Origin of the sequence: Collinsella sp. CLA-ER-H4 (genome assembly GCF_040092395.1) — a bacterium.
Classification (GTDB): domain Bacteria; phylum Actinomycetota; class Coriobacteriia; order Coriobacteriales; family Coriobacteriaceae; genus Collinsella.
The window spans coordinates 171,024-228,694 of the sequence record NZ_JBBNLQ010000001.1 but is presented as its reverse complement, the minus strand read 5'-3'; the positions used below and the strand labels follow the sequence as shown (position 1 = coordinate 228,694).

The 57,671-nt window shown below is 60.5% G+C and carries 44 protein-coding genes and 1 other RNA gene (1 of these 45 only partly in view); 37 read left to right on the top strand and 8 right to left on the bottom strand.

The features are described from left to right. Window positions 1-167: 167 nt before the first annotated feature. Complete coding sequence (locus AAAX34_RS00965) at window positions 168-1,202, bottom strand: sugar kinase (RefSeq protein WP_195240513.1); 1,035 nt, start codon at window positions 1,200-1,202, stop codon at window positions 168-170. 235 nt (window positions 1,203-1,437) lie between these two features. Between AAAX34_RS00965 and AAAX34_RS00960 the strand changes: the two genes are divergently transcribed. The 7 genes from AAAX34_RS00960 (at window position 1,438) to ligA (ending at window position 9,692) form a co-directional block, all read left to right on the top strand. Beyond that, window positions 1,438-2,460 (top strand): LacI family DNA-binding transcriptional regulator, encoded by a 1,023-nt coding sequence (locus tag AAAX34_RS00960; RefSeq protein WP_195240511.1) that lies wholly within the window; start codon window positions 1,438-1,440, stop codon window positions 2,458-2,460. A 42-nt stretch (window positions 2,461-2,502) separates the two neighbouring features. Further along, on the top strand, window positions 2,503-2,997 hold the full coding sequence (locus tag AAAX34_RS00955; protein ID WP_022095080.1) for a type II toxin-antitoxin system RelB/DinJ family antitoxin: 495 nt from the start codon (window positions 2,503-2,505) through the stop codon (window positions 2,995-2,997). Continuing rightward, window positions 2,984-3,355, top strand: a complete 372-nt coding sequence (locus AAAX34_RS00950) for a HepT-like ribonuclease domain-containing protein (protein WP_117821032.1) — start codon at window positions 2,984-2,986, stop codon at window positions 3,353-3,355. The genes AAAX34_RS00955 and AAAX34_RS00950 overlap by 14 nt, the downstream gene beginning before the upstream one ends. 134 nt (window positions 3,356-3,489) lie before the next feature. Next, window positions 3,490-4,827 carry a glutamine synthetase family protein gene (locus AAAX34_RS00945; RefSeq protein ID WP_196022687.1) on the top strand — a complete coding sequence of 446 codons (1,338 nt, stop codon included), beginning with the start codon at window positions 3,490-3,492 and terminating at the stop codon, window positions 4,825-4,827. Window positions 4,828-4,877: 50 nt separating this feature from the next. Continuing rightward, complete coding sequence (locus tag AAAX34_RS00940; RefSeq protein ID WP_161145500.1) at window positions 4,878-5,540, top strand: response regulator transcription factor; 663 nt, start codon at window positions 4,878-4,880, stop codon at window positions 5,538-5,540. A 208-nt stretch (window positions 5,541-5,748) separates the two neighbouring features. Beyond that, window positions 5,749-7,212, top strand: coding sequence for a trypsin-like peptidase domain-containing protein (locus tag AAAX34_RS00935; RefSeq protein WP_349109713.1), 1,464 nt, complete (start codon window positions 5,749-5,751; stop codon window positions 7,210-7,212). Between the two features lie 251 nt (window positions 7,213-7,463). Beyond that, a complete protein-coding gene (ligA, locus tag AAAX34_RS00930; protein ID WP_349109712.1) occupies window positions 7,464-9,692 on the top strand; it encodes an NAD-dependent DNA ligase LigA in 2,229 nt (742 codons plus the stop codon). 156 nt (window positions 9,693-9,848) lie between these two features. On the opposite strand, the gene AAAX34_RS00925 is transcribed toward ligA, so the two are convergent. Continuing rightward, entirely contained in the window at window positions 9,849-11,195 is a 1,347-nt protein-coding gene (locus AAAX34_RS00925) for an MATE family efflux transporter (protein ID WP_349109711.1), read from the bottom strand. Between the two features lie 261 nt (window positions 11,196-11,456). Here AAAX34_RS00925 and AAAX34_RS00920 point away from each other — a divergent pair, with 261 nt between their 5' ends. The 16 genes from AAAX34_RS00920 to AAAX34_RS00845 all read left to right on the top strand — a co-directional run bounded on the left by AAAX34_RS00920 (window position 11,457) and on the right by AAAX34_RS00845 (window position 35,981). Beyond that, the gene (locus AAAX34_RS00920; protein WP_349109710.1) at window positions 11,457-13,286 is read left to right on the top strand and encodes an ABC transporter ATP-binding protein; all 1,830 of its coding nucleotides are present in this window, start codon (window positions 11,457-11,459) and stop codon (window positions 13,284-13,286) included. Further along, complete coding sequence (locus AAAX34_RS00915; protein WP_349109709.1) at window positions 13,279-15,177, top strand: ABC transporter ATP-binding protein; 1,899 nt, start codon at window positions 13,279-13,281, stop codon at window positions 15,175-15,177. Before AAAX34_RS00920 ends, AAAX34_RS00915 begins: the two co-directional genes overlap by 8 nt. Window positions 15,178-15,392: 215 nt before the next feature. Beyond that, on the top strand, window positions 15,393-16,430 hold the full coding sequence (locus AAAX34_RS00910; RefSeq protein ID WP_349109708.1) for a hypothetical protein: 1,038 nt from the start codon (window positions 15,393-15,395) through the stop codon (window positions 16,428-16,430). A 235-nt stretch (window positions 16,431-16,665) separates the two neighbouring features. Beyond that, window positions 16,666-17,721 carry a GTP 3',8-cyclase MoaA gene (moaA, locus tag AAAX34_RS00905; RefSeq protein WP_349109707.1) on the top strand — a complete coding sequence of 352 codons (1,056 nt, stop codon included), beginning with the start codon at window positions 16,666-16,668 and terminating at the stop codon, window positions 17,719-17,721. A 4-nt stretch (window positions 17,722-17,725) separates the two neighbouring features. Continuing rightward, on the top strand, window positions 17,726-19,030 hold the full coding sequence (mobB, locus tag AAAX34_RS00900; RefSeq protein WP_349109706.1) for a molybdopterin-guanine dinucleotide biosynthesis protein B: 1,305 nt from the start codon (window positions 17,726-17,728) through the stop codon (window positions 19,028-19,030). Between the two features lie 264 nt (window positions 19,031-19,294). Next, complete coding sequence (locus tag AAAX34_RS00895) at window positions 19,295-20,581, top strand: MFS transporter (protein ID WP_349109705.1); 1,287 nt, start codon at window positions 19,295-19,297, stop codon at window positions 20,579-20,581. A 217-nt stretch (window positions 20,582-20,798) separates the two neighbouring features. Next, window positions 20,799-21,620 (top strand): HAD family hydrolase, encoded by an 822-nt coding sequence (locus AAAX34_RS00890; RefSeq protein WP_349109704.1) that lies wholly within the window; start codon window positions 20,799-20,801, stop codon window positions 21,618-21,620. 510 nt (window positions 21,621-22,130) lie between these two features. Next, complete coding sequence (locus AAAX34_RS00885) at window positions 22,131-22,325, top strand: hypothetical protein (RefSeq protein WP_349109703.1); 195 nt, start codon at window positions 22,131-22,133, stop codon at window positions 22,323-22,325. 142 nt (window positions 22,326-22,467) lie between these two features. Continuing rightward, a complete protein-coding gene (locus tag AAAX34_RS00880; RefSeq protein WP_349109702.1) occupies window positions 22,468-25,473 on the top strand; it encodes a SpaA isopeptide-forming pilin-related protein in 3,006 nt (1,001 codons plus the stop codon). Further along, on the top strand, window positions 25,466-27,130 hold the full coding sequence (locus tag AAAX34_RS00875) for a SpaA isopeptide-forming pilin-related protein (RefSeq protein ID WP_349109701.1): 1,665 nt from the start codon (window positions 25,466-25,468) through the stop codon (window positions 27,128-27,130). The genes AAAX34_RS00880 and AAAX34_RS00875 overlap by 8 nt, the downstream gene beginning before the upstream one ends. A gap of 75 nt (window positions 27,131-27,205) precedes the next feature. Beyond that, a complete protein-coding gene (locus AAAX34_RS00870; RefSeq protein ID WP_349109700.1) occupies window positions 27,206-28,918 on the top strand; it encodes an isopeptide-forming domain-containing fimbrial protein in 1,713 nt (570 codons plus the stop codon). A 563-nt stretch (window positions 28,919-29,481) separates the two neighbouring features. Continuing rightward, entirely contained in the window at window positions 29,482-30,399 is a 918-nt protein-coding gene (locus tag AAAX34_RS00865) for a class C sortase (protein ID WP_349109699.1), read from the top strand. Between the two features lie 325 nt (window positions 30,400-30,724). After that, the gene (gene gatC, locus AAAX34_RS00860; RefSeq protein WP_035136890.1) at window positions 30,725-31,036 is read left to right on the top strand and encodes an Asp-tRNA(Asn)/Glu-tRNA(Gln) amidotransferase subunit GatC; all 312 of its coding nucleotides are present in this window, start codon (window positions 30,725-30,727) and stop codon (window positions 31,034-31,036) included. Next, the gene (gatA, locus tag AAAX34_RS00855) at window positions 31,036-32,550 is read left to right on the top strand and encodes an Asp-tRNA(Asn)/Glu-tRNA(Gln) amidotransferase subunit GatA (protein WP_349109698.1); all 1,515 of its coding nucleotides are present in this window, start codon (window positions 31,036-31,038) and stop codon (window positions 32,548-32,550) included. The genes gatC and gatA overlap by 1 nt, the downstream gene beginning before the upstream one ends. Beyond that, window positions 32,550-34,226: an Asp-tRNA(Asn)/Glu-tRNA(Gln) amidotransferase subunit GatB gene (gene gatB, locus AAAX34_RS00850; protein WP_349109697.1), complete on the top strand. Its 1,677-nt coding sequence runs from the start codon at window positions 32,550-32,552 to the stop codon at window positions 34,224-34,226. Before gatA ends, gatB begins: the two co-directional genes overlap by 1 nt. 390 nt (window positions 34,227-34,616) lie before the next feature. Then, window positions 34,617-35,981 carry an ATP-binding protein gene (locus AAAX34_RS00845; protein WP_349109696.1) on the top strand — a complete coding sequence of 455 codons (1,365 nt, stop codon included), beginning with the start codon at window positions 34,617-34,619 and terminating at the stop codon, window positions 35,979-35,981. A gap of 64 nt (window positions 35,982-36,045) precedes the next feature. On the opposite strand, the gene AAAX34_RS00840 is transcribed toward AAAX34_RS00845, so the two are convergent. Beyond that, window positions 36,046-37,044, bottom strand: a complete 999-nt coding sequence (locus AAAX34_RS00840; protein WP_349109695.1) for a helix-turn-helix transcriptional regulator — start codon at window positions 37,042-37,044, stop codon at window positions 36,046-36,048. A 120-nt stretch (window positions 37,045-37,164) separates the two neighbouring features. Here AAAX34_RS00840 and AAAX34_RS00835 point away from each other — a divergent pair, with 120 nt between their 5' ends. The 6 genes from AAAX34_RS00835 (at window position 37,165) to AAAX34_RS00810 (ending at window position 44,238) form a co-directional block, all read left to right on the top strand. Next, complete coding sequence (locus tag AAAX34_RS00835) at window positions 37,165-38,991, top strand: ABC transporter ATP-binding protein (protein WP_349109694.1); 1,827 nt, start codon at window positions 37,165-37,167, stop codon at window positions 38,989-38,991. Next, window positions 38,992-40,749, top strand: a complete 1,758-nt coding sequence (locus AAAX34_RS00830) for an ABC transporter ATP-binding protein (protein ID WP_349109693.1) — start codon at window positions 38,992-38,994, stop codon at window positions 40,747-40,749. 145 nt (window positions 40,750-40,894) lie between these two features. Next, the gene (locus AAAX34_RS00825) at window positions 40,895-41,140 is read left to right on the top strand and encodes a DUF6110 family protein (RefSeq protein ID WP_055250999.1); all 246 of its coding nucleotides are present in this window, start codon (window positions 40,895-40,897) and stop codon (window positions 41,138-41,140) included. Window positions 41,141-41,218: 78 nt separating this feature from the next. Beyond that, window positions 41,219-43,234, top strand: a complete 2,016-nt coding sequence (locus AAAX34_RS00820) for a heavy metal translocating P-type ATPase (protein WP_349109692.1) — start codon at window positions 41,219-41,221, stop codon at window positions 43,232-43,234. Between the two features lie 138 nt (window positions 43,235-43,372). Next, window positions 43,373-43,726, top strand: a complete 354-nt coding sequence (locus AAAX34_RS00815) for a hypothetical protein (protein WP_349109691.1) — start codon at window positions 43,373-43,375, stop codon at window positions 43,724-43,726. Beyond that, window positions 43,723-44,238, top strand: a complete 516-nt coding sequence (locus AAAX34_RS00810; RefSeq protein WP_349109690.1) for a PIN domain-containing protein — start codon at window positions 43,723-43,725, stop codon at window positions 44,236-44,238. The genes AAAX34_RS00815 and AAAX34_RS00810 overlap by 4 nt, the downstream gene beginning before the upstream one ends. Window positions 44,239-44,296: 58 nt before the next feature. Here AAAX34_RS00810 and AAAX34_RS00805 read toward each other — a convergent pair whose 3' ends face one another. Continuing rightward, window positions 44,297-44,731 carry a hypothetical protein gene (locus AAAX34_RS00805; protein WP_349109689.1) on the bottom strand — a complete coding sequence of 145 codons (435 nt, stop codon included), beginning with the start codon at window positions 44,729-44,731 and terminating at the stop codon, window positions 44,297-44,299. Window positions 44,732-44,970: 239 nt separating this feature from the next. On the opposite strand from AAAX34_RS00805, the gene ssrA reads away from it, so the two are divergent. From ssrA to AAAX34_RS00765, 8 genes are all read left to right on the top strand, one after another. After that, window positions 44,971-45,334, top strand: a transfer-messenger RNA (tmRNA) gene (ssrA, locus tag AAAX34_RS00800). Window positions 45,335-45,888: 554 nt separating this feature from the next. After that, window positions 45,889-46,767 carry a patatin family protein gene (locus AAAX34_RS00795; RefSeq protein WP_349109688.1) on the top strand — a complete coding sequence of 293 codons (879 nt, stop codon included), beginning with the start codon at window positions 45,889-45,891 and terminating at the stop codon, window positions 46,765-46,767. 194 nt (window positions 46,768-46,961) lie between these two features. Beyond that, entirely contained in the window at window positions 46,962-47,405 is a 444-nt protein-coding gene (rplM, locus tag AAAX34_RS00790; RefSeq protein WP_022094635.1) for a 50S ribosomal protein L13, read from the top strand. Window positions 47,406-47,407: 2 nt separating this feature from the next. Continuing rightward, a complete protein-coding gene (rpsI, locus tag AAAX34_RS00785) occupies window positions 47,408-47,803 on the top strand; it encodes a 30S ribosomal protein S9 (RefSeq protein ID WP_022094634.1) in 396 nt (131 codons plus the stop codon). Between the two features lie 123 nt (window positions 47,804-47,926). Continuing rightward, the gene (glmM, locus tag AAAX34_RS00780; protein ID WP_006234694.1) at window positions 47,927-49,264 is read left to right on the top strand and encodes a phosphoglucosamine mutase; all 1,338 of its coding nucleotides are present in this window, start codon (window positions 47,927-47,929) and stop codon (window positions 49,262-49,264) included. A gap of 101 nt (window positions 49,265-49,365) precedes the next feature. Beyond that, window positions 49,366-49,833, top strand: a complete 468-nt coding sequence (locus tag AAAX34_RS00775) for a PTS glucose transporter subunit IIA (protein ID WP_306421699.1) — start codon at window positions 49,366-49,368, stop codon at window positions 49,831-49,833. A 271-nt stretch (window positions 49,834-50,104) separates the two neighbouring features. Continuing rightward, a complete protein-coding gene (gene nagB / locus AAAX34_RS00770) occupies window positions 50,105-50,833 on the top strand; it encodes a glucosamine-6-phosphate deaminase (protein ID WP_349109687.1) in 729 nt (242 codons plus the stop codon). 448 nt (window positions 50,834-51,281) lie between these two features. Next, window positions 51,282-54,281 (top strand): BTAD domain-containing putative transcriptional regulator, encoded by a 3,000-nt coding sequence (locus tag AAAX34_RS00765; protein WP_349109686.1) that lies wholly within the window; start codon window positions 51,282-51,284, stop codon window positions 54,279-54,281. Window positions 54,282-54,350: 69 nt separating this feature from the next. On the opposite strand, the gene AAAX34_RS00760 is transcribed toward AAAX34_RS00765, so the two are convergent. The 4 genes from AAAX34_RS00760 to AAAX34_RS00745 all read right to left on the bottom strand — a co-directional run. Continuing rightward, on the bottom strand, window positions 54,351-54,650 hold the full coding sequence (locus AAAX34_RS00760) for a YhbY family RNA-binding protein (protein ID WP_349109685.1): 300 nt from the start codon (window positions 54,648-54,650) through the stop codon (window positions 54,351-54,353). Window positions 54,651-54,808: 158 nt separating this feature from the next. Beyond that, complete coding sequence (locus AAAX34_RS00755; protein ID WP_349109684.1) at window positions 54,809-55,534, bottom strand: methyltransferase domain-containing protein; 726 nt, start codon at window positions 55,532-55,534, stop codon at window positions 54,809-54,811. 480 nt (window positions 55,535-56,014) lie between these two features. Then, window positions 56,015-57,379 carry a PFL family protein gene (locus tag AAAX34_RS00750; protein WP_035136908.1) on the bottom strand — a complete coding sequence of 455 codons (1,365 nt, stop codon included), beginning with the start codon at window positions 57,377-57,379 and terminating at the stop codon, window positions 56,015-56,017. 108 nt (window positions 57,380-57,487) lie between these two features. Next, on the bottom strand, window positions 57,488-57,671 hold the end of the coding sequence (locus AAAX34_RS00745) for a homocysteine S-methyltransferase family protein (protein WP_349109683.1). Its footprint extends 2,375 nt past the window's final position; only the last 184 of its 2,559 coding nucleotides appear in the window; its start codon lies beyond the right edge, outside the window; its stop codon occupies window positions 57,488-57,490.

Sequence of the window (57,671 nt, the reverse complement as noted above, 5' to 3'; positions counted from 1 at the left end):
CACTGCTTGGGGTTCAAGCAATTCCAAAACCAGCTGCTCGACCAGTCATGTAGGGAATGCCAGGCAAAACCGGAATGGGACTGGTGGTTTTGTCCGGCCGGAGGAATCGGGGAGCGGGCCGCAGGGGTATGGGATTGGAAAGCTGCGGCCCGCGGAATGGAGACGGACTAGCGCGCGACGCGGGTGCCACCGTCGGCGGCGGATGCCACGGCTGCGATCTCGTCTGCGGTCACCAAGTTGGAATCGCCCTTGATGGTGAGCTTGAGGATCGAGGCTGCAATCGCGTAGTTGACGGCGTCCTGCGGGTCAAAGTCGTTGATGAGGGCATGGACGAAGCCGGCGTTGAAAGCGTCGCCGGCGGCAACGCCCTCGAGCACGTGCACATCGTGAGCAGGGGAGAACCAGTACTCGCCGCTCTCGGCGTCAAAGAGCATGCCCATCCAGATGGAGCGCTCGACGCAAGAGATGTTGCGGACGACCGAGGCGACCTTTTTGCAGCCGTACTCGGCGCAGATCTGACGGGCCATCTCGACGTAGGTGTCGCGCTCCTCGATGCCATGGGCAAGGGAACCAGAGACGCAGGTCATGCCGAGGCCGGCGGGCGCATCCTCGTCGTTGGCGATGCAGATGTCGACGAGCGGCAGGAGTTCCTTCATGGTGGCCTGCGACTTCTCGGGCGACCACATCTTGCCGCGATAGTTCACGTCGCACACGGTGGTGATGCCCTTGGCGCGGCAGGCGGCGAGTGCCTCCTTGCAGGCGGCGGCCATCTCATCGGAGACGGCGGGGGTCACGCCGGAGAAATAGAAGACATCGATGCCCTTGAGGATCTCGTCCCAGTCAAAGACGTCGCGTTTGGCCATGTTGATGGCAGAGAACTTGCGGTCGTAGACGCAGCCGTTGCCGCGCTGCGAGGCGCCGACCTCAAACACATAGGAGCCAAGACGGTCGCCCTGACGCACGACGCGCGTTGTGTCGACGCCGTAGGCCTTCAGCGAGCGCAGCGCGCACTCGCCTAGGCGGTTGGCCGGGACAACGGATACGTAAGCGGCCTTGTCGCCTTGGTAGGCCAGGGAAAGAGCGGTGTTGGCCTCGGCGCCACCGTAGCGGACGTCAAACTCGGTTGCCTGCTCAATGCGCAGATGATCTTTGGGCGAGAGCCTCATCATGATTTCGCCGAAGGTAAGAACCGTTTTACCCATGGTCGCGCAGCTCCTTCTTGCTCGTGCGTACACCTTTGATATGGCGTTGGCGCGGAGGTGCCAAGACGGTAGGGTACATCTTTGCACCTCCGCGCCAACGCTTGCCGAAATCGGTTTACGAAATCGGTTTCGTTTCGAGTTGTAGTATACTCACTTACAGCGTTTTGCAAGCGAGATTTTTAAAAAAATGCCTAAAATGGCTCAGACTGCTGACAATTGGGAAACGGGGTGCGCCATGGCGCAGATGAGAATCAAGGACATTGCCGCCGAGGCGGGCGTGAGCCCGGCCACGGTCTCGCGCTATCTCAACAACCGCCCCGGGCAGATGACCGAGGAGACCCGCGCCCGCATCGCCGAGGTCATCGAGCGCACCGGCTATCGCCCACGTGCTGCCGCGCGCAATCTGCGCAGCTCGCGTACCAACCTCATCGGTGTGATCCTGGCCGACATCGCCAACCCGTTCTCGAGCGCCATGCTCGAGGGCCTTTCCGCCAGCGCCGCCGCGCGCGGCTGCTCGCTCATGACGGCCATTAGCGGCAACGACCCCGCTAAGGAGGCCGAGTCGCTCGCCAGACTTATCGATGCTGACGTGGACGGCCTGGTCGTCAACACCTGCGGAGGCAATGACGAGGCGATCGCCGCGGCCGCGGGGCGCCTGCCCGTTGTGCTGCTCGACCGCGACGTTGCCGACGGCGGTGTCGATCTGGTGACATCTAACAACCGTGAGCTGGTCGCCGGCCTGGTAGACGCCTTGACCGCCGCTGGCAGCGAGCGCCTGTGCCTGCTCACCGAGGCAAGCGACGACAGCCCCGTGCGTCGCAAGCGCGCCGAGGCCTTTACCGACGAACTTTTGCACCGCGGCCTTGCCGGCGAGGTCGTCACCCTGGCCGACGGGGGCGCCACGGGCGTCGGCCGCCTGGACGAGACCATCCGCGGCTATGCAGGTAAAAAGCTCGGCCTCATTGCCGTCAACGGCCTGGTCTTCCTGCGTCTGACCGAGGCGCTGGCGCAGCTTGGTCCCTCGCTGCCGGCGGGGCTCAAGATCGCGACGTTTGACGACTACCCCTGGAACCATGTGCTCTTTGGTGGCGTGACCACGGCCGCGCAGGACACCCTCACCATTGCCGAGCGCGTAGTCGAGCGCCTTTCCGAGCGCATCGACGTTGTTACCACTACTGTGGGCGAGGCCGCAAAGCTGGCGCCCAAACGCATCGAGATTCCCGGCCACATCGAACATCGCGCATCAACTTCGCGCTAGTCTGTGTGATAATATATAGACAATGTCATACAGGAGGTATCCATGGCTGCGTCTGTGCTGAGTGTGCGAGTGGACTCGTCAATTAAAGACTCATTTGCCGAACTGTGCGAAGAGCTTGGCATGACTTCGTCTGTTGCGGTCAATATGTTTATGAGGCAGATGCTGCGCGAGCGCTCTCTGCCGTTTGTTCCCTCGCTTGGAAAAGCTGTGGCAGACGAAGGCGTTGCTAACAATGGTTTGGATATTGCTCGGATCGAGTCCGCCGTCCGCGAGGCAGCCAGCACGATTCCCGCCATCAAAACCGTGATTCTATTTGGTTCGTATGCCCGTGGCGAGGCGCATGCCGATAGTGATATTGACTTGCGCCTCGAAGTCGATCGCGAGCGGGGCTTTGGTCTTTTCGCGTTATCGGCGTTTGGCGAGGCGGTGCGCAAAGAAACCGGGAAGCAGGTTGACCTCGTCTCGAGTGACTATCTTGATGATGATCTTGCCGCGGTAATCGAGCGCGAAGGAGTGACCCTTTATGATCGCGCGTAAGTCAGACGGCCTCCGCGCTCAAGAGGTTTTGGAAGCCATCTCCGAAACGAACGAGCGCATCAAGGCTTTTGATATCACCGAGGACCAGTTTCTGCATGCGAATGACGTGCGGACGAGGGCGTTGGCGGACTCCCTTTTGATGTGTGCGCTTAGGGTGACGGAAGAAGCGGGCAAGTTGTCGGAACGCTCGCAGCGGCTTCATCCCGAAATTGAGTGGCGTGGAATTATTGGCATGAGAAATTATCTTGCGCATGATTACGGCAATGTCGACCGCTCGGTTGTTTGGGATGCGGTGACGATGGAGTTCCCTACGCTGGAACGAGCCTGTAGACAAATTGTCTCCGAATCTGAACGCTAGCCGCTCGTTCGCAACGGCCTGTTCGCGCACGTTTTTTGAGCGCTTGATACGCTTTAACCCTGCGGAAACATTTTTCTGCGATAGTATCTGCGATATAGACCAGTCGAAACCCGCCCGAAAGAAAGGGGAGCGACATGAACCAGCAGAACATCGATTACGTACTCCGCTCCGTAGAGCAGCGTGACATCCGCTTTGTGCGTCTGTGGTTTGTCGACATTCTCGGCCGCCTCAAGAACTTTGCCATTAGCCCCGAGGACCTCGAGGTCGCTTTTGAGGAGGGTATTGGCTTTGACGGCTCCGCCATCGAGGGCTTTGCCACGCCCGAGGAAGCCGACATGCTGGCGTTTCCCGATGCTTCGACCTTCCAGATTCTGCCGTGGCGCCCGAGCCATAACGGCGTCGCCCGCGTGTTCTGCGACGTGTGCACTCCCGATCGCAAGCCGTTTGCCGGCGACCCGCGCGATGCCCTGCGCCGCATGTTCTACAGGGCCGAGAAGGCCGGCTATCTGCTCAACGTGGGCGCCGAGCTGGAGTACTACTATTTTCCCGACGAGCACACGCCCGAGCCGCTCGACAACGTGGGCTACTTCGATCTTTCGGTGAGCGATGCCGCTCGCGACCTGCGCCGCAACACGGTCCTCACGCTCGAGAAGATGTCCGTGCCCGTGGAGTACACCTTCCACGCCGCCGGCCGCTCGCAGCATGGCATGAGCCTGCGCCACGCCGAGGCCCTGAGCATGTCCGACGCCATCACCACGGCCAAGCTCATCATTAAGCAGCAGGCTTACGAGAGCGGGTGCCACGCCTCCTTTATGCCCAAGCCGTTGGCGGGCGAGGACGGCAGCGCTATGTTCCTGTGCCAGTCGCTATTCGACCACGACGGCAACAACGTCTTTTGGGGCGAGGACGACGAGAAGTACCACCTCTCCGATATCGCCAAGCACTACATGGCCGGCATCCTGGCGCACGCGCGCGAGATCAGCGCCATCACCAACCCCACGGTCAACTCGTACAAGCGCATTACCACGGGCGGCGACTCCGTGCCGCAGTACGCCACGTGGGGCCTGCGCAACCGCGCGAGTATGGTCCGCATTCCGGTCTACAAGCCCGGCAAGCAGCTGTCCACGCGCATCGAGCTGCGCAGTCCCGATCCCATGGCCAACCCGTACCTGGTCAACGCCGTCACGCTGGCGGCTGGTCTGGACGGCATCGAGCGCAAGCTGGAGCTCCCGCCCGAGGCCACGGCCGAGACGCTCAAGCTCACCGACCGTCAGATGGTCGAGGCCGGCTATACGCCACTGCCGCGCTCGCTCAAAGAGGCGCTCGACGTGTTTGAGGACTCGCAGTTTATGAAGGATGCCCTCGGCGAGCACATCCACAGCTTCTTCCTCAAAAAGAAGCGCGACGAATGGCATAAGTTTGAGTCCACGATCACCGAGTGGGAGATCAAGCACTACCTGGCGAACTCCTAATCGCGCTGGCTTGTTCCAGTACGATTGAGCTCATTTCCTTGGAGGCCGATATGTCCGAAAAGAGTGCCCTGTTCATGGCGCGCACGACGCGCTTCCACGAGTTTGCCCGCAGCTTGACGACCACCCTGGGTGTCGAGGTGAGCCTGGCTACCCCCGATTCGCCGACTGCGGCGCACGACTTTGACCTGCTGATCCTCGATTCCGACGGCATCCGCAGCGACCGCATCGATCAGATTGCCAAGTGGCTTGACGATCGCGGCGGCGTCCCCATGTTGGTGATCGTCGACGACGAGGCGCTCGGCACCCTGCGCCTGCCGAATCACGCGCATGCCGACTTTGTATGCCCCACGGCGACGCCCAACGAACTCAAGGCTCGCGCACAGCGCCTGATGGGCGAGGAGGAGACCGTCGCCGCCGACGATGTGCTCAACATCGATAACCTCGAGATTAACCTTGCCACCTACCAGGTGACGCTCGACGATGAGCCCATCGACCTGACGCTGATGGAGTACTCGCTGCTGAGCTTTTTGGCGACGCATCCCAACCGTGCCTACAGCCGCGAGGTGCTGCTGCACCGCGTGTGGGGTTTTGAGTACTGCGGCGGCACCCGTACCGTCGACGTGCACATCCGACGCATCCGCTCCAAGGTGGGCCCGCAGATTGCGGCACACATCACCACCGTCCGCGGCGTGGGCTATCTGTTTAAGGACTAGCTTTTCACCACAAAGGGGACAGGCACCTTTGTGGTGGTTTTGCCGCATGCGTGGGTTGCTTTCGGGTCCGCAACAGAACTTAAGCCTTCCTAAAAGATTGCGTTCTCATACACGTGCACCCGCATATTGGGGTACAACTCAACGTGAACAATGATGGCCCGCCACATGTTTGGCGGGCCTTTGGTTATTTGACGAAAGGATCGCAGCTATGAGCGAGAACGATTCTCAGCGTCCCCAGGACGCGGGCAACGCCGGCGAGACCCAGCAGCAGCCGCGCGTGCAGGTGGAGTCGACGCCTGCCGACGGCAACAACATTCCCTACGTGCAAGCCTACGACACGCAGACCGGCAAGCCGCTGGGCGGCCAACAGGTCGTGAACAAGCACACGGTGGTCAAGACCAAGACCAAAAAGCTGCCGATCTTTATTACGGCGCTTGCCGGCTGTGCCTGTGGCGCTCTGCTGGTCATCGCGCTCATTATGAGCGGCACGCTCGATATCGGCGGCGGCAGGAACGCCGTGACGGCGGGTGCTTCGGGTTCATCGGCGCAAAAGATCACCATCGACTCCGAGGATACCACGCTGGCCGAGGCCGTCTCTGCCAAGGCGTTGCCCTCCGTCGTTTCCATCACCGCTACTTCGAGCGGTAGCCAGAATGGCTCGCTTTCGCAGTCTGCCGACGAGTCGGACAGCTCGGGCAGCGTCGGCTCGGGCGTGGTGCTCGATACCGAGGGCCACATCCTCACCAACAACCACGTGGTCGATGGTTACGACCAGTACGTGGTGACCATGGACGACGGAACCACGTACGAGGCCGAGTTCGTGGGCAACGATGCTTCGAGCGACCTGGCTGTCATCAAGCTCAAGGATGCTGACGCCTCCAAGCTCACGCCGATTGAGATTGGTGATTCCTCCAAGCTCAACGTGGGCGAGTGGGTCATGGCAATCGGCTCGCCGTTCGGCAACGAGCAGTCTGTCTCTACGGGCATTGTGTCGGCGCTGTATCGCTCCACGGCCATGAGCTCTACCAACGGTAACACCATCTATGCCAACATGATCCAGACCGATGCCGCCATCAACCCGGGCAACTCCGGCGGCGCGCTCGTCAACGACAATGGTGAGCTGGTGGGCATTAATTCGCTTATCGAGAGCTATTCGGGCTCCAGCTCGGGCGTGGGCTTTGCCATTCCGGTTAACTACGCCAAGAACATTGCCGACCAGATCATCGACGGTAAGACGCCGGTGCACCCGTACCTGGGCGCCACGCTTTCGAGCGTCAACGCGCTCAACGCCCGCACCAACAAGCTGAGCACCGATAGCGGCGCGTATGTGGCGAGCGTCGTTGAGGATGGCCCTGCTGCCAAGGCCGGCATCCAGGAGGGCGATGTCATTACCAAGCTGGGCGACGACGAGATTACGAGTGCCGATGGCCTGATCATCGCCCTGCGCAGCCACGAGGTGGGCGAGAAGGTCGAGATCACGCTCATGCGCGGCAAGGAAGAGAAGAAGGTCACCGTCGAGCTGGGCTCCGATGAGGAGCTGCAGAACCAGCAGCAGGATGACAGCGCGACCGACACCGGCAACGGCGGTATTACCGACGAGCAGCTGCGCCAGTATCTGGAGGAGCTGTTGGGCCAGCAGGGCCAGGGTCAAGGCTACGGTCAGGGCTACTAGCGAGCCGTATCGCGTATATCGAGGCCAGAGGGGGGCTGTCCCATCAACGTGGGGCAGTCCCCTCTTTTCTTATTGATCCGTTGGGGACGGAGGAAAATGGATCATTTAGAGTTGATAAGGGCATGGTTTAATCGCGCAATCCATCCCGGTTCGTCGACTGCCGATTCGATGCGGTTCGAAAGGGTTATTCGGCGCCATGGTGACCGGTGGTACTCTAGTATCCGTTTGAAATCGAGCGAAGGAGTGCCGCTATGGAGCAATCGAGCCTGTTTGGTGACGGCGTGGACATCGATACCGAAACGCCCACGACCGCGGAAGCCACCGCACCGACCGACGCCCGTGCCCAGGCGGCAGCGCGTGCGGCCGAGCTGCGCCATGAGCTCGATTACCACGCCTATCGCTACTATATGCTCGATGCGCCTGAGATCACGGACGCCGCCTTTGACAAAATGCTCGTTGAGCTGCAAGAAATCGAGGCGACCTACCCCGACCTGGTGACGCCCGACAGCTATACCCAGCGCGTTGGCGGCTACGTAAGCGAGCAGTTTACGCCAGTCACGCACATGGCGCGCATGTATTCCATGGACGATGCCATGGACCTGGACGAGCTCGACGCATGGCTCCAGCGCACCGAGGATGCGCTCGGTGCCGGCAGCGTCACCTATACCTGCGAGCTTAAGATCGACGGTCTGGGCGTGGCACTTACCTACCAAAACGGCACCTTTGTGCGCGCCGCCACGCGCGGCGATGGTACCACGGGCGAGGACGTGTCGCTCAACGTTCGTACCATCAAGGACGTGCCCATGCACCTGTCCGAGCCGGCGCTCGCTCACATGGGCGCCGACCGCGAGCGCACCATCGAGGTGCGCGGCGAGGTCTATATGCCCAAAGGCAGCTTTGTACGTCTGAATGAAGAGGCCGATGCCGAGGGCCGCGACCCCTTCGCCAACCCGCGCAACGCCGCTGCTGGCAGCCTGCGTCAGAAGGATCCCAAGGTTACGGCGCGGCGCGATCTGGCCACCTTTATCTATGCCATCGCCGATACCGATCCACTGCACGTCCACAGCCAGCGCGAGTTCCTCGATTGGCTGCGTAGCGCCGGCTTTAGCGTCAACCCCAACGTGGCTCGCTGTGCCACGCCGGCCGAGGTCCACGAGTTCTGCGCCCAGGCGCTCGAGCATCGCGGTGACCTGGACTACGACATCGACGGCGTGGTCGTAAAGGTCGACAGCTTTCAGCAGCAGCTCGACCTGGGCTTTACCGCCCGCGCACCGCGCTGGGCCATTGCCTTTAAGTTTCCGCCCGAGGAAAAGCAGACCGTCCTGCGCGAGATTCGCATCCAGGTGGGTCGCACCGGCGTGCTCACGCCGGTCGCTGAGTTCGATCCGGTGACGGTTGCCGGCTCCACCATCGCGCGCGCCACGCTGCACAACATCGACGAGATCCGTCGCAAAAACGTGCGCGAGGGCGATACTATTATCGTGCACAAGGCGGGCGACGTAATCCCCGAGGTCGTGGGCCCGGTGCTCGACAAGCGCCCGGCTGATTCGGTCGACTGGCAGATGCCCGAGGTCTGCCCCGTGTGCGGCAGCCCCGTGGTTCACGAGGATGGCGAGGTCGCTTACCGCTGCGTGTCCATCGACTGCCCCGCGCAGCTCAAGGAGCGCCTGCTCCACTGGGTGAGCCGCGGCTGCATGGACGTCGACGGCCTGGGCGACGAGATCGTCGACAAGATGATCGCCGCCGGGCTGATTCACGACGTCGCGGACTTCTATCAGCTCACGGTCGACGACATCGCAGGCCTGGACACGGGGCGCGTGTACGCCAGCTCCAACAGCAGGAAGGGCGTTAAGAAGGGCGATCCCATTCCGGTGGGCCTCAAGACGGCCGAGAAAATCATCGCCGAGCTCAACAAGTCCAAGAGTCAGCCGCTCGGTCGCGTGCTGTTTGCCCTGGGTATACGCCACGTGGGTAAGAGCGTGGGCGAGGTCATCGCCGAGCGATTCCTGTCGATCGACAAGCTCATCTTGGCGAGTGAAGAAGACATCGCCGAGTGCGAGGGCATCGGTCCCAAGATCGCGGCGAGCGTCAAGCAGTTCCTGGCCGTGCCCGAAAACCTTGCCGTGCTGGAGCGCCTGCGTCAGGCGGGCCTGTCGCTCGAGGTCGACCTGGGCGCCGCGCACGCGCAAGCCGCAGCCGACGCTGGCGTGGCGGGCGAGCTCGCCGACGCACAGCCGCTTGCGGGTCTAACCTTCGTGCTCACCGGCACGCTCGTCAACCGCACACGCGACGAGGCGGGCGCGGCGCTCAAGGTGCTCGGCGCCAAGGTTTCGGGCAGCGTGTCAAAGAAGACGAGCTATCTGGTCGCCGGCCCCAAAGCGGGCTCCAAGCTCACCAAAGCCGAGCAGCTGGGTGTACCCGTGCTGGACGAGGACGCGCTCGAGCAGATCTTGGCTACCGGTGAGGTGCCCCAGGCTTAGTGCATTGATAGTCTAATTGAAGAACCGTCCGGGAAGCATGATGCCTTCCGGGCGGTTTTTACTTTGCTGGAGAAAACGGCACCGTGATCTGCGTCACGTAGGTTGCCGGATCATCGCTAATGATGTCGTCGATCAGGGCGATTTCGCGTTGCCCCGCTACGCCACCAACCTGTCAAAAGCCCCGCGCCGGTTGAGCACGGTAAATGCCATCACGCAAATAACCGCTGATAGAATTGACCCGCACGGCGAAGCGATGCCCATGGGAAACAACGTGTCGGAATAGGCGTTCGACAATAGCCACGCGCCCGGCACGCGAATGAGCGCCACGGCCAGCACGTTGTGCGCAAAGCCGATATAGCTCTTGCCATACGCGGCGAAAAAGCCGCTAAAGCAAATGTGGATGCCGGCAAAGATTGCATCGAAAATATAACTGTGCATATAGCCGGTACCGGCCGCGACCACCGCGGGGTCCTTGGCAAAAAAGCCAATAAACGCCGGCGCCACCAGCCACATCAGCACCGTGATCAGGCAGCCGTACACCACCGAGATCGTCATGGCGTCCTTGAGCACCTGACGCGCGCGATCGCCCTTGCCTGCGCCGGCGTTTTGCGCCGTGAGTGCGCTGACGGTGGCGCCCATGGAACTCGGAACAATGAACAAAAAGCTGATCATCTTCTCGACCAGGCCTACGGCGGCGGCGTCGACGAGCCCTCGGTGGTTGGCGATGACGGTGATAAACATAAACGCCACCTGGATGCAGCCGTCCTGTACAGCCACAGGCACGCCGATCTTAAGAATGCTGCCGAGCACCTCGGGCTGGGGGCGCAGGTCGCTGCGCTTAACGTGGATGTTCGTGCGGCGGCTCTTGAGCCACACGAGCGCGAGGGCAACGCTGGCCGTCTGGGCGGTCACTGTGCCGAGCGCCGCGCCCACGGGGCCGAGCCCCATGTGGCCTATAAATAGGAAGTCGAGCGCGATGTTGATGATGCATGCCACGCCAATCACGTACATAGGCGAGCGCGAATCGCCCAGCCCGCGAAAGATGGCCGAGAGAATGTTGTATGCGGCGATAAACGGAATGCCGACAAAGCAGATACGCAGGTAGGCGGCGGTGCCTTCGACCGCCTCGGGCGGCGTGCCAATGAGCGCCACAACCTGCGGGCAAAGTGCAAACAAGATGACGGCCAGTACTACCGAGACGCCCATAAACAGCGTGATGGTATTGCCGATGGCGGTCTCGGCGCGGTCGAAGCGGCGCGAGCCCACGGCGTGGCCGACGATGACCGTCGTTCCCATGGCCAGGCCCACGAGCGTCACGGTAATGATATAGAGCGTCTGCGCGCCATTGCCCACAGCGGTGATGCCGGCGGCGCCGCTAAACTGCCCCATCATATACAGGTCGGCCATGCCGTAGAGCATCTGCAAAAAGTACGAGAGCATATAGGGCAGGGCAAAGACCGCGATGGTCTTAAGGACATTGCCGCGTGTGAGGTCGTGTTCCATGAGCGGGGGCACTTTCTGACTGGTTTGTTTACGTACCAGTGTAGTGAAAACCCTACAACGATTGTAGAGTCAAGGTTCGTGTTGGCAGTGGGGCGAAAAAAGTCACGCGCACCATTATTCCGAGTGAATACGGACACACGTCACGAGAACTCGCCGCCGGCGTTAACCTTGCAGAAAACGATTTCGGAATACTTGACACCATTATTCGGCGCGCAATAATACGTGCGTTTGCGAACAACGTTTGATGGGGGTTGAACCTGCGTGCGCAATCTCAAAATACTGTTTTCTTATCTAGGGGCATACCGTCGCGATGCCATTCTCGGCGTGTTCTTTGTGTCGGTCGAGACGGTGCTCGAGCTGTTTATCCCGGTCATCATGGCCGACATCATCGATGTGGGCGTGCCTGCGGGTGATATCAACTACATGCTGCTGCAGGGCGCGTACATGTTGGTGTGCGCTGCGCTTTCGCTGGTACTGGGCTTGGGTTATGCACACACGTCCGCCCGCGTTGCCTCGGGCCTAGGCGCTAACCTGCGCGAGGCCGAGTACAAAAAGATTCAGACGCTCGCTTTTGGTAACCTGGACAACTACGACGCCAGCTCGCTCGTCACTCGCATGACCACGGACATCACCGTTATCCAAAATGCTGTGAGCAACGGCTTTCGCCCTATGGTGCGCGGCCCGGTGACGCTTATCGTCGGCCTTATCTACGCGCTGATGCTGTCGCGCCCGCTCGCCACCGTCTTTGCGATCATCTTGCCCGTGCTGGCAATCGTGCTGGGTGTCATCACCTATCGCGTCAGTCCGCTCTACCGCCAACTCCAGACCTCGATGGACCACCTTAACGGCGTGGTGCAAGAGGACCTTACCGCCGTGCGCGCCGTGAAGGCTTACGTGCGCGCCGAGCACGAGTGCGACAAGTTTGACACCGTCAATACCGAGCTCGCCGGCACGGCGACCAAGACCTTCGGCACCGCCGTGCTCAACCTGCCGGTGTTTCAGCTGTCGATGTACGTGGCTGCGCTCTCCATCCTGTGGATTGGCGGCCGCATGATTCTCGCCGGCAAGCTGGGCGTGGGCTCTCTCACGGGCTTTATGAGCTACGTGCTGCTGATCATGAACTCGCTCATGATGATTTCCAACGTGTTTTTGCTGCTCACGCGCGCTCTCACGAGTGTGGGCCGTATCGCAGGGGTGCTCGATGAGGAGCCCTTTATCGCCAACCCTGCGGGAGACCTCGCGACTGCGGCGCCAGCGGACGGCAGTGTCGAGTTTCGCGACGTTTCCTTTAAATACCGCGCGGATGCAGCCGAGGATGTGCTCGAGCATATCGACCTTCGCGTCGAGAGCGGCTCGACGGTGGGCATCCTCGGCGGCACGGGCTCGGGTAAGAGCTCGATTGTGCAGCTGATTGCGCGTCTGTACGACGCCACCGAGGGCGTCGTACTTGTGGGCGGACACGACGTGCGCGACTACGACCTGGTCGCCTTGCGCGACGCCGTGGGCATTGTGCTGCAAAAGAACGTGTTGTTCACGGGCACCGTGCGCGAGAACCTGCAGTGGGGCAATCCGCAGGCGTCGGACGATGAGCTCCTCGCGGTTTGCCGCGCAGCGTGCGTGGACGAGTTCCTTGATCGCATCGGCGGGCTGGACGGCGAGTTGGGCCAAAGCGGCGCCGGTGTCTCGGGTGGTCAGAAGCAACGTCTGTGCATCGCGCGCACGCTGCTCAAGCATCCGCGCGTGCTCATTTTTGATGACTCCACCAGCGCGGTCGATATGGCGACCGACGCTAAGATTCGCGAGCACATCGCTCGGATCCCTGATACGACCGTGCTCATCATCGCCCAGCGCATCGCGAGCGTTATGGATGCCGATCGCATTGTGGTGCTGGACGACGGTCGTGTCCACGGCGTGGGCACGCACGAGGAGCTGCTAGCGGGCGACAACATCTACCAGGAGATTTACGCCTCGCAGATGGAGTTTGCGGGGAACGTAGACGCCGGCGACGGCAGCGACGATGGCTGCGCGAATAATCCGTTTTCCTCCGTCCCCAGCAGATTACCCTTGGAAGGGGGCGAGCGCCATGCCTAAGACCGCAGCCCAAGCGCGCCCGGCCGACCTCAAGCGCACTGTGCGCCGTTTGCTCTCTTACATGGGCCATGCCAAGTTCTCGCTGCTGGCGGTGGGTATGCTTGCCTCCGTCGCGGCCATCGCGAGCCTCGCCGGCACCTACATGGTGCGCCCCATCGTCAACGGCCTGGCCACGGGCGGTGAGGAGCTGCTCGCCAAGCAGGTCATCGTAACGGCGATCATCTACGCCGCGGGCGTGCTCTCGGCCCTAGGCTACTCGCAGATCATGGTGCGCGCGGCCCAACGCGTGGTGTCCGACATCCGTCGCGACCTGTTCGCGCACATTCAGACGCTGCCGCTCAGCTATTTCGACAGTACGCGCTCGGGCGACATCATGAGCTTTTTCACCAACGACGTCGACACCGTCTCCGAGGCGCTCAACAACAGCTTTGCCAACGTGATTCAGGCGACCATTCAGGTGATCGGCACCACGGCCATGCTCATCATCCTCAACTGGCAGCTCACGATTATCACGCTCGTGTGCGACGCGGCCATCGTGCTGTACGCGCGCTACTCGGGTATCCGCTCCAAGCGCTTTTTTGCCGCCCAGCAGGCATCGCTCGGCGACTTGGACGGATATGTCGAGGAGATGGTCTCGGGTCAAAAGGTCATCAAGGTCTTCAACCACGAGCAGGCCAACGTGGCAGGTTTTGACGCGCGCAACCAGGAGCTGCGCCGCACCGGTGGCGCCGCGCAGACCTACGCCAACTCGATGGTGCCCATGACCGTGGTGATCGGCTACGTCAACTACGCCATCGTCGCCGTGGCGGGCGGCATGCTCTGCATCAAGGGACTTGCCGACGTGGGTGCACTCGCGAGCTACCTGGTCTTTGTGCGCCAGGCGGCCATGCCCATCAACCAGTTTACGCAGCTGGGCAACTTCTTACTCAACGCGCTGGCCGGTGCCGAGCGCCTGTTTGCCGCGATGGACCTTAAGCCCGAGGTGGACGAGGGCTGCGTGGAGCTGGTGCAGACGGGCGACGCCGCGTGGGCGTGGAAGATTCCCGAGGGCAAGGGCGTGGGCGCCTATGGGCATCTGCACGACGTGGCTGCCGTTGGTGAATCGGGTCGTGCGGTGGCAGCCGACGGTACCGAGCTTGTTACCGGTCTGGTCCCGCTCGCCGGCGACGTGCGCTTCCATGCCGTGGACTTTTCTTACGTGCCGGGCACCCGCGTGCTCACGGATCTCAACCTGTTCGCCAAGCCGGGGCAAAAGATCGCCTTTGTTGGCTCGACGGGCGCCGGAAAGACGACCATCACTAACCTCATCAACCGCTTCTATGAGGTCGATGACGGCGAGATTACGTACGACGGCATCGACGTCAAGCATATCGCCAAGGCCAGCTTGCGCGGGTCGCTCGGCATTGTGCTGCAGGATACGCACCTGTTTAGCGGCACCATTGCGCAGAACATCCGCTTTGGCAAGCTCGACGCGACCGACGAGGAGGTGCGTGCCGCCGCCGAGGCCGCCTGCGCCGACTCGTTTATCCGTCGCCTGCCGCAAGGCTACGACACACCGGTCACGGCCGATGGCGCCAACTTGTCTCAGGGCCAGCGCCAGCTGCTCGCCATCGCGCGCGTGGCCGTGGCCGACCCGCCGGTGCTTATCCTGGACGAGGCAACAAGCTCCATCGACACGCGCACCGAAAAGCTCATCGAGCGCGGCATGGACCGCATCATGCGCGGCCGCACCACATTTGTGATTGCGCACCGCCTGTCCACCGTCCGCGACGCCGACGCCATCATGGTCCTCGGACATGGCCGCATCATCGAGCGCGGCACCCACGAGGAATTGCTCGCCCAGCGCGGCGAGTACTGGCAGCTAGCGCATGGCTTAAAAGAGCTGGATTAACCCGTTCGAGCGCGATACTTTGACCCCTCCGTGCCCCTCACCTCGCCTCAAACCATCACAACATTCGACGTTTTTTGCCAAAATCGGGAAAAGCATCGAATGTTGTGATGGTTTTTCTGCCACTCGACCGGGTGGAATCGCTTTCTTGCGCACGAAGGTGTGCGGACCCGTGGGCAGGGGAATAAGGTTGGTTATCCGACTCCATTGGATGGCTCATGGACCTGCCGATCGTCCTGTCCCATAAGACTGCCTGGCTGTACCACAACGTGGCGCGCCCGTCCGAGCCGATCTCGCGAGCAAGCAGCCTATACGATGAGGACTCGCTTGCTAGCGAGGCGGAACCGACCGCGTGCCTGCCCAAATTGGGGCTCGATGCCAAGGGACTGAGGGCTTCAGCGGCAGTTGGAATCGTTACCGACTATCTGGTTTCGCTTGGTATTCCACGAGAAGAGCTCGATCATATCGATGCGCTCGTCAACTTCGATTTTGAGCGCTCGACGCCGGCTGGATTTAGGTGTCACGTGTTTGGGGCGCCGGTACCTCCAGGCCATCTTATCGAGGTGGCAGAGGGCCTTCTAGTGGTTGATGAGGTCATGTGCTTTGTCCAAGCGGGTTCGTGGATGAGTGAGCCCGAGCAGCTGGAATATGGGTATGAAATCTGCGCCCGATACCATTTGAATCATCTGTCGACAGGCGATTATATCGAGATGGGGCAGAGGTATACCGTCGCCGATTTGATTGCTTATTGCAATGAGAACCGATCTCGTCAGGGGGCCATACGCGCGGCCGCCGTGCTCAAGCGCGTGCACGATGGCGCGCGGTCGCCCATGGAGACGGCCACCGCAATCATGGTCGTAGCAAAACGTTCCCAGGGAGGGCTGGGATACGCCAAGATCGAGCTCAACCATCGGGTCGATGTTCCCAACGAGTTCAAGTATCTCGCAAAGGCCGGGTATTTCGAGATCGACGTATATGCGCCTGCGAGCGGTACGGGGATTGAGTACAACGGCTCGGACCATCTTGATAAACAGCGCAGCGCGTCGGATGCGGAGCGTATGACCGTGCTGAGCGCGCTGGGCTTTAAGATGATCGTCCTCACCGGGACTCAGTTTGCCCACCAGCTGCAATTGCACCGGGCGATGAACGCCATCGCGCTCGCTATGGGTCTCAAGTGCGACCGAAGCGAAGCGTTCCAGAAACGTCAGAACGACCTGCGAGAATTCGTGATTCGACACTGGGACGGCGGCCTTTAGGGGCGCTTTGGTCCTTCTGCGGGGTGCCGTGGGCAGGCAAACCATCACAACATTCGACGTTTTTTGCCAAAATCGGGAAAAGCATCGAATGTTGTGATGGTTTGTATGCTGAGGATGGGCTTGGAAAGCCGGTCTTGCTCAAAGCGACCTGTCCTGTCGTACGGGTGTCGGCATGATTCTCTCGTGGGGTATTATGTTTTCCGAAGAATAAAACGCCGCGTGAGGGGAGGGCTGCGTGGACGGGCACGTGCAACACGACGGCTTTGGCCGCGATATCAACTACCTGCGCATTGCCGTTACCGACAAGTGTAATTTCCGCTGCATCTATTGCATGCCGGCCGATGGCGTGGCGCCCCGCGCGCACGATGAGCTACTCAGTGCCGAGGAAATCGCCCGCTTTGTGCGCTTGGTGGCGGGGGAGGGCATTCGCCGCGTGCGCCTGACGGGCGGCGAGCCGCTGGTCAGCCGCCGTATTATCCCGCTCATTCGCGACATCCGCGCGATTCCGCAGATCGAGGATATCTCGCTCACCACCAACGGCGCCCTGCTGCCCAAGCTGGCGCCGCAGCTCAAAGACGCCGGGCTTAACCGCGTCAACATCTCGCTCGACACACTCGATCCTACGCTCTTTGGAAAGATCACGCGTCTGGGTCGGCTCGAGCAGACCATGGCGGGCATCGACGCGGCACTGGCTTGGGGCTTTGAGCCCGTTAAGGTCAACTGCGTTGTGGTGCGCCGGCTCAACCAGGATGTGGCGGCCCTCGCGCGGCTCACACTCGATCGCCCCATCCACCTGCGCTTTATCGAATACATGCCTATCGGCGACGATCACACGAGCTCGCATTGTGCCGTAGACCCTCACGCGCCCACACTCAATCCCGAGCTGTGGGACGCGAGCGATACCGTGCCGAGTGACGAGCTGCGGGCGCGCATCAATGCCGGGGCCATCGCGACGGGACTGGGCGAGCTCGAGCCGCTCGACATCAACGACGCTCCTGCCGGCGCGGGCCCTGCGCGCTATTGGCACTTTCCGGGCGCGGCGGGAACGGTCGGCTTTATCAGCGCTATGTCCAACCATTTTTGTGTGAATTGCAACCGTCTGCGCCTGACGGCCGATGGCAACGTGCGTCCGTGCCTGTTCAGCGATGCCGAGTATTCGGTGCGTGAGGCGTTGCGCCGTGGTGATGATATGCAGGTACTTTCGATTTGGCGCGATGCCGTCGCCCACAAACCGCAGGAACACGCGATAATTGAGGGCACGCAACGATTTATGTCCCAAATCGGAGGATGATCATATGGCCAAGAGCAGGTACGCCGATGCCACCAAGGCCGCTCGCAGGGCCGCGATGTCTGCCCACAAAGCCACGGCCGCGGCGAATGCCGGCAACGTCGACGCGTCCGCGCAGCCGACTGCCAGCGCTGCCACCGAGCCCGCCCGTGACGCCCGTCGCGACGAGCTGACGCACGTGGACGCTAAGGGCGAGGTACGCATGGTCGACGTGTCCGACAAGGCCGAGACGCATCGCATCGCCATCGCCGAGGGCACCATCCTCATGCACCCCGAGACGCAGGCCATGGTGCTGCAGGACCGCGCCAAAAAGGGCGACGTGCTTGCCTGCGCGCGCGTGGCGGGCATCATGGCCATCAAACGCACGAGCGACATCATCCCCATGTGCCATCCGCTGCTCATTACCAAGAGCAAGTGCGATATTGCGCCTATCGCTCCGTCGGGGACGCCTGTCGAGGACGTGCCCGAGGGCTGGGCGCCGGCGCGCGTGGACGGGCAGGTCGGCTTTCACGTACTGGTTACGGCCGGCGTGACGGGCAAGACGGGTATTGAGATGGAGGCGTTGACCGGCGCGAGTGCTGCGTGTCTGACCATCTATGACATGTGCAAGGCGGTCGATCGCGGCATGGAGATCGTCGACGTGCGCCTGCTGCACAAGGAGGGCGGCCGCTCGGGCGTGTGGGATCGTGCAGAGCGCCAGGCCGCTGCTGTTGAGGCCGTGGCCGCTGACGGTGCCGCGCCCGCGAGCGCACCCGTTGCCGTCGCACCCGCGGCTCCGGCACCGGCCGTCCCCGCGATCGCGTTTATCGGCTACCAAAACTCGGGCAAGACCACGCTCGTCGAGAAGGTTATCGCCGAGCTCACCCGCCGCGGCCTGCGCGTGGGTTCGCTTAAGCATCATGGGCATCACGGCTTTGATATCGATGCACCCGCTAAGGACACCTGGCGCCATCACCAGGCCGGATCCAAGCATGTGGGGCTCATCTGCGCCACGCGCTGGGCGGAGTACGCCGACACGCGCGAGGAGGACGAGATGCCCGCGCGAGAGCTGCTGTCGCGTTACAACGATGTCGACGTGGTGATCATCGAGGGCTACAAGACCGAGGGCTTCGACAACATCGTGGTCGCGCGCTCCGGTGTCGACCGTCTGCGCGGTAAGAGCTCGCTCGACCTGGTCGACGGTCACACGCTGGCCCTTGCCTGTAACGAGGCCCTAGCGCGTCAGGCCTTCGACGCCGGCCTTGCGACCCGAGCCATCAACATCAACGACGCCCGAGCCATCTGCGATCTTATCCAAGACCACCTGGCCTAAAACCTGCCAAAAAGGGACAGGTTTATTTTGGCAGGTTTTATCTGGGCAAACGTCATTTCCACCACAAAGGGGCCAGGCTCCTTTGTGGTGGTTTTTGCTTTGGTAGATGTGTGGGACATGCCTTAAAATCTACCAAGTAGTTCATGACGGGCGAAAACGGAGAGAAGGGTCCTGATGCGTCCTTAATGTTTCATGCGGATAGATTGATTTGACAGACGGTGGCGAATGCCCACCGTCCGTATTCGTATGAAACAAGGAGTCTCCATGCTCGCCTCTCTTTTCTCAAAGCCTCAGTCATCGCTGTCCGTGCAGGCCAAGCGCCTGGTGGCGATGCGCTTTCTCATCTACACCGGTTTTCAGACCAGCTACTTTATCGGCGTCATCGGAACGCTCACCTATGCAGACGATGCCTCGCTCGTGGCGACATCGCTGGCCGTCCTTTTTATGAACGTATTCGTGATCTTGGGATCCTTTGCGGGTGGCGCGGCGCTCGACGCCTGGGGCCCGCGCCGTCATTTCTTGCTGAGCATCGTGGGCACGCTGGCAACCGGCGCGGCGATCCTCGTTTTTGGCAGCGCGACCGGCATCGTCCTGCTCGGCGCGGTGCTCCTGGGCTTTGTGATGGGGTTCGCCCAGCCCATCGCCACATCCTATCCGGCTTACCTCACCGACGATCCTGCCGAGCTCAAAGACATCAACTCCGCCATCGCCATGTTTTCAAACGTGAGCATCATCGTCGGACCCACGCTGGGCGGCTTTGTCGCGGCGGCTGCATCGTCACGCGCGGTGTTCGTGCTCATGATGCTCTTTACCGCACTGGCGCTCGTCGCCGGTTGGGGCTTTAGGCCGCAAGCAGGTCGCGTCGCCGCGCGCGAAAGTACTCCCGCGGATAGCAGCACAACGGCAAGTACTGCCAGTCAAAGCTCCGACTCCAGTAAATCTACCCGCGCAACCTTCGCGACCAGCATCAAGACGGTCTTCACCAACAGCGTCCTCGCGTTACTGTTCTGCATCATCTTCCTCTCGAACTTTGGTTACGGTGCCTTCGATCCGCTGGAGTCGTTCTTCTACCGCGATGTCCTGTACGTCGGTGTCGAATGGATGGGCTGGCTCTCGTCGGCCAGCGGTGTGGGCGCGGTGCTGGGTGCCGTGCTCGCGCTCCGCTTGCCGCCGCACTTGGTCAACCTTAAAACCCTGCTCGTGGCACTTATGTCCGTTGGTCTGGGAAGCCTGCTCTATGTGGGGACGCCGTACGTGGGCGTGGCTCTTGTCGGCCAGGTTGCACTGGGCATAGCTTGGGGCATCGTCAACCCGCTCCACAACACAATCGTGCAAACGAAGGCTCCGCTCGAGCAGCTCGGTCGCGTGAACTCGGTCATGGGCTTTGGCAACATGTTCGCCGGCGTAGCCCCGCTGGCGATTGCCCCGTGGCTGGCGGCGACGTTTGGCGTGCAGCAGACGCTCGTTGGTGCGGGCATGGTCGTGACGGCGGTTCCCGCGGCGCTGCTGTTGTTTGGCCGCCGGCACTTGGATCGTGCCACAAAGCAGTAAAATCCATCACAACATTCGATGAAAATCGCGATTTTGCCGAAAAACGTCGAATGTTGTGATGCTTTGCGCCCCGGGCCAGGTCACCCTTCGGGTCCGGCCACCACAAGGGGGGCAGGCACCTTTGTGGCGATCGGGTCCCAACGGTCTGTGCCTTGGTATACCATGTACGCCGTTCACGAATACACCCCACATCGCCGCACAACCCAGAAAGGCCCCCATGGACACCACCTTCAGCCATATCAAAGCCGTGTTCTGCGATATCGACGGCACGCTGCTCACGAGCCAGCACACGGTGTCCCCGCGCACCGTGGCGGCGATCCGCGCCCTGCGCGAGCGCGGCGTGCTCTTTGGCCTGTGCACCGGGCGCGACGCCCACGCGACCGAGGCCATGTACGAGCTCTGGGGCATCGAAGGCCTGGTAGACGTGATGGTGGGCTGCGGTGGCGCCGAGGTCATCGACCGCGCGCACGACATCAACGAGCTGAGCTATCCGCTGCCGGGCGAGACCATCGCGCGCATCTGCAAGCACATGGCGGACCTTCCGGCAACGCCCGTCTGCCCCCGAGACGGCGTGTTCTACGTGCCCGAGAGCAACGCGTGCGTCGAGCACCTGTCGCGCGTCGACGGCGTGCCCTACCAGGTGGTCGATTTTGCCGAGTTTTTGCGCGAGCCGCAGCCCAAGGTGATGTTTACCATGGCGCCCGAAGTAATGCCGCGGGTCATCGAACGGGCGTCGACGTTTGCCGATGACACTGTTAAGGCGGCGGCTCTGCAAACCACGCAGCGGCTCTACGAGTTCATGGATCCGCGCGTGTCCAAGACGCGCGGCCTTGTGCGCGTGGCGGAGCTCAACGACATGGAGCTCCAGGACATCTGCGTGTTTGGCGATGCGGACAACGACACCTGCATGGTGGCCGACGCCGGCGTGGGCGTGGCCATGGCAAATGGCAGCGATGCCACCCGCTCCGCCGCCGATTTTGTAACCGCGAGCAACGACAAAGACGGCATCGCGATCTTTATCGAGGAACATCTGCTGTAGCGCCGGGGGGGGGGAGAACCACCGCAAAGGGGGCAGGCTCCTTTGCGGTGGTCTCAGGCGATTTGGGCGAATTGATGCCTAAAATCTGCGCGAAAACTCAAATATGGTTGTCTGAACATCATGCTTCTGACCACCGATGAGTTAAAGATATTCCCATCAATTTGGTAGTCTATTCCTCCCGGTTAATGATCTACCGTTCACGGTCGATTTTCGACCGTTCACAGGACGCATGCTCTTGAGCAAAATGTTGTGCAAATAAATAAAATGCTATTAAAAAACCGATAGCTAGCTTAATTACCAGTAGAAATAGATATTTCATAGCGAATAAACGAAGGTTAATCCGAGCAAATGTCAAGAGAATTGAGAATTCGCTACAAAACTATCGGTATTTTTGCTTAGATGTTCAAACAATCGTTATAATATGTACTACAAGCGTGCGCAATTACAGATTGCGCAGATACGTTTGATAGTGAAAGAGCAAGATCGCGGTCTCTTGGGGAGGAGACATCGATGAAAGCGAATTCAGAAAAAACTAAGCAGAGTAAAAAAGCGACGCGCCGTGTACTGGCAGGCGTTTTGTGCGGAGCCTCCGTGTTGAGCCTGGTACTGTCGCTCGTCATGCCCCCGATCTCGCAGGCCATTGCCAACGATGTCCAGACGGTTTCTGCTGAGGAAACTGTGATGGGGGGGGGGTTCCTCAAGTGAGTCTACTGATGTAGACAACACCAACAACGGGGATACCGAAAACCAGAATAGTGACGAGACCGAGGGCGACGAGACTGGCTCTTCAAATAGTGCTGAGCAGGCTCAGAGTGCGAATGCGGCTTCAGCGAGAGCGACGGCCACCGTGAAGCCGGGAATTTACGTTCCCACGTCTATCGGTATCGGTACGAATATCAATGTCTCAACCCCTGATCCCGGCGTGGCCACCTACGTCGGCCGCGACATGTACATCGGTGGTAAGCCGAGCGATAAGCCGAGCGACGGCACTATCGATCTTGATGCGGACAACGCCCCCACCGGCTCATATGCCGCTGAGGCGGAGGGCCTTACCGTGGTCCGTGGCAAGCTTGCCATGAATCCACTCAAAGAGAGCTGGCCCTATAATAATAGTGGCGGCGCTGGTTTCCGCTTTGGCACCGTTGGTTTTGGTTCCCAGTTCCGTCCTGTCTACGGCAGCACCGTGCTTGCGGTCGCCGGAATCGACAGTGCGATCACCAAAATGAGCGTTGGTTACAACGGCAACTTGCCGGGGGCGACTACCGTTGGCGCTTGGAACAAAGGCGCTTGGGTCGGACAGCAGAGACCTTCTGAGGGCGCGACTCCTTCCGGCTTTGCCTACACCGCGCAAATCGCAGGCCCCATCACATACTGGCGCGATAGCGACTATAAACGCCAGTCTGTGGTGACAATGCAGGGTAATTGGTACGAGGGCTTGTCTGCTCTGGAAAGCACCCTGTTCAATAAAGCTGTTGATTTGACTAATGTCAACGGTAGCGATTATTCGAGCTATAACGGTACAAATGGATACCTCTCGAAGCTATCGAAACAGCTCGACTCGTTTGAAGATACCGGCGAGGTGGATGTCAACGGCTTTGCAGAGCCTAATAGCAACTACGTCATCAACAAGTACAATAACGACGGAACAAGCTATACACTCAAATTCGATGGTAGCGACGATGGTAGCGGCAAGTCTGTTTCCGGTGCGCTCGATACCGGAATCCCGAGCAATAAGATTCGCAACACCGAGCGACTCATCACCTTTACCGGCGATGGAACTTCTATGCAACAGGTCTTCACCATCGCCGGTTCCGAGCTCTCCAACTTGAAGGATGGCGTCTACTACCGCGGCGTCGACTTTAAGTTCACCAATATCCCCGAAGGCGCATCCATTGTCGTGAACGTTACAGGTACTAATCCTGTCGAGTTCCACAACGGCTGGCGCTTCTGGTGGGGAGATACAGAAATATCTCGCGGTTACGAGAGTCAGTACGCCAAGAAAGACCTTGACGCGAAATACTCGCTGGCCTCCCAGTCCATCATGTGGAACTTCGTCGATACCACCAGCCTTACCATTCGAGGCGGCATCGCGGGAGAAAACCGCGCGGACTGGGGATACGGCGGCACAGCCACCGGTGCCAAGTGGACTGACGACGATCCTGCGGCGGCTATGATCGGATCGATTCTCGTTCCCAACGGAAGTTTCGACGACCATGTGACTACCAACGGCCGCGTTTATGTGGGCGTCGATTTCTCAATGAACAGCCCGAAGGTTGCCGCAGCATTTGGTGAGGGTAACTCGGCTTCCGTCATCGATATGGATCAGGAGCGTCACAACTTCCCGTGGTCTGGGTCGTATACGCCCGACGGCTCCGCCGTTGCGTGGAGCAAGGTCGACGCTGCGGACGGCATGACGCCGCTTTCTGGTTCCTCGTGGACGATATACGGCACTGTCGATGATGCCAAGAATGAAACGAATCCCATCGTTACGGTAACGGATGGCGGTGCCAATGATTACTCTTCGGATGATGGCGAGCTTCAGTTCAACTATTTGAATCAGAAGGCCAAAATTGGCGATCCCAACGATAAAGACTACTTCACGTACTACATTCGCGAGGTCAAGGCGCCGGCTGGTTATCAGAAGTCGGACACCATCTACTACGCAACCATGAACAACACCGGCGAGCAGGTGAACTATGTTCAGGGTCATGTGGACACGGTGAACGGAAATGAGCTCGTTTCATTCGATGATTCCAACACCACGGGCGCCATCTCCAACACCAAGATCACCGGTACGGTGTCTTGGACCAAGGTTGAGGAAGGAGACAAGGGATACACTCCTTTGGCTGGTTCCGAGTGGAAGCTTGCGAAACTGGGTGCCGAAGGTACGACCGAGGCGCAGTCTTGGACCGTGAGCGATCAGTCGGCTTCGAGCGAAACCACTTGGGCCGATACCGACGACACGAATGGCAAGTTCACATTGGCCGGTCTGCTGCCGGGCACGTACACGCTCACGGAGACCCAGGCTCCGTTTGGCTACGAACTGAACAAGAACACCTACAAGTTCACGGTGGACAGCACAAACGGCTCCATTACGTGGAAAGAGAACGAGCAGCCGAGCATCGTTAGTGGCACTACGTACATCTCCGACAAGTGCAGCGCTACGTCCGTGAAGATCCCGGTGACCAAATCCGTTCGCAATACGGACTGGCCGAAGGACGACGAAGGCAGCTATGTGCCGTTCGAGTTCAGCATTGTGGCTACGGGTGACTATGCAGCCAAAGTCCCCATGCCCGAAGCGCCCAAGATTTCTGTTGCCCCAAAGGCAGGGGAGACCGATGCCGCCAAGCTCAACAACATCACGGCGACCTTTGGCGCCATGACGTTCAACAAGTCGCACCTGTCCACTGAAGCAGGCACCAATAAAGATTACGCCAAGACCTACACCTACACGGTGAAGGAGGTCGCGCCTACCACCGGTGCCATCGATAAGCTCCGCTACTCCAAGGCCGAGTACCAGGTTGCCGTCACGGTGAAGGCCGTCATGAATGAGACCACTGGCAAGTACACCGGTCTTACCACCTCTACCACCGTTACGCAGATGAAGGACGACATGGGCAACACCCTTGGCAAGAACGGGCAGGGCGTCGCGGTTCAAACCTCCGCCGGCGCGGGCCCAACCGCCATTCCCGCCTCCACCTTCACCAACACCTACTCCACCTCTTTGCCCCTTTCTGGTATGTCGGGCGTCACTCTGACATACCTTGCCGGCGCGGCGGTGCTTTGCGCTGCTGCGGCCTGGATGCACATTCGCCGCAAGGCGAATGCGAAGGGAGGCGAGCGTCGTGAATAAGAAAGTTTGCTCCTTCCCGATCTTGTTTGCGCTGTTTGCCCTCCTGATCGGCACCTGCGCGGTTGTGTTCCCCGCTTCCGCGCAGGCCGCGCCGACCTCGACCGGTTCCATCACGGTGAGCGGCACCGTGGCGAGCAGCTACGACGCCTACCAGATCTTTAGCGCCAACGTCGTCGACGGCGACAGCGACGCCAAGATCGCCACCGACCTCGCTTGGGCAAGCGACGCCGCGCGCGACGCCGTCCTGCCCGTGCTGCACAGCGCCGGCATGCCCAAATCCCAGACCACCGCGCAGGAAGCTGCCGAGTGGCTCAACACCGATTCCCACCTTACGAGCGCGCTGAGCGCACAGCTCGCTCGTTCCCTCCAGAACTCTGGCGCCGAGCTCGCGGCCCTTAACGCGGGTACGGAGGCCAAGCTGCCCTGTGGCTACTGGCTCATCGTCGCCGACGACGACGCCATCGCCCAGGGCGAGGCCGGCACCGCGCCGATCATGGCCCTGGTCGGCGGCAGCGCCGTCACCGTCAAGCCCAAGGCGGCGACCCCCAAGGTCGCCAAGCACGTGCTGGAGGACGGCACCGCCGCCTGGCAGAAGGCCGCCGACGCCACGGTCGCCGACGACCTGTACTGGCGCCTCTCGGCCACGGTCCCGGCGGGTCTTACCGCCTACGACGCCTACGCGGTGCAGTTCGTCGACACCATGAGCGCGGGGCTCGACCCCTCCAGGGTCGCCGCGAGCATGCGCGTGTACGTGGCGGCGGGCGCGGACGGCGGCTTCGGTGCCGTCTCGGCCGGCAAGGACGGGCGCGCCGGCACCGAGCCCGCGAAGGGCTGGACCGATATCACGGCCCAGTGCAGGGTCTCGGCCGACGGTAAGACCTTCACCGTGCGCACCGGCGACCTGATCGCCGCGCTCGGCGGGGCCGACGCCTTCACCGCGGGCGCCCGCGTGGTCGCCGTGTACAACGCGCCGCTCAACAGCGCATGCAACCACGGCATCGCGAAGGGCAACCCCAATGAGGTCTACCTGCGCTACCCGCGCTCTCCCTTTGCCGACCAGTCCGGCGACGCCGGCTTCACCCGCACGCCGAGCGATGACGCGTGCGCCTACACCTGGGATCTCGCGCTCACCAAGCGCGGCAGCGACGGCGACAAGCCGCTAGCCGGGGCGGTCCTGAGCATCGCCGACGACCGCGGTCGCACGCTGGCGGCCGACGGCACGTGGGATGCAGAGGGCAAGGCCACCGTCACCACGGGCGAGGACGGCCGCGTGACCGTCTCGGGCGTGGACTCGGGCAAGCTGGAGATCCGCGAGCTCAAGGCACCCAAGGGCTACGCCGCCTTTGAGGGCGCGCGCTCCGTGACGGTCAAGGCCGAGGGCCTGGACGTCGATCAGGTGGCCGCTGCCAAGCCCAAACTCACCATCACGGCCGAGTCGCCCCTGCGCGCCGACAGCGCGGACGGGTCGACGGGCAGCCTGGAGGCGTCGCTCATCAACACGCCCACCGGCACACCCCCTAGCATTACCACCGGAGGCTTTATGCCCTCGACTGGCGATATGGCAATGTACGCCGCGGCCGCCGCAGCGGTCGCCGGAGCCGCGCTCATCGTGGTCGCGCTCCTGGTCAAGCGGGGAGGTGGCAGCCATAAAGAGTAGCTGGCAGCCCCGCAGAGAGCGGGGCGAGACGTAGCGAAACAGATGCTAAGACACAGACAGACAGATTTAGATCAAATGGAATTCGAGCAGAAAGCAGAGGAAAAGAAGATGAGCATGAGCAAGAACATCGCACGCCTGGCAGTAACCGCCGGTCTCACAGCAGCGCTGAGCTTCGGCGGCGTGATGGCCCCGGTGACCATGGCGTTTGCTGAGGGTACGGATGGCTCGGTGACCATCAAGAACGTTGATGGTAACACTACCGAGTTCGAGGGCTATCAGATTTTTAATGCTGATGTCGCCGACGATGGAAGTGTCAGCAACATTACGTGGGCAAGCCTTGAGGTGCAGGATGCTGTCGAGGGCGTCATCAGGAAAGAGGATGAGACCTATGCGGGGGCGACTGCCCAGGACGCCGCGGACTGGATCGCGAATAATGTGAAGGTAACCGGTAAGACAACCCGCGTAGACTCCAATTCCGTTGCGTACAAGATTGCCGACGCCGTGGACGGCCTTACCGAAAGCGCGAAGACGAACAACAAAACCGTCTCCGGTCTTGGGCACGGCTACTGGCTCTTCGTGACCGCTGCTGACACCATCGGGGTCGGCGAGGCGGGCACGTCTCCCATTTTCACTGTCGTGGGAAGCAAGCCCGTTAACATCACTGAGAAAACGGGCGTCCCCACCGTCGAGAAGAAGATCGTAAGCGATGCCAATAATGCAGAGCACGATGCTGCCGATTCCCAGATCGGCCAGAACGTGACGTACAACCTTTACGGCACCATTGCCGAGAACTACGACAAGTACGACACGTATTTCTATCAGTTCTCCGACAAGATTTCCAAGGGCCTGACGCTGCAGAAGGGCGCTAAGGTCTACCTGTATAAGAACAGGGATGACGCGAAGGGCGATCTCGCCCGCACGGATGGTACGGATATTACTGATAACTTCAATGAGTTGACCGCCACGGCCGCTGCCGATGGCAGCAAAACAACGACGTGGACCTGCGAGAATCTGAAGCAGGTCGCGGACGTCAACAAGGACTCCTACATCGTCGTCTCCTATAAGGCGCAAATCAACAAGGATGCGGTCGTCGCGGGCACCGAGGGTAACGAGAACACCGTGACGCTCAACTACTCCAATAACCCCATGACCAGCGAGCGCGGCGAGACCAAGCCTGACACGGTCAAGGATTACACCTACGGCCTCAGGATCAATAAGGTCGACTTGGGCACCGAGAAGGCCCTCGAAGGCGCCAGGTTCACCATCCAGGCCACCACGGCAGACGATGTTGCATCCACGAATTTGTTTGTCCAGGATAATGGGTCCCTTGGTGAAACGCCCAAAGAGTTTGTGACCAATGGCGAGGGCATCATCGAGGTTACTGGTCTCGACGCCGGCACCTATACCGTCACGGAGGTTTCTGCCCCCTCTGGTTACGCTAAGGTCGACCCCTTCACCTTCGAGATCAAGCCGAGCATGAAGGACGATGATCCGGATGCTGGTCTTACTGGGCTCACTGGAGAACTTACGACTGGCCAGGGCGACAAGGTTATCGCCGGCCTCACCTATGGCGACACCGGAGATAACAGCCTGACGGTGAAGCCTGGCTCGGAGAAGACGGACGGCATCTTCAACATCACCGTTGGCGATACCAAGCAGGTTGGCCTCCCCCTCACCGGTCTTAACGGTGTGACCTTCACTTGGATCGCTGGTGGCGCGGTGCTGTGCATCGGCGTGGCTCACCTCATCCGCAGCCGTAAGCAGGCTGAGGAGTCCGAGCAGGAGTAGCGCTCGCTCACCCATCCCTTTGGCAGGTGGGATGTGATGGCCATGAGACTTGCGGACACTTTTCTCGTCCATCGACGTTCTTGCTTTGTCATTCTCTTTTCGGGGCAGACTCCGCACTGGAGTCTGCCCCGTTTTTTGGACAACACAGGCAGCCTCCACCGTCCGATGCGGACTCATCCGTCATCGCGTTTCTTGACTCGTATGAGGTTCGGTTTAAGGTCCGTAGGCGCACGCGCGGTGCGGACGGTAGAAGGCATTTGCGCCGCAACAAGCGCAAATAAGAATGCCCGGGGTTCGGAGCCCGGGCATTTAACAAAACCAGAAAACTAGGCCGCCCGCGCTCTCGTACACTTACGCGGGGTGCGTCGTTTTCTATTGACATTGTATCCCGAATCGCCCCGCCGATCCGGGACATTTTGAAAACTCAAATGTAGGCTTATCCTCGACTGGACGGTGCAGTCTAGCTGCGTTGTCCGGCGTGGAAGCTCGCGAATCGGCTATTATTTGTTTAGACAACATGAGCTGTAGAGGAGTGACCGGTGATGGTGCAGGGCGCCAAACATATGAAGAGCAATAACGCCGCGGACAACGGCGGCTCAAGCCCTCAGCCCAAACCTCAACCAAAGCCCAAGCGCCGTCGCAAGCGACTGCCGCGCTGGGCCGACCGGCTCATCACCATCGTCATCATCCTTATTGGTGTGGGCCTTATGACCTGGCCGTGGATCTTGGACCGGCTCGAGGCCTCGGGCGTGTTCAACCAGATCAGCACTGTGTCCAGCACCGTGGACGCGCTGTCTGCCGAGGAGCGCGAGCGCATCCTGCTCCAGGCGCGCTCCTTTAACGAGCAGCTGGCGGGCGAGGCCACCGAGCTCCCCGCCGACCAGATCGAGCCCTACGCTCAGCAGCTCATCTTTGACCGAGACCCCATGATGAGCTGGGTCGAGATCCCCTCCATCGATGTAAGCATGCCCATCTACCACGGCACGAGCGAAGAAGTCCTTATGGCGGGCGTCGGCCACCTGGAGGGCACGAGCCTGCCGGTGGGCGGCACCTCGACGCATTGCGTGCTCACCGCGCACTCGGGCATGCGCAACCTGAGCATGTTCGATGACATCCACTCGCTGGAACCCGGCGACCTGGTGCTGCTGCACACCATGAACAAGACGCTCGCCTACAAGATGGTGGACTCCGAGGTCGTGCTGCCCGAGGAGATGGAGTCGCTGACTATCGAGCCCGGCGCCGACAAGGTGACGCTCGTCACCTGCACGCCCTATGGTGTGAACGACCATCGCCTGCTGGTGCATTGCGTGCGCACCAAGTACAACAAGAAGGACGTCGACAAGCAAAAGTCGCTGGCCGGCCGCCACTGGGGCAAGCGCGAGTTTGCCGTGCTCATTGTGGTCGTTGCCATTGTGCTGTTGCTGCTGGACATCGTGATCCATGCGGTCCGCAAGCGCCGCAAGGCCAAGGTCTCGGCATAAGACATTCTCCAGAACCACCACAAAGGGGACAGGCGCCTTTGTGGTGGTCGGGGGCTTCCAAACCATCACAACATTCGATGAAAATCTCGATTTTGACGAAAAGTGTCGAATGTTGTGATGCTTTTCGCTGCGGGCGGGACGGCTTCGTTGTGGTCGAGACGGTTTTCGCTATGGACGGTGCGGTTTCGCTGCAGAACCGCCGGCCCGCCGCCTGCCAACCGCCGCTCTCGTTACGTTTTCGCTGCATTTGGGTAAAGCGCCTGCTCCAAGCCGGCGTTGCCCTGTATACTAGAGCGGTTTAACTGTTATGCGGAAGGGAGCGCCTATGGCACTCAGCGAGAAAGACGTGCGCGGCATCGCCGAGTACGCAAAGATCGCACTGACCGATGACGAGCTCGCCCAGATGACGTCCTACATGAACGACGCCGTCCAGATGCTCGAGCCCGTCCTGCAATATGACTTACCCGACGTGGAGCCCACGTTCCATCCTATCGGAAGCCTGTCCAACGTGATGGGCGATGACCTGCGCGAGCCCGAGCGCGATCTGCCGCTCGACGTTGCGCTCGAAAACGCCGGCAGCGCGCGCGACCGCTACTTCCGCGTGCCGTCCATTTTGGGAGAGGGGGAGAGCGAGTAATGGCGCAGAGCTTCGATTCCCTTACCGCCGCCCAGATTGCCGCGGGCGTTGCCGCCGGCGACTTTACCGCTACCGAGGTGGCCCAGGCCTCCCTTGCCGCCATCGAGGCGCGCGAGGGCGGGGTCCAGGCATTCCTGCAGGTGGCGCCCGAGCTTGCGCTCGAGGCCGCCGCGCGCGTGGATGCCGACCGTGCCGCAGGCAAGCCGCTGCCCCCGCTTGCGGGCGTGCCGCTGGCCATTAAGGACAACATGAACCTTGTGGGCACGCGCACCACCTGCGCTTCCCGCATGCTCGGGGACTACCAGAGCGTCTACACCGCCACCTGCGTCCAGCGCATGCTCGATGCCGGCTGCCTACCCATGGGCAAGGCCAACATGGACGAGTTTGCCTTTGGCAGCTCCACCGAGAGCTCGGCGTTCCATCGCACCAACAACCCTTGGGATACCGAGCGCGTGCCCGGTGGTTCCTCGGGCGGCTCCGCTGCCGCCGTCGCGGCGGGCGAGGTCGCGCTCTCGCTGGGCTCGGACACCGGCGGCTCCATTCGCCAGCCGGCGTCGCTGTGCGGCGTGGTGGGCTTTAAGCCCACGTACGGCGCCGTGAGCCGTTACGGCGTGGTTGCCTTTGGCTCGTCGCTCGACCAGGTGGGCCCCTTTGGCCGTACGGTCGAGGATGTCGCGCTGGCCATGAATGCGCTTACCGGCGCGGGCCACGATCCGTACGACTGCACCAGCCAGGATTGCGCCGTCGACTTTACCGATCACCTCAACGACAGCATCGAGGGCAAGCGCGTGGGCATCATCCCCGCGTTTATGGAAGCCGAGGGCCTGACGTCCGAGGTCAAGGCTGCTGTTCAGCGCGCCGCCCAGGAGCTGCAGAACCAGGGCGCCGAGCTGGTCGAGGTCGACCTGCCGCACCTGGACGCCGCCATCGCCGCCTACTACGTTATCGGCCCGGCCGAGGCGTTCTCCAACCTGGCCCGCTTCGATGGCATTCGCTACGGCTATCAGGAGGAGGGCTGCGCCAACCTGTCCGATCAGAGCTCGCTGTCGCGCGCCCACGGCTTTGGCGCCGAGGCCAAGCGCCGTCAGATGCTCGGCGCCTACCTGCTGAGCTCGGGCGTGTACGACAAGTACTACTACGCTGCGCAAAAGGCCCGCACGCTCATCACGCAGGACTACGACGCCGCGTATGCCAAGGTGGACACCATCCTTATGCCCGCCTCGCCGCGCACGGCCTTTAAGTTTGGCGAGATCAGCGACCCCACGCAGATGTACCTCTCCGACCTGTACACCATTTCGCTCAACATTTGCGGCAACGGTGGTATCTCGGTGCCGCTGGGCCTGGGCGAGGATACTCAGCTGCCCGTTTCTGCCCAGCTGGTTGGTCCGGCGTTTAAGGACCGTCAGCTGCTCACGTTTGCCCGCGCCCTGGAGCGCGGCTTTGCCGATGCCGCCACGGGTGCGCCCGCGCTTTCCGTCGCGCCCGATTTTGCCGGGAAGGGGGGCGAGCTGTAATGAAGGAACTTTCCGAGGTCCTGCAGGATTGGGAGGCCGTGATTGGCCTGGAGATCCATACCGAGCTCACCGCACTCGATACCAAGATGTTCTGCAACTGCAAGCTCAGCCACGATGACGAGCCCAACGCCAACGTGTGCCCGGTATGCCTGGGCCTGCCCGGCGCCCTGCCGGTGCCCAACAAGCGCGCCATCGAGAGCATCGTCAAGGCCGGCCTCGCCACCAACTGCGAGATCCAGCGCCACTCGATGTTCTACCGCAAGCACTACTTCTATCCCGATATGGCCAAGAATTTCCAGACCACGCAGGGTCCGGTCGCCTTTGCCATGTACGGTCACCTGGATCTGGACGTGACTGGTCGCGGTGCCGCCGAGCGCCCCGACTGCGCGTTTGGTGAGGCCGAGGCCCAGAGCCTGGCGAGCGCTTCGGCCAACGCCGAGGGCCTGTCCACGTCCATGACGTCGACCATGCGCGAGGGCAACCAGCGCGCCGGCCATCTGGCCAGCTACGACGCGTCCAACCTGCAGATGCCCGAGCGTCGCGAGGACGGTTCCTACACGGTGCCCATCCGCATCCTGCGCATCCACATGGAGGAGGACGCTGCCAAGATGGTGCACGTGGGCGGTGCCGAGGGCCGCATTACCGCCGCGGCCGAGTCGCTCGTCGACTACAACCGCTGCGGCACGCCTTTGATTGAGCTCGTGACTGAGCCCGACTTGCGTACGCCCGAGGAGGCTCGCCTGTTTATGGAAAAGCTCCGTCGCATCTTTGTGACGCTGGGCATTTCGGACTGCTCCATGGAGAAGGGCTCCATGCGCTGCGACGGCAACGTGTCGCTGCGTCGCCGCGGCGAGACCAAGCTGGGCACCAAGACCGAGCTCAAGAACCTCAACTCGTTTAAGAGCCTGCACGACGGCCTTGCCTACGAGATTTGCCGCCAGGCCGAGGTGCTCGAGGAGGGCGGCATCATCTATCAGGAGACCCGCCACTGGGAGCCCAGCCGCAAGCGCACCGTGGTCATGCGCGTGAAGGAAACGGCAGACGACTACCGCCTGTTCCCCGATCCCGACCTGGCGCCGTTCGATCTGGACGACGAGTTCATCGACCGCTGCCGTGGCGAGATCCCGGAGCTGCCCGATGCCAAGCGCGCTCGTTTTGAGGCCGACTTTGGCATTAAGGCGGCCGATGCCGAGCAAATCGCCGGCGACCCGGAGTTTGCCGAGTTCTTTGAGGTCGCCGCTGCCGGTATGGCCGGCAAGGAGGCCCAGACGGTCGCAAACCTGCTGGTGAACGAGATGATCGCCTACCTTAAGGGCGCAGGCGTGTCGCTCGCCGAGTCCGGCATCGCGCCGGCTCAGGTGGCAGCGCTCGCCAAGCTGCTGGCGACCGATGCCATCAGCTCCAACCAGGCGCACGAGGTCTTTGAGGCCATGGCCCAGACCGGTGACGACCCTAACAAGATCGTCGACGAGCGCGGTATGCGTCAGGTAAGCGATGCCGGCGCGCTGCAGCCGATCGTGGACGAGGTGCTGGCAAACTGTGCCGATCAGGCGCAGCAGTATCGTGACGGCAACCAGAAGGTCATCGGCTTTTTGGTGGGCCAGTGCATGAAGGCGAGCCGCGGCAAGGGCAATCCGAAGCTCTTCAACGAGTTGCTGAGAACGTCGCTCTCGTAAGCGGGAACCGAGGGGCCCCGGCAGGGCGGGTGCTTCCTCAAAAATTCGAACAGTCCTGCGCAAGACGAAGGCCACATTAAGTGGCCTTCTTTGCGTGTGGAACTCATTTTGAGGAAGCACCCGCCCTGCCGGGGCCCCCGGGTTCTGCAACGACTCGGCCGTTCGGGTCAGGCGGGCTGATATAAATAGAGTGGATGGGCGCGCCGTTGGCGCGTCCATTTTTGTGCGGGTGACAAAGGGACTGCCCCTTTGTCACATTGCAATAAATGTGATGAAAGTGTGGCGAAATGAGCTTAAAACTTCCGTAAATGTGATAAATGTCACGTTTTACCTAAGGTAAAATGTGAGAAATATCACGTTTACGGAAGTTTCTTTGCGGGAGGTTCGGTCATGCAGCGAGATATCATTGCCAAGCTTAACGCTTGGAAAGCGTCAGAATATCGTAAGCCGCTTATCCTTAAGGGGGCGCGCCAGGTTGGAAAGACGTGGGCGCTTAAGGAGTTCGGCCGAACCTCGTACATCAATTATGTGTATCTGACGCTCGAGGAGCCGTCACCTGGGGTACAGAGCGAGTACGCTCAGTTTTTCGAAGGTACGCGCGATCCTCGACGGATCATCTCAAATCTTTCCCTGGCACTTGGACAGCCTATCGATCCCGGCGAAACGCTGCTTATTATTGATGAGATCCAGGATTGTCCTTCTGCAGTCGGCGCCCTTAAATACTTCTGTGACGAGGCCCCCGAGTATCACGTCGCATGCGCAGGGTCTTTGTTGGGCGTTCGCTTGTCCCGTGAGACCAGCGCTTTTCCGGTGGGAAAGGTCGAGTTCATGGAGATGCGCCCCATGAGCTTTTCCGAGTTTCTGAAAGCCGAGGGCGCTGCAAACTACGACGAATACCTTGGCGGCCTGGATCAGATCGAGACAGTGCCCGATTTCTTCCATGTCCGTCTCGTCGAGCATCTTCGTCGTTATTTTGCATGCGGCGGCATGCCAGAGGCTCTTGGCCGGTGGGTGGAGACGGGCGATATCGTTCAGGTCGATAAGGTGTTGTCTGATCTCTTGGATTCCTACGAGCGCGATTTTGCCAAGCATGGTGGCCGTGCGCAGTTCGCCAAGCTTTCACAAATATGGAACTCGATTCCAGCTCAGTTGGCGCGCGAGAACAAAAAGTTCGTTTGGGGTGCGGTGCGCGAGGGGGCTCGTGCTCGAGAATACGAGGATGCTCTGGAATGGCTTGCCGATGCTGGGCTCATCACGGCGGTTCGCCTTAATGCTGCCGGTGGTGTGCCGCTCTCTGCATACGATGACCTCAAGGCATTTAAAGTCTACTGTCTTGATGTCGGCTTGCTGCGCCGCATGGCAAGGCTGGATGCGTCCGCTTTTGCCATCTCGGATGCGCTATTTTCGGAGTTCAAAGGTTCGTTCGCCGAGAACTATGTGCTTCAGGCATTACTTTCACAGTTAGATGCTGCTCCGCGTTATTGGACAAACGAGAAGCCGAAGCACGAAGTCGATTTTTTGATTCAAGTCGGAAACGAAATCGTTCCCGTCGAGGTCAAATCGGGAGAGGTCGTTCATTCCAAGAGCCTTAAGTACTATGCCGACAAGCATGCGGAGACGACTCCATTGAGGGTCCGCTACTCACTTAAGAACCTAAAGCTCGACGACGGGGTGCTCAACATTCCGTTGTATTTGGCTGATCGATCTGTCCCTCTTATCAAAAAGGCGCTTGATTGTGCACATCTTGACGTTTAGATCCTGGGTGAGCTGACGGGCGGCGGCTAATTAATCGCTCCGTTACGGCCAGGGAGCTTGGGCCTTAGCGATGCTTGCTTCGCCAAGCCGTGGGTGTCATGCCGGTGTATTGTTTGAAGGCTTGGGCGAAGGCGGCCTGCTGAGGGTAGTCGAGCCGCTCTGCCACCTGCGCTATCGTGAGCGCGCTATCGGCCAGAAGGTCCTGTGCTCGCTCCATGCGGCGTCTGCGAATGTAGGCGCCCAGGGACTCGCCAGTTTGGGCCTTAAAGGTGGCGCAGAGTTTGGAGCGACTTGTGTAGAGCCGCTCGGCGATCTCGTTGATACCCACACGTCTGCCTTTGTCGAGCGCGCGCTCAATCATTGCCGTTGCTTCTTCGGCAATGGTTATGCTGACGCGTGTGTCTGCCGCCTGCCGCGCCTGCTTGTGGGCCGCGCGCGAACAGGCGAGCTCCGCGACCATGGTTTCCACGATGCCCTGCATATAAACGTGTCCGCCTACGGTGCGCGCGCGGTCCTCGTTAATCCGGCGCAGCGTGTGGCAGATAGCAGACGTCGCTTCCTCGTGCCATGGCTCGGCAAACGCCTCAAAGATTCCCGCGAACTCGGTGGGATAGCGGTGCTCCAGTTCGTCAAAATATCCAGGCAAAAAGAGTACCGAGCGCGAGTGATAAAGCTCCCCCGCAAACAGCGGGCTTAATTCCTCGCCACAGCTATCTTGGATAAAGCTGCAAACGGCATTGTTTGGCCACGGTCCATGCAATGGTTTAAGGTTCGCGGGCGTTATGCCAGCCTCGGGCATGCATGTAAGTGTGGGCGCGCTGACCTCGCTCACGCAGGCGTATGGCTCGGGTGTGTATTCGGCCAAGTACATATCGTGCGTCGGGGTGATGAAATGCTCCATGACAATGCAGGCAGGGGAGAGAGGCATGATCCATGCGCGGCCGTGCGCCCGGTCGTTTGCCACCTCGCCGGTAAAGACGGCGCCCTTGCCGGTAAGCTCCAGGCCAAACTGCTCAAACTGCGGTGCGTAGAGCTCGGTTATGTCGGTCGCTGCCCGCCGCATTTGCAAAAGCGTCCCTTTCCTTTGCAGAAACGTCCACGCCTGGCTTGATTGTGAGCCATGGCTAACACATCAATGATAAGTTGATTGAGGTTAACTCTCAAGCCGTTAGAAAGGAATCTCATGGCAAAGGGATCAGAAAGGGAAGGCGGCGGTATCGGCGAGCTGCTTGCATATGCCGGCGACCGTAAATTCCTAACGTATTTGGGCATGGCGCTCTCGGCGCTCTCGCAGCTGCTGAGCTTTGGCCCGTACGTGTGCATTTGGCTTGTCGCGCGAGACCTTATCGCTGTGGTGCCTAACTGGAGCGAAGCCACCGATATCGCGATGTATGGCTGGTGGGCCGTGGGTTTTGCCCTGGCAAGCATCGTAGTTTATTTCGTTGGGCTCATGTGCACGCACCTGTCTGCGTTTCGCTGCGCGTCCAATATCCGCAAGACTACGAGCGAGCACCTGCTTAAGCTGCCGCTTGGCTACTTTGACACGCACGCCACCGGTGAGCTGCGCCGTATTGTAGACGGATGCGCCGCCTCCACCGAGACCCTGCTCGCACACATGCTGCCCGATATCGCGGGCGCCGCCGCCATGGTCGCAGGTCTGCTCGTGCTGCTTTTCGCCTTGGATTGGCGCTTGGGCGCGGCATGCCTCATCACGGTGGCCATTTCGTTTGGCGCCATGGCCACCATGATGGGCGGCAAAGGCGCCGAGTTCATGAAGGCCTACATGGGAGCGCTGGTCAAGATGAACAAGACCGGCACCGAATACGTACGCGGCATCCCCGTGGTCAAGGTGTTTCAGCAGACGGTCTACTCCTTTAAGGCCTTCCACGATGCGATCGCCGAATACGCCGACACGGCACAAAACTATGCGGGCACGTTCTGCCGAGGTCCGCAGGTACTCAACCTTACCGCGCTCAATGGTCTTGTGGCATTCCTGTTACCCGTGGCGTTGCTGTTGGCGCCGGGCGAGACGGACTTCGCGCATTTTATGGCCAACTTCACGTTTTACGCGATATTTTCGGCCGTGGTGCCGACGGCCATGACCAAACTCATGTTTGTGGGCGAGGCCTCTCAGATGAGCGCCGATTCGCTGGCTCGTATTCGAAGCGTCATGGATTCCAAGCAGCTCTCCGTGCCCGCCCAACCCAAGCACCCTGCCGGCGGCGACGTGCGATTTGAGGACGTGAGCTTTACGTACGAGGGTGCCGAAGCGCCTGCCGTTAGCCATGCGAGTTTTAGCGTTTCCGCTGGTAGCACCCTCGCCCTGGTGGGTCCTTCGGGTGGCGGCAAGTCAACCTGCGCAAGCCTGATCCCGCGTTTTTGGGATGTTTCCTCGGGTCGAGTGCTCGTAGGCGGTGTGGACGTTCGCGATATGGATCCGCATGATCTTATGGACCAGGTGGCCTTTGTGTTTCAGACTAACCAGCTGTTCCGGCAAACACTTGCCGATAACGTGCGCGCCTCCAAGCCTACGGCCACTGACGACGAGGTGCGTGCGGCCCTCTCCGCAGCTCAGTGCGATGACATTGTGGCCAAGCTCCCACAGGGCATCAATACCATGCTCGGTGCCGGCGGAGCATATCTTTCGGGAGGCGAGGTCCAGCGCGTGGCACTCGCCCGCGCGATCCTTAAAGACGCGCCCATCGTGGTGCTCGACGAGGCCACGGCGTTTGCCGATCCCGAGAACGAGGCGCTCATCCAGCGCGCCTTTAGCAAGCTGGCGGCGGGTCGCACGGTCATTATGATTGCGCACCGACTCTCGACTGTAGTGGGCGCAGACCAAATCGTGGTGCTCAACCAGGGCAGCGTGCAGGAGTCGGGTACCCATGCCGAGTTACTGTCCCAAGAGGGTCTGTATGCCAAGATGTGGGCCGAATACGAACAGGCCGCGAGCTGGAAAATCACTGCAGCGACCGCGGATGCCGCCGTCACGAAGGGAGGCGAGGCCTAAATGTTCGCCTCATTCCAAAAGAAGTATTTCCTATCCGATAAAGGCGTCGCCGGCGTAAAACGCGGCATTTTCTGGACCACGCTCACCAATCTCATTACCATGGCCGGCATGGGCTTTTTATTCCTGGTTATGGCCGGCTTTGTCGAGCATCTCACCAGCGGGGCTGACCTGCCGGATGCCCTGCCGATCGTGGGCGGCCTCCTGGTCTTTTTCGTGTTGCTCTTTGCCTCTAACTGGCAGCAGTATTACTACACCTACTGCATCTTTTACGAGGAGTGCGGCAAGCAGCGTATGGAGATTGCCGAGCGCTTGCGCAAGCTGCCGCTGTCGTTTTTTGGTCGTCGTGATCTGGCCGATTTAACCGAGACCATCATGGGTGACGTCCAGGCCATGGAGCACGCCTACAGCCACGTGCTGGGAGAGCTTTGGGGTGCCATCATCGCAAGCGCCATTGTGTTCGTGGCGTCGCTGTTCTTTTGCTGGCAGCTGGCGATTGCGGCGTTTTGGAGCGTTCCCGTGGCCTTTGCCGTGCTGTATCTAACACGCGGCCCCATGACTCCAGTGTTCGATCGCGTGCGTGCCGAGAAGGTCAAGGTTACCGAGGCGATTCAGGAGACGCTCGACTGCGTTCGCGAGATCCGCGCCACCAACCAGGAGGCCCATTATCTTGAGGGTCTCAACGGCGTGATCGATGCCGAGGAGCGCGAGACCACCAAGGGCGAGCTCGCTAACGGGCTTTTGGTCAACTCCGCCTTTGTCATCTTGCGTCTGGGCATTGCCACCACGTTGGTCACGGGCGCCGCGATGGTCGCCTCCGGGCAGGTCGACTTTTTGGTGATGTTTGCCTTCCTGCTTATGGTGAGCCGTATCTATGCACCCTTTGACCAGGCGTTAATGTTAATGTCCGAGCTGTTTGCCGCCGAGTCGTCTGCCAAACGCATGCGTTCTATCATGGAAGAGCCTGTGGCGCGGGGCAGCGAGAAATTTGAGCCCGTGGGCCACGATGTGGTGTTCGATCACGTGGCATTTGGCTATGGTGCGGGCGAGGACGGCCGTGCCGGCGAGAAAGTTTTTACCGATGTGAGCTTTACCGCCAAGGAAGGCGAAGTTACGGCGCTGGTCGGTCCTTCGGGTTCCGGTAAGTCTACGGTGAGCCGCCTGGCCGCGCGCTTTTGGGATGCCACCGAAGGCACGGTCACCGTGGGTGGCGTGGATGTTGCGGGCGTTGATCCCGAGGTGCTGCTGCGCGACTACGCCATTGTGTTCCAAGACGTGCTGCTCTTTGACGACACGGTGATGGGAAACATCCGCCTCGGGCGTCGTGATGCCACCGATGAGGAAGTGCTTGCGGCCGCGCGTGCCGCCAACTGCGACGAGTTCGTGAACCGCATGCCGCAGGGCTACGACACCATGATTGGCGAGAACGGCTCCAAGCTGTCCGGCGGTGAGCGCCAGCGCATCTCTATCGCCCGTGCGCTGCTCAAAGACGCGCCTATCGTGCTGTTGGACGAGGCGACGGCGAGCTTGGATGTGGAGAACGAGACCGTGGTGCAACAGGCACTTTCCCGTCTGCTTGCAGGCAAGACGGTTATCGTTATTGCCCACCGTATGCGTACGGTGGAAAATGCCGACAAAATCGTTGTACTCAAGGATGGTGTGGTTGCCGAGCAGGGTTCTCCGGCGCAGCTCAAGGCGGCAGGTGGAGAATTCGCACGCATGGTTGCGCTGCAAAAGGAAGCGGCTGCTTGGCAGCTGTAGGAAAGGGGGCCAAGATTTCCAAAGGTTAACTTTGGTTGACCATAATAGTTCGACTAAACTAGTCTCAAAAGCGTGCTCGAGCAAACTAATGAACTCGGGTGCTAAGGCACCATGCCGCGCTTGTGCGGCAAAAGGGAGAAGCAACATGAAGAAGTCGACTTTTAACACCCTGCTTGTCGGTGGCGGTTTTCTGCTTGGTACGGCCGGCATCAAGCTGCTCACCAGCGCTCCGGTAAAGAACGCCTGTGTGCAGGGTATCGCGTGCGGCATGCGCATCAAGAACGGCTACCAGGACATGGTCGAGCAGGCCAAGGCCAATGTCGATGACATGGTTGCCGAGGCTGCCTACATCACCCAGAGCGAGGCCGCTGCTGACGAGGCAGCCGAGTAGTACTCCCAGGCACAAACAATGAGATTCTCGATTATCAGCGAGATCCCCGGCAGGACCCGTCTTCAGTTGGCGGGTCCTGTGCCAGAGAGCGATCTCGATGCGCTTCTTAAGCTCAGCGGCGACATCGACGGCGTGCACAAGGTGCGCGTCTACGGCCGTATTGGCCAGATGGCGCTCGAATATGATGAGCAGTGTCGTGCGGGCGTGCTCGACGCCTTGGGTGCGCTCGATGCCCAGGCCATTGCCGACGCAAAGACGGGTTACGTGATGCAGCTTGAGCCACGCAAGCACAAGCTCGTCATGGATCTTGCCACACTTATCGGCGCCCACTACGCGCGCCGCTGGTTCTTGCCGACGCCTCTGCGTGCGGTGTTTGTCGTGGCCGGTTACATGGCATTTTTGCGTGCCGCCCTTCATGAGCTGGCTCAGCCGCGCCTGACCGTTCCCGTGCTCGACGCTTCGGCCATCGGCATCTCGTTCGTCAAGCGTGATGTTGACACCGCGGGCCAGACGATGTTCCTGCTCAACGTGGGCGAGCTGCTCGAGGACTACACCCGCGCCATGAGCGAAAACGAGCTTATCAACTCGCTGCTCGATGTGCCCGACAAGGCGCAAAAGGTCGTCGGCGACACCGAGGTGAGCGTTGCTGCGACCGAGCTCGAGCCCGGCGATCTGGTCGCCGTACGCACCGGCATGTCCATCTGCATTGACGGTGTGGTCGAACAGGGGAGCGCCATGGTCAACCAGGCGACCCTGACCGGCGAGCCGCTTGCCGTCGAGCGCAGCGCAGGCGACGACGTGTTCGCCGGAACTGTCGTGGAAGACGGCAGCATCTTGGTGCGCGTGCGCGCCAACACGGCGCAGACCAAGCTGCGCTCGATCGTCTCGCTCGTGCAGACCGCCGACTCACTCAAGTCCGAGGGCCAATCGCATATGGAGGACCTTGCCAACAAGATCGTCCCGTGGAACTTCCTGCTCGCGGGTCTGGTTGCGCTTACCACCCGCAGCCTCATCAAGACCTCGGCGGCGCTGATGGTCGACTACTCGTGCGCACTCAAGCTCACGGGTTCCGTCGCCGTCATGACTGCCATGAGCGATGCTGCCAAGATGGGCGTCATGGTCAAGGGCGCCAAGTACTTTGAGTCGTTTGCCAAGGCCGACACCATTGTGTTTGATAAGACTGGCACGCTCACCGAGGCCCAGCCGCGTCTTGCCTGCGTACTCACCACCGATGGCTGGAGCGAGGACGAGATCCTGCGCCTTTCCGCTTGCTTGGAGGAGCATTTCCCGCATCCGGTGGCGCGTGCCGTGGTCAACGCTGCTCACGAGCGCGGGCTCGAGCACCGCGAGCGCCATGCTGCCGTCGAGTACATCGTGGCACACGGCATCGCTTCGTCCATCGAAGGACGTCGCGCGATTATCGGCTCGGCACACTTTGTGTTTGAGGATGAGGGCGCGCAGCTCGAGTCCGACATAAAGGAGCGCATCGAGTCCCAGATGCAGGGCCTGTCGCCGCTGTATCTGGCGGTCGACGGCACCGTTGTGGGCGTGCTCGGTATCGAGGACCCGCTTAAGCCCGGGGTCCGCGAGGCCATCGCCGACTTGCACGCGTTGGGCGTTAAGCACGTGGTCATGCTCACGGGCGACTCGGAGCGCACGGCCGAGCGCATTGCTCGCGAGGCAGGTGTCGACGAGTTTAAGGCCGAGCTGCTGCCCGAGGGCAAGTACGCGTATGTGGAGCGCATTAAGGGCGAGGGGCGCCACGTTGCCATGGTGGGCGACGGCGTCAACGACTCACCGGCGCTGGGTCTGGCCGATGTGGGTCTGGCCATGGGCGGTGGAAGCGACATCGCCAAGGAGGTCGCCGATATCATCCTGACCGATACAGATCTGGCCGCAATCGTGCGCCTGCGCCGCATGAGTCAGGGGCTTATCGACCGTCTGTCGAGTTCGTATTCCAAGGTGATGCTCACCAACTCGGCGCTGTTGGCATTGGGTATTACCGGCATGATCACTCCGCAGACGTCGTCACTGCTGCACAACGGCTCAACGATCGCCTACAGCCTGGGCAACGCAAAGGCGTACCTGCGCTAGCGCTTTTACTTAAGTTTTTGGCCTGCATTTGGGCGGTGTTGCAGCCGCCAGAATGCAGGCCTTTTGCGTTTGACCATGTGCTAGCAGAAATATATAGTTGTGCTAGCTTAGATAGCAAAAGTCGAAGGTGAGGTTGAGATGGGTGCTGTTAGCGGCATGGCGCAGGTGAACGTTCGCGTGGATCGCCAGGTCAAGAACCGTGCCGAGGAGGCACTGCGGCTTTCGGGCGGGTCACTGCCCGAGCTCATCAAAAAGGTGGTGGCCAAGGTCGCGCAGGGTGGCGGGCAGTGTGAGGAAGTGCTTGCGGCCGTCGACGACCGGCAGCAGGCCGTCGCGCCCGATACTCCGTTCGTCGCGTCGTGGGCAGCGGCAGACCGGCTTTATGCAGACTTGGGCATCGCTGCGTCGCCCGTATCCGACGATCGCGGTTGGGACACAATCTATTCCGAAGCCATGGATGAGCATTATCGCCAAAAGGGGATGATCCAGTGAGTGGGGCTCCCCTCAAAATAATGGTGGACGCCAACGTATGGGTTGATTCGTTTTGCGTCGACCATGTCGAGTCGCTTGCCGCGCGTGCGTTTATTGGGCGGGCGACGGAGACGGGGGCGTTGCTGTTCTTCCCAGTGCATATCGCCAAGGACGTGCTGTACGTTGTCCAACACGAGCTGAAGCGTAGCGTTCTTGCCAGCGGGGGAGCACTCGACGAGGCTTCTGCTCGTGCAATTGGCGATGCGGCGTTGGCGTTTGTTCGGAATATGACCGAAAACGCCACGGCCGTGGGCGCAGATGCGTCGGACCTTTGGCTGGCCGACAAATACTTAGCGCTCCATCGCGATTACGAGGACAACTTGGTGCTTGCCGCGTGCAAGCGCGCACAGGTCGATTACTTGGTGACCAACGATCGCAAGCTGCTTGAACATGCCGATCTTGCAGCAAAGACCCCGCGCCAAATGATGCCGATTCTTGCTTTGGCCGAACGCGGCGGCGCGGCTATCGGTTGACACGAACTGTTTGCGGGCCTCTTGGACGACGATGCGCCAAGGGGCCCGCGTCTGCTATTTACAAAAGCTCGGCCTTAATGGCGGGACTTTCTGCGAGCTGTTCGGCTGCCTTTTCGTCGGAGCTGTCGAGCGCTGCCAGGCTGCGGTAGACCCACTCGTTGACCTGGGTGTTCTTGACGCCTGCGGTCTGCATAAGGGCGCCTACCTCGCGGATTGCTGCGAGCAGATCGGCCTTGGGACCCGCGAGCTCGACCTCGATGTCGTGGTAGGCGGCCACGCCGCGGTTCTCACTCACGTGGTCGATAAAGCCCTCGACGGTCTCAAGCTGCTGGGCGAGAGCTGCATCATCGTCAGCGTCCAGCGCAACAAGGGCGTTCGAAACCGTGAGGGCAGGATGTCCGCAGGGGACAAAGCCTTCGATGACATCCATAGCTTCGGTAATGGTTGAGCCCAGGCCTGCGAGGGCATTGATGAGTTGCTGCTTGGTATCCATAACGGTCCTTTCGACGGGTCAATTGTGTTTGGCGAAAATATACGTGACGCGATCGGTAGCAAAAGTGCGAAGTGCGGCGCACATTGGGGTCTTCACAGCTCGTGCATAGAACAGCTGTCCGCTTTCAGAACGTGGTAAGATAACACTCCACAAGCGGGGCTCGCCCCGCATGTTCCTTGAAAAGTCGACGGTTATCGGGTGCTTGCAGGCCCAATGCCATCCAGACTTTCCCGACATTCGGGGGCGACTGGTTTCGACACGATAGCTCTGAGAGAGGAAGCAAGCCGAGGTCTCCTCGCCTCGTTAAACAGGGGTACCGTCAAATTGAATTGACAACAACTCTTCTTTTGAGCCTATGGCTCTCGCTGCTTAATTTATAGCGGCGCGTCAACCCGGTGATTTCCCCGACACCGGCGCGACGTCATTTTAGGGGAATGCTCCTGCGCACGTAATCGGTATGGCGCAGGCTAAGACCGAACCGGTTAGGACACCGCGAGCGTGTCGCTGCGCGCAAAGCGTCCGAGACTAAACCAGCGACTGAGCTTGGAGATGCCAATCAGGGGGCTTTCGTGGACCGGAGTTCGATTCTCCGCGCCTCCACCATAAGTAACAGGCAGGTAGATATTCGTATCTACCTGCCTTTTTATTTCTAGTCCGTACCGCGGAGAATCGAACTCTGTGCAGGGCGCGGGCGTAAAGAAAACGCGTAAGCGTTTTTAGCCCGCGGGCGAGGACGCCGGCAGGCGGCCGAAGCCGGTGCGGATTTGCGAAGCAAATACGCAGATTCTCCGCGCAAAGCTTCAACCCTATATAGATGCGATGTTATCGAATCTCAGCCTGCCATGCGCCACATCAACGGAACCCCAAACCCGCGGAGAATCGAACTCTGTGCAGGGCGCGGGCGTAAAGAAAACGCCTCAGTGACGCAGAGTGGGGCGTGCTTTCCCAATGGCAGCCCAGGCGGAAAGCACGTCCCGGAATCCGCGCTCAGACTGGGACGTAGTTTCCGGATGACACATCAAGCGGAAAGTTCATCCCGGAATCTCGCCTCAAACTGGGACACACTTTCCGCTTCACCTGCCGCCTCGAAAAACCCGTGCGCTCGCCATCCCAAAACTGGGTAGAAGAAAGCCAAAACGCAATCGCAGGAGGTCAATATGACTGCAGAAGATAAGGCAAAGAACGCCGGCAAGGTCGCGCTCGTCCTGGAGGGTGGCAGTTTTCGCGGGCAGTTTACCGCGGGCGTGCTCGACGTTCTCATGGAGGCTGGCGTCGAGATTCCGGCTGTCTACGGTGTATCGGCCGGTGCCCTCAACGGCGTGAACTACAAGTCGCATCAGATCGGCCGTGCCAACCGCATCAACCTGGCTTTCTGCAACGACAGCCGCTTCATGGGCGCTGCATCGTTTGCGTCCACGGGTTCCATCGTGGGTTACGACTTTATCTTCAATGATGTCCAGGACCGCCTGGATCCCTTTGACAACGAGACGTTCGATGCGAGCTCCATCGAGATGTACGCCGTCGCGACGGACATGCTCTTTGGAACCGCCACGTACCTGCCGGTCAAAAGCGCCGTGCTCGACCTCGACGCCGTGCGCGCCTCGACCTCGCTGCCGTTGGTGACGCCGCCGGTCGAGATTGACGGGCACAAATACGTCGACGGCGGCGTGGCCGATTCGGTTCCTATCGAGCATGTGCTCGAGGAGGCGGGCTTTGACCGTGCGGTCGTCATCGTCACGCAGGACCGTTCGTATGAGAAAAAGCCCTACGAGTTTATGCCGGCCGCGCGCGCCCGCTATGCAGACTACCCCTATTTGCTCGAGGCTATCGAGACACGCCACGACCGCTACAACATCCAGCGCATGCACCTGTGGAAGTATGAGCGCGAGGGCCGTGCGTTGGTCGTCGCTCCGCAAAAGCCGGTCGAGGTCGGCCATGTCGAGCACGATTCGGTAAAGCTTTTGGACCTGTATATCCAGGGCCGTCAGGAGGCAAAGCGCCTGCTCGCGGAAATCCAAGAGTTCGTTGAGCGCTAACGACGGCGAACCCTCAAAAAATGACAACAGCTAAAGAGCTGGAAAAATCACAGCTCGTGGATGACATGTGCAGAAACTCTGGTCGGAGCCAAAATACCTGTTGACTCGTACGGCGAGCGGGGTAATATGGACGGGTTACTTGCAGAGCCCCGTGAATCTCTGTAACAACACGTACTGTACATGGAGGAGTCTAAGTGATTTCGAAATCGACTCACTACGCCAAGCAGGGCGAGGTCCAGCGCAACTGGGTTCTCGTCGACGCCGATGGTGCTGTCCTGGGCCGTCTTGCCACCCAGATCGCAATGATCCTGCGCGGTAAGAACAAGCCCCAGTTCACGCCCAACAGCGACTGCGGCGACTTCGTTGTCGTCATCAACGCCGATAAGGTCCAGCTTACCGGCAACAAGGCCGACACGAAGACCTATTATCGCCACAGCGGCTACAACGGCGGCCTCAAGGCTGAGAGCTTCCGCCAGGCTATGGAGAAGCACCCGGAGAAGGTCATCGAGCGCGCCGTTCGCGGTATGCTGCCCAAGACCACCCTCGGCCGTGCCCAGATGACCAAGCTTAAGGTCTACGCTGGTGCCGAGCATCCGCATGCTGCCCAGAACCCCACGAAGATTGAGCTGGAGGCTTAAAGATGGCTGAGAACACCGTTGTCTACCAGGGTACCGGCCGTCGTAAGAACGCCGTCGCCCGCGTCCGTCTCGTCCCCGGCACCGGCAAGGTGACCATCAACAAGCGTGACGCCGAGCAGTATTTCGGCCGTCATCAGCTCGTTGAGAACGCCCTTGCTCCCTTCAAGGTGACCGACACCGCCGGTCAGTTCGACGTTATCGCTCTGTGCGATGGCGGCGGCATCTCCGGTCAGTCCGGCGCTCTGCGCCTGGGCATCGCTCGCGCTCTTCTGAACGCTGGCGACTACCGTGCTGACCTCAAGAAGGCCGGTTTCCTTACGCGCGATGCTCGCGTGGTCGAGCGCAAGAAGTACGGCCTCAAGAAGGCCCGCCGCGCTCCCCAGTTCTCCAAGCGCTAAGGTTTTATCTCCTTTCGAGATACAATGTACAAGCGGGGCCTGCCGATTCCTCGGCGGGTCCCGCTTTTCTTTTTCGACTAGGGTGGGCGGTTGCATATCGCCTGCTAGGGAAGGAGCGATCCTATGCCCCAGAACATCTTCGGTACCGACGGCGTCCGTGGCGTCGCCAATGCCGACCTCTCGTGTGACCTCGCGTTTCGCCTGGGCCGCGCGGCGACCAAGTTTCTTGGTCCGGACATCTGCATCGGCCGTGACACGCGCCTTTCGGGCACCATGCTCGAGAGTGCTCTGACCGCCGGCATTATGGCCGAGGGCGGCCGTCCGCACTGCTGCGGCGTCATCCCCACGCCTGCCGTGGCACTGCTCACCGTTCAGAACGAGCTCGACGGCGGCATCGTCATCTCTGCTTCGCATAATCCGCCGGAGTTCAACGGCATCAAGTTCTTTAGCCGCAAGGGCATGAAGCTTCCCGATGCTGTCGAGGAAGAGATCAGCGCCTGGGTCATGTCCGAGGAAGCCATGGCTGCCGACACGCTGCCGACTGGCGCCGGCGTGGGCCACATCATCAAGATGAAGGACGCCCGCAAGGCATACGTCGACCACGCCATCGATACGCTTGATGGCCTGAGGCTCGATGGCCTGGTCGTTGCCGTCGACTGCGGTCACGGTGCTTCCTGCCAGACCACGCCCGCCGCGCTGCAGCGCCTGGGTGCCACGGTCCATGCCATCAACACCGATTATTGCGGCACGGACATTAACGTTGAGTGCGGCTCCACTCACCTTGAGCCCCTGCGCGAGCTCGTGCTGCGCACCCATGCTGACATCGGTCTGGCCCACGACGGCGACGCCGACCGCGTACTGTTCGTGGACAGCGAGGGCAATGAGATCGATGGTGACTACATCTTGGCTATCTGCGGTTCTGACCTTGCCGCTCGCGGCAAGCTCGCCAACTCCGAGATCGTCTCGACCGTCATGTGCAACCTGGGCTTCTCCATCGCTATGAAGGAGCAGGGCTTCGAGATGGTTCAGACCGCCGTGGGCGACCGCTACGTTCTGGAGCGCATGCTCGCGGACGGCGCCGTCATCGGCGGTGAACAGTCCGGCCACATCATCTTCCTGGAGCACAATACCACCGGTGACGGCCTGGTGACGGCTCTGCAGCTGCTGGCCGTGCTCAAGCGCACCGGCCGCACCCTCACCGACCTTGCTGGCATCATGAAGAAGTACCCGCAGGTACTCGTCAACGTGCATTCCGACAACAAGGCCGGTCTGGACGATTGCCAGCCCATTTGGGACGCCGTCGCTGCTGCCGAGAAGGAGCTTGACGGCCGTGGCCGCATTCTGGTGCGCCCGAGCGGTACCGAGCCGCTGGTCCGCGTGATGGCCGAGGCCGAGACGCACGAGCTGACCCAGCGCGTTGTCGACGACATCGTCGAGGTTGTCAAGCGCGAACTTCCCTAATGGTCAAAAACCGTTGCCAAGTGGTAAACTGTCAAGGTTATTTTGATTGATTGGTATGTCCGAGGGGGAGCATGTTCACTAAAGTCCTAAGGTCTTTTGGTATGCGTGGTCGAGTCCTTACGCTGGATGCTCCCATCTCGGGCGACGTCATTCCGCTTTCCGAGGTAAACGACCAGACGTTTGCCACCGGCCTTTTGGGCCAGGGCGTTGCCATTCAGCCCACCGGAACGCGTGTGATTGCACCGGCTGATGCCAAGGTCGAGGCCATTTTTCCCACGGGACACGCCGTAGCGCTTAACACGGTCGATGGCTTGGACGTGCTTATCCATGTTGGTTTGGACACCGTTCAGCTCGAGGGCAAGCACTTTACCGTGCATGCGCAAGTGGGTGACATCGTCCATAAGGGCGATGTACTCATTGAGTTCGATCGCGAGGCAATTGCTGCCGAGGGCTACGATGTGACGGTCCCCATCTTGGTGTGCAACTCCGTTGAGTTCTCGAGCATCAAGGGCTCCGTTGGCGTGCATGTCGAAGAGATGGACCAGCTCATCGTTGCTCGCGAGCGCTAGCAAGTGCACGTGGCCATTAGCCTACAATTCAAACACGTTTACGGAGGGCGCCCTTGAAAGAGGACGCCCTCCGTGGCAAGATGGGAAACGTCCGAGGCTAAACAGCTTCGGGTCACCGTGGACGGGCAGGGGCCTCGACGCGGCTAGACACGAGACACATACATTACGCGACCTCGCCCTGGTGGCCGCACACGTTGGTTGCGGCCGACGCGGGCCGCGGGCAAGTGCTTGTAAGGGAGCCTTGCCTCTCTTGTACGAGAAAGGACGCGTAATGAAGATCATTAAAGCTAAAGACTACGAGGATATGAGCCGCAAGGCCGCTAATATCATCTCGGCCCAGGTTATCCTCAAGCCCGACTGTGTGCTGGGCCTTGCCACCGGCTCCACCCCGATCGGTGCCTACAAGCAGCTCGCTGCTTGGTACGAGAAGGGCGACGTCGACTTTGCCGAGGTCAGCACCTACAACCTGGACGAGTATCGTGGCCTTTCGCACGACGATCCCCAGAGCTATCACTACTTCATGCGTGAGAACTTCTTCGATCACATCAACATCGACCTGAACAACACGCATGTGCCCGACGGTTCCAACCCCGACGCCGCCGCTGCCTGCTCTGAGTACGACAAGATCGTCGCCGAGGCCGGTTACCCGGATCTGCAGCTGCTCGGCATTGGCAACAACGGTCACATCGGCTTCAACGAGCCCGATGACCACTTCTCCAAGGGCACGCACTGCGTCAACCTCACCGAGAGCACCATTCAGGCCAACAGCCGCCTGTTCGACAGCATCGACGATGTTCCCCGTCAGGCCTACACCATGGGCACTCAGACCATCATGTATGCCCGCATGATCCTGGTTGTCGCCAACGGCGAGGCCAAGGCTCAGGCCGTGCACGATATGTGCTATGGTCCGGTTACGCCCAAGTGCCCGGCTTCGATCCTGCAGCTGCACACCAACTGCGTTGTCGTTGCCGACGAGGCCGCCCTTTCGCTCTGCGAGTAGCGCGAATCCTGCAGCTCGACATAGCCTTGCCTAAGGCCTCCGCTTTGCGGGGGCCTTTTTGTTATCCCTTTTTGCCCATTTGACCAAAAACTTGTCGCAAGCTTGACGAATGCCGGATGTCCAACAGCTTGATTCATTCTATACCAGATTCTATGCAAAAATGCCACTAGAAGGTCGTAGACGGTAGCGGGTGCTAGGCGAGTTGAATGACATGGCTGAATCTTGTTCATCTGCGTTACACTGCCGCTTAGATGGGACAAGCTGACAAGCTCATTTACCTGCTTAAAGACCGATTAGTCGGGGGATTAATAACAATCGGCCCTCGCTGTACAAAAACTTGCCGCTTGCGTACCAAAAGACAACCTAAAACACAAGGTCGCTCTATTCATAGCGCGGCTTGTATGGTCTTGCGGCTACAGTGTCCATACGGTCGAGTTGAGGAGCGGGCATGGTAAACGATTTGAGCGGTATAGACGAGTTCGAGCTGATGCCGCTGGGCGGAGGCTATATGGTGCGACGCGAACGCTTGATGAATGAGCTTATCGCCAAGGGCCGAAAGGCCGGCATCGTGGTTCTTTATGCGCCCGACGGGTTTGGGAAGACCTCGGTGCTGCTGCAGTACACCCATGAGGTTAAATGCGACCCGACGCGAGGCCCCGTGCGGATTATCGAGGCCGATCGCGCCATTGGGCGCGAGGTGTTTATGCAGCTCGAGGTGGTTACCGAAGAACTCAAAGACAAACCGCACTCCCTTATCGCGATTGATAATGTGCCAAACCTCGATCAGCACGATACCGAAGACCTCATCGACAGGATTCGCGGCCTGCGCGCTATGGGGGTTGGGGTCTTTATCTCCTGCCGTCCTTCAAATCGTCAGCTGATTCATGGGCTGGGCGATTCGGTTAAGATCAATGCGCAGATGCTCAAGGTGCATGCCTATGAGTATTCGGCGTGGGCATCGGCGTTTTCGATCAGCACATCGCTCGACTTCTATCAGCTCACGCAGGGCGTGCCCGAGCTGGTTTCGGCATTGCAGACGGGTCTGTATGGCCAAGGCGACGTAGCCGGCCTGCTCGAAAACGAGATTGTCAACGTATATGGCGCGGCACTTGCCGATCTGGCTTCGCTCGACAATAATGCGCTGTTTTGCGTGGCATGTCTCATGGTTTTGATGGGCGAGGGCAATATCGCAGAACTCGAGGCTTGCGGGATGAGGCTGTCGATGGTCGACCAGTCCTACTTTGTACGCGACTACCCGATCTTTGGCTTGGATCCCGTCGAGCGGAGTTTTACGTGTCTGGGCACGGAGGATAACGGACGCCTGCGTTTGCGTAAGTTGGTGGCCGAGGTTCGCCCCGAACTTGTTCCGAGGGCGGCCCGGATTTTGCTTAAGGCGGGCCGATGCGATGCGGCGATGGACCTGGCGAACGCCTTTTTGGACCGTGAAGCGGTCCTTGAACTTGCTGGGCAGTATGGGGTCGATCTTGCTCTGACGGGGCACGGGGCCGATATCTGCCGAGCAGCGCTGGGCACGATCGATGCTGACGATCCGGCTCCCGAGCCAACGCCTGCCGAGGCGCTTGGCGTATATCTGGCAGCGGTCAGCGTGTCCAATACAAAGCTCGCTCGCTATATGGCATCGGTTATCGAGCGCGGGGGCGAACGGGCGGTCTGCGAAATAGATCCTGTTTCATGGAGGGTGGCCCAGACACTGACGGCTGTTTGCTATGGGGACAACGGGCTTGGGCTTCCTGCGAACCTGGCCGTGCCAGAAATCGAGACATCCCATACCGCACTCGATATGTTGTCTGCGCATATCGAGGTCAAGCGATGCCTGACCGAGCGGGGAGATGACGGCGGCGTCCTACAGCAGCTCAAAACGAGCAAGGCCTACGACTGCGAGCTCGACATCGCGGGGATTGTTATACGGGCCGATAGCATGCTGGTGGAGCTCTTTGACGGGTCGTTTGCGGGAACCGACGAGCGCGACGACGAAATGACGGTGGTGCGGGAGGCGCTCGACGTACGTGGACTTAAGGCGATGGCTATCTGGGTGCGCATGGTGTTGGCGGCACGGCGGCTCCTTTCCGGCTTGCCGGTAACCGACGATGCGGCGTTCAACGAGCTCGATCGTTTTGCCGTGCGCATGCGCGACAACCAGATTCAGCTGTTTGGCCTGTTGCTAGAAGGCTGGCAGTCGCTGGCAGAGGGACGGCCGGTTAATGCAAAGTTCCGTGCGGTCCAAGTGCTCAAACTTGCCGAGGAGTCGATTGCGTACATGCGCGATAACGCATTGCTGCTGGAGCGTGCGGCATATCTGCGTAACACCTCAATGGTTTCGGTTCGCGAGGAAGCGGAGCTACTCGATATAAGCCAGACGCAGGTTGGTGGCGCAGAAGCCTGGATGGTGGCGCTGCATTTGGCCTGTGCGGGCCGAGACAGCGACCTTGCGGCCTGGATGTCCATGAATCGCGCGGGGATTCTAGAGCCATCGTATCGGCTCTTTGCGCGCCTTGCCATGCATTGTCTGGGCGAGCCGGCGGGCAGGATACGCAAGAAGCTTCCCGTGCGCGAACTGTCGCGGTACTCGCTGCGCGACGATTTGGAAGGGGAGGGCGAGCGCCTGTTCCAGGCCGGCGAGGTTGAAGCCGTTGATACCATCGACCATATCGAGATTCGCATGTTTGGTGCGTTTCGCGCCGAGCGCGACGGGTTTCCCATCACGGACAAAATGTGGCGCCGCAAGAAGGCGGCGACACTTGCCGAGCGGCTTGCGCTGGGCATGGATGCGCTCGTCGATCGTGAGACGCTGGCCATGGAGCTGTGGCCCCATGCCGAGTTCAATAGCGCCCGCAACAACCTGTACTCGACGATATCGCGCTTGCGGTCGGCCTTGGGGCCGACGCCAGACGGCAAGTCGTGCGTGCTCATCCAAAATGAATGCATCGGACTCAACGGCGACTACGTCAAGACCGATGTACGGCTGTTTGACCAGATAAGCCGCGAGGTTTTGGGAAATCGCACAGGTGCGCGCGGGCCCCATTTGGTCGAGTTGTGCCTTAAGATTGAGCAGCTTTATGCCGGACCGCTGTATGTGCCCAATGGCTGTAATCCCACCTACTTTTTGCGTATGCGACGCATTATGCAGTCAAAGTACATCGATTGCATGATTAAGGGGGCCAATGCCGCTCTAGAAGAAAACGATCTGCAGTCGGCGATTTGGCTGGCAGAGTCGGGGCTTCGGCAGGAAACGGCGCGTGAGGATATGGTGCGCTGCGCCATGCGCGTCTACAGTGCGGCGGGGCGGCGGCGCGATATCGTCGAGCTGTACAGCGGGCATATGTACCATCTGAGGGAGCAGGTCAATGGCGTGCCCGAGCCCGAGACGCGGCGTCTATACGAGCGCTTGGTGGAGGGGCGGCTCAATCGCGTGCTGGTCGAGCGATAAAAAACGGGCGCCCGAAGTACTTGGGCACCCGTAAGCTTGCTATGTGTTGGCTCGCCGGATCATTGGCTCTTAGACGAGCTTGATCTTCTCGATGTCCTTGCGCGAGGACTCGCGATACAGCGAGAACTTGCGGCCGATGACCTGGACGACCTCGGCGTGGCAGCGCTCAGCGAGCTCTTCGGCGGCCTCGCGGGCGGAAAGACTGGAGCCATCGAGCACGGAGCACTTAACGAGTTCGTGCTTCTCCAGGTAGGCGACCGTCTGCTCGACGGTGCCCTCGTTGACATCGGACTTGCCGATGATGATGGCGGGGTTGAGGTGATGGGCCATGCTGCGAAGCTGCTTGACGTGGGCTCCTGTCAGTGCCATGGGTTCTCGCTTTCTATGTATGGGGCGCCCCGCGACGGGGCCTTAATCTACGTGAGCTGTCCCACGATAGCGCAGGAACGGCGCGGTGTGGAGCGTGTTTGCCCAGTTCAAAAAGAATGCGGATGCCGAGTGAGTGGGCGGTGCGGGCTGCGAACAGGCTATGAGCTGGGCGCAGAGACCGGCTCCCATGCAATAAACGCCCAACGGACCTTGCGGACGTGGTCGAGCATGTAGCGTCCCTGCGGCACGCCCTTGGAGCCCGGCTCGCCGGCACGGGGATTCTCAATCATGTGTTGAGCGATGTAGTCGCGCAGGCGGTCGATCTTATCCTCGTTGCCGTGTTCGAGCATACGGGAGAAGTCCGTCACGCCTGCCTCGAGGCTATCGAAGGTATCGCGACGAGGTGATTCAAAGTACGTAACCTGCGGCAACGCACCCATCTGAATGAGGATGTTGAAGGCGTACACAAAGCCATTACTGCAGGTAACCGAGGCACCGATAGCGTTCATCAAGTGCAGATCATAGCGCGGGCTGGAGTTGGCGACCATCGTGACAGCACAACGCCGACGAGCCGTACGATCAAGCTTAGCAAGCGCGCCTTTTAGATTGGTCGTCGTAACCGACCGACTGGCAAAGGCAACATCCACCGCTTTCGCGACCGGTCCAACCAAATCCCAATCATCATCCCAAGCAAGCTCAAGCGGCGTAATAAGATCTTCGAGCCCGTAATACTCAATGCCGGCATCAAGCGTGCCCAACATGGCAGGAGAGAAGTCGGCAGCAATCACGGAATGCCCAGCCTGAGCAAGCGGAATAGCAATCGACCCAGCCCCACACCCCATATCAAGCACCGACTCGTCTGGCTCAAGCGCCAACAGCTTCATAAAATCCCGAGCATACGGGGCAGTCTCAAGCGGCCGAAAATGCCGAGCCCGCTTATCCCACTCAAAAGAATCATCAGCCCGCCGCCGAGCAGCCTGCATCTGCATCCACTCCTGGTTCCAATCTGTGGAAAGCAGCTCAGAACGATTTTCCCCATCAGCCACGGGCCAACCTCCTAGCAACAAAAAAGCGACTCCTCCCAAAAGAAGAGCCGCAACCAGCATATATCAGAAAGAACCGATCCAACGCCAAACCGCCCTTAAAACCAAGGCGGGCAGGAGCGAAGCGACTGCCATACGGGATAGAACCCAACTGAGGTCCCGTTGTGCGAGGAGCCCCGGGGAGGGCAAATATATAAGGTCGATCGCGAGTTCCGCACGAGCCGGAGAGCACTTAATGTGCTCTCCGTGCGAGCCAGGACTGTCCGAGCAGGCGACCTTATATATTTGCCCTCCCCGGGGCTCCTCGCCCGAACCCCTCAGCTAGTTCTTCAGCGAGTTCAGCGGCGCCGGGAAGCGTCCACCGCGGTGGGCAAGCACGGTGCCGGCGTTGGGGTTCACCGGCATGATGGGCGCACGGCCGAACAGGCCGCCGTACTCGACGCAGTCGCCCACGCCCTTGCCGATGGCGGGAATCACGCGGACGGCCGTGGTCTTGTTGTTGATGACACCGATGGCCATCTCGTCGGCGATGATGCCGGCGATGGTCTCGACCGGGGTGTCACCGGGGATGGCGATCATGTCCAGGCCAACGGAGCACACGCAGGTCATGGCCTCGAGCTTCTCGAGCGAAAGCGCACCGGCCTCGACGGCGGCGATCATGCCGGCATCCTCGGACACGGGGATAAAGGCGCCCGAGAGACCGCCCACGCTGGAGCTGGCCATGACGCCGCCCTTCTTGACGGCATCGTTGAGCATGGCGAGCGCGCAGGTCGTGCCCGGGCCACCGCAGGTGCCCACGCCGATGATCTCGAGGATGCGCGCGACGGAGTCGCCGATGGCAGGCGTGGGAGCCAGCGACAGGTCGACAATGCCCTTCTCGACACCCAGGCGATGGGCGGCCTCGCGGCTCATGAGCTCGCCGGCACGGGTGATCTTAAAGGCGGTCTGCTTAATCTTTTCGGCGACTTCCATCATCGATGCGGAGTCGGGGAGCGTCTCCAGGGCTGCAGCCATAACGCCGGGGCCCGAGACACCTACGTTGATGACGGCGTCGGCCTCGCCACCGCCGTGGACGGCACCCGCCATAAACGGGGAGTCCTCGACCATGTTGGCAAAGCAGACAAACTTGGAAGCGCCGACGGAATCCTGGTCGGCCGTGAGTTTAGCGGCATCGATGATGGTCTGCGCGGCCATGAGCACGGCGTCCATGTTGATGCCGGCACGCAGGCTGGCGACGTTGACGCTGGAGCAGACGCGGCTCGTGGTGGCGAGCGCCTGGGGGATGGACTGGATGACGCGGCGGTCGGCGTCGCCGATGCCCTTCTGGACGAGTGCGGAGAAGCCCCCCAGGTAGTCGATGCCGAGCGTTTCGGCCGCGCGGTCGAGGGCGTGCGCGATGGGGGTGAGGTCCTCATCCTTGCAGCATGCGGCGATCTGCGCCACCGGGGTGACGGAAACGCGCTTGTTGACGATAGGGATACCGTACTCGCGCTCGAGGTTCTCGGCGGTCTCGACCAGATGCTCAGCCGTGTGCGTCACGTGGTCGTAGATTTTCGTGCACATGCGGTCGAGGTTCTCGTCGCCGCAACCCATGAGCGAAACACCCATGGTGATGGTCCTGATGTCGAGGTTCTGTTCCTCAACCATGCCGCGGGTTTCCGCGATTTCTGCGGGCGTGATCGCCATCCTTGCGCTCCTATCTGCCAAAACGAGCATAGTCTTATCTATTCTAACGTGCCGCACGTGCCAAGTGGTGCGTGCGGCACGTTTTGGTGCTCGGTTGTTTCCGTTGTGTTACTGCCCAAAGACCTCTTCGGCGATGCGAGCGCTTTCGGCGGCGTCCTTGGCGTAGTAGTCCGCGCCGATCTGCTTGGCGTATTCGGGGGTGAGTACGGCGCCGCCCACGATGATCTTGACGCCCGGCACCTCAGTATGAAGCAGCTTGATGGTCTCCTCCATGGCGACGACTGTGGTAGTC

What these genes read in the sequence shown, in the direction of transcription:
- ligA (WP_349109712.1), top strand. Translation starts at nt 7,464, where the DNA reads ATGGAGCAATCGAGCCTGTTTGGTGACGGCGTGGACATCGATACCGAA.
- AAAX34_RS00940 (WP_161145500.1), top strand. Translation starts at nt 4,878, where the DNA reads ATGTCCGAAAAGAGTGCCCTGTTCATGGCGCGCACGACGCGCTTCCAC.
- AAAX34_RS00815 (WP_349109691.1), top strand. Translation starts at nt 43,373, where the DNA reads ATGGGTGCTGTTAGCGGCATGGCGCAGGTGAACGTTCGCGTGGATCGC.
- AAAX34_RS00935 (WP_349109713.1), top strand. Translation starts at nt 5,749, where the DNA reads ATGAGCGAGAACGATTCTCAGCGTCCCCAGGACGCGGGCAACGCCGGC.
- AAAX34_RS00830 (WP_349109693.1), top strand. Translation starts at nt 38,992, where the DNA reads ATGTTCGCCTCATTCCAAAAGAAGTATTTCCTATCCGATAAAGGCGTC.
- AAAX34_RS00825 (WP_055250999.1), top strand. Translation starts at nt 40,895, where the DNA reads ATGAAGAAGTCGACTTTTAACACCCTGCTTGTCGGTGGCGGTTTTCTG.
- AAAX34_RS00865 (WP_349109699.1), top strand. Translation starts at nt 29,482, where the DNA reads ATGAAGAGCAATAACGCCGCGGACAACGGCGGCTCAAGCCCTCAGCCC.
- AAAX34_RS00945 (WP_196022687.1), top strand. Translation starts at nt 3,490, where the DNA reads ATGAACCAGCAGAACATCGATTACGTACTCCGCTCCGTAGAGCAGCGT.
- AAAX34_RS00775 (WP_306421699.1), top strand. Translation starts at nt 49,366, where the DNA reads ATGCGTGGTCGAGTCCTTACGCTGGATGCTCCCATCTCGGGCGACGTC.
- AAAX34_RS00965 (WP_195240513.1), bottom strand. Translation starts at nt 1,202, where the DNA reads ATGGGTAAAACGGTTCTTACCTTCGGCGAAATCATGATGAGGCTCTCG.
- rpsI (WP_022094634.1), top strand. Translation starts at nt 47,408, where the DNA reads ATGGCTGAGAACACCGTTGTCTACCAGGGTACCGGCCGTCGTAAGAAC.
- AAAX34_RS00895 (WP_349109705.1), top strand. Translation starts at nt 19,295, where the DNA reads ATGCTCGCCTCTCTTTTCTCAAAGCCTCAGTCATCGCTGTCCGTGCAG.
- glmM (WP_006234694.1), top strand. Translation starts at nt 47,927, where the DNA reads ATGCCCCAGAACATCTTCGGTACCGACGGCGTCCGTGGCGTCGCCAAT.
- AAAX34_RS00885 (WP_349109703.1), top strand. Translation starts at nt 22,131, where the DNA reads ATGAAAGCGAATTCAGAAAAAACTAAGCAGAGTAAAAAAGCGACGCGC.
- AAAX34_RS00760 (WP_349109685.1), bottom strand. Translation starts at nt 54,650, where the DNA reads ATGGCACTGACAGGAGCCCACGTCAAGCAGCTTCGCAGCATGGCCCAT.
- AAAX34_RS00890 (WP_349109704.1), top strand. Translation starts at nt 20,799, where the DNA reads ATGGACACCACCTTCAGCCATATCAAAGCCGTGTTCTGCGATATCGAC.
- AAAX34_RS00795 (WP_349109688.1), top strand. Translation starts at nt 45,889, where the DNA reads ATGACTGCAGAAGATAAGGCAAAGAACGCCGGCAAGGTCGCGCTCGTC.
- AAAX34_RS00845 (WP_349109696.1), top strand. Translation starts at nt 34,617, where the DNA reads ATGCAGCGAGATATCATTGCCAAGCTTAACGCTTGGAAAGCGTCAGAA.
- AAAX34_RS00870 (WP_349109700.1), top strand. Translation starts at nt 27,206, where the DNA reads ATGGAATTCGAGCAGAAAGCAGAGGAAAAGAAGATGAGCATGAGCAAG.
- AAAX34_RS00765 (WP_349109686.1), top strand. Translation starts at nt 51,282, where the DNA reads ATGGTAAACGATTTGAGCGGTATAGACGAGTTCGAGCTGATGCCGCTG.
- nagB (WP_349109687.1), top strand. Translation starts at nt 50,105, where the DNA reads ATGAAGATCATTAAAGCTAAAGACTACGAGGATATGAGCCGCAAGGCC.
- AAAX34_RS00755 (WP_349109684.1), bottom strand. Translation starts at nt 55,534, where the DNA reads ATGAAGCTGTTGGCGCTTGAGCCAGACGAGTCGGTGCTTGATATGGGG.
- mobB (WP_349109706.1), top strand. Translation starts at nt 17,726, where the DNA reads ATGGCCAAGAGCAGGTACGCCGATGCCACCAAGGCCGCTCGCAGGGCC.
- AAAX34_RS00950 (WP_117821032.1), top strand. Translation starts at nt 2,984, where the DNA reads ATGATCGCGCGTAAGTCAGACGGCCTCCGCGCTCAAGAGGTTTTGGAA.
- AAAX34_RS00835 (WP_349109694.1), top strand. Translation starts at nt 37,165, where the DNA reads ATGGCAAAGGGATCAGAAAGGGAAGGCGGCGGTATCGGCGAGCTGCTT.
- AAAX34_RS00805 (WP_349109689.1), bottom strand. Translation starts at nt 44,731, where the DNA reads ATGGATACCAAGCAGCAACTCATCAATGCCCTCGCAGGCCTGGGCTCA.
- gatB (WP_349109697.1), top strand. Translation starts at nt 32,550, where the DNA reads ATGAAGGAACTTTCCGAGGTCCTGCAGGATTGGGAGGCCGTGATTGGC.
- AAAX34_RS00840 (WP_349109695.1), bottom strand. Translation starts at nt 37,044, where the DNA reads ATGCGGCGGGCAGCGACCGACATAACCGAGCTCTACGCACCGCAGTTT.
- gatC (WP_035136890.1), top strand. Translation starts at nt 30,725, where the DNA reads ATGGCACTCAGCGAGAAAGACGTGCGCGGCATCGCCGAGTACGCAAAG.
- AAAX34_RS00750 (WP_035136908.1), bottom strand. Translation starts at nt 57,379, where the DNA reads ATGGCGATCACGCCCGCAGAAATCGCGGAAACCCGCGGCATGGTTGAG.
- AAAX34_RS00960 (WP_195240511.1), top strand. Translation starts at nt 1,438, where the DNA reads ATGGCGCAGATGAGAATCAAGGACATTGCCGCCGAGGCGGGCGTGAGC.
- gatA (WP_349109698.1), top strand. Translation starts at nt 31,036, where the DNA reads ATGGCGCAGAGCTTCGATTCCCTTACCGCCGCCCAGATTGCCGCGGGC.
- AAAX34_RS00915 (WP_349109709.1), top strand. Translation starts at nt 13,279, where the DNA reads ATGCCTAAGACCGCAGCCCAAGCGCGCCCGGCCGACCTCAAGCGCACT.
- AAAX34_RS00955 (WP_022095080.1), top strand. Translation starts at nt 2,503, where the DNA reads ATGGCTGCGTCTGTGCTGAGTGTGCGAGTGGACTCGTCAATTAAAGAC.
- AAAX34_RS00925 (WP_349109711.1), bottom strand. Translation starts at nt 11,195, where the DNA reads ATGGAACACGACCTCACACGCGGCAATGTCCTTAAGACCATCGCGGTC.
- AAAX34_RS00910 (WP_349109708.1), top strand. Translation starts at nt 15,393, where the DNA reads ATGGACCTGCCGATCGTCCTGTCCCATAAGACTGCCTGGCTGTACCAC.